The organism is Levilactobacillus lindianensis, from assembly GCF_003946095.1.
GTDB lineage: Bacteria > Bacillota > Bacilli > Lactobacillales > Lactobacillaceae > Levilactobacillus > Levilactobacillus lindianensis.
In genome coordinates, this window is sequence record NZ_RHOD01000013.1 from 1 (window position 1) to 57,671 (window position 57,671).

General features: G+C 49.1%; 48 protein-coding genes and 1 pseudogene (1 of these 49 running past the window's edge). 18 read left to right on the forward strand and 31 right to left on the reverse strand.

All coding sequences use genetic code 11. The features are described from left to right. Positions 1-146 precede the first annotated feature (146 nt). Positions 147-773 carry an LVIS_2131 family protein gene (locus tag EKM70_RS06525; RefSeq protein ID WP_125546325.1) on the reverse strand — a complete coding sequence of 209 codons (627 nt, stop codon included), beginning with the start codon at positions 771-773 and terminating at the stop codon, positions 147-149. Between the two features lie 152 nt (positions 774-925). Here EKM70_RS06525 and EKM70_RS06530 point away from each other — a divergent pair, with 152 nt between their 5' ends. Together EKM70_RS06530 and EKM70_RS06535 are read left to right on the forward strand one after the other, a co-directional pair. After that, positions 926-1,882, forward strand: a complete 957-nt coding sequence (locus EKM70_RS06530; RefSeq protein ID WP_125546327.1) for a linear amide C-N hydrolase — start codon at positions 926-928, stop codon at positions 1,880-1,882. A 160-nt stretch (positions 1,883-2,042) separates the two neighbouring features. After that, positions 2,043-2,516, forward strand: a complete 474-nt coding sequence (locus EKM70_RS06535) for a C40 family peptidase (RefSeq protein WP_125546329.1) — start codon at positions 2,043-2,045, stop codon at positions 2,514-2,516. 213 nt (positions 2,517-2,729) lie between these two features. Here the strand turns inward: EKM70_RS06535 and EKM70_RS06540 are convergent, their stop codons facing one another. Together EKM70_RS06540 and EKM70_RS06545 are read right to left on the reverse strand one after the other, a co-directional pair. Continuing rightward, positions 2,730-3,086, reverse strand: a complete 357-nt coding sequence (locus EKM70_RS06540) for a helix-turn-helix domain-containing protein (protein WP_125546331.1) — start codon at positions 3,084-3,086, stop codon at positions 2,730-2,732. 368 nt (positions 3,087-3,454) lie between these two features. Further along, complete coding sequence (locus tag EKM70_RS06545; RefSeq protein ID WP_125546333.1) at positions 3,455-5,419, reverse strand: S9 family peptidase; 1,965 nt, start codon at positions 5,417-5,419, stop codon at positions 3,455-3,457. 161 nt (positions 5,420-5,580) lie between these two features. Here EKM70_RS06545 and EKM70_RS06550 point away from each other — a divergent pair, with 161 nt between their 5' ends. Together EKM70_RS06550 and EKM70_RS06555 are read left to right on the forward strand one after the other, a co-directional pair. Then, positions 5,581-6,525 carry a ketopantoate reductase family protein gene (locus tag EKM70_RS06550; RefSeq protein WP_125546335.1) on the forward strand — a complete coding sequence of 315 codons (945 nt, stop codon included), beginning with the start codon at positions 5,581-5,583 and terminating at the stop codon, positions 6,523-6,525. Positions 6,526-6,708: 183 nt separating this feature from the next. Further along, on the forward strand, positions 6,709-6,996 hold the full coding sequence (locus tag EKM70_RS06555) for an EAL domain-containing protein (RefSeq protein WP_125546336.1): 288 nt from the start codon (positions 6,709-6,711) through the stop codon (positions 6,994-6,996). Between the two features lie 165 nt (positions 6,997-7,161). On the opposite strand, the gene spx is transcribed toward EKM70_RS06555, so the two are convergent. Further along, a complete protein-coding gene (gene spx / locus EKM70_RS06560) occupies positions 7,162-7,560 on the reverse strand; it encodes a transcriptional regulator Spx (RefSeq protein ID WP_125546338.1) in 399 nt (132 codons plus the stop codon). Positions 7,561-8,086: 526 nt separating this feature from the next. Here spx and EKM70_RS06565 point away from each other — a divergent pair. Both EKM70_RS06565 and EKM70_RS06570 read left to right on the forward strand, forming a co-directional pair. After that, on the forward strand, positions 8,087-10,114 hold the full coding sequence (locus EKM70_RS06565; protein WP_125546340.1) for a Na+/H+ antiporter: 2,028 nt from the start codon (positions 8,087-8,089) through the stop codon (positions 10,112-10,114). 615 nt (positions 10,115-10,729) lie between these two features. After that, on the forward strand, positions 10,730-12,304 hold the full coding sequence (locus EKM70_RS06570; protein ID WP_125546342.1) for a bifunctional metallophosphatase/5'-nucleotidase: 1,575 nt from the start codon (positions 10,730-10,732) through the stop codon (positions 12,302-12,304). Between the two features lie 103 nt (positions 12,305-12,407). On the opposite strand, the gene rny is transcribed toward EKM70_RS06570, so the two are convergent. The 3 genes from rny to EKM70_RS06585 form a co-directional block, all read right to left on the reverse strand. After that, entirely contained in the window at positions 12,408-14,015 is a 1,608-nt protein-coding gene (gene rny / locus EKM70_RS06575; RefSeq protein WP_125546344.1) for a ribonuclease Y, read from the reverse strand. A gap of 100 nt (positions 14,016-14,115) precedes the next feature. Beyond that, a complete protein-coding gene (locus tag EKM70_RS06580) occupies positions 14,116-14,799 on the reverse strand; it encodes a YoaK family protein (RefSeq protein WP_225416394.1) in 684 nt (227 codons plus the stop codon). 20 nt (positions 14,800-14,819) lie between these two features. Further along, a complete protein-coding gene (locus tag EKM70_RS06585) occupies positions 14,820-15,764 on the reverse strand; it encodes an alpha/beta hydrolase (RefSeq protein WP_125546346.1) in 945 nt (314 codons plus the stop codon). A gap of 574 nt (positions 15,765-16,338) precedes the next feature. Here EKM70_RS06585 and EKM70_RS06590 point away from each other — a divergent pair. From EKM70_RS06590 to EKM70_RS06600, 3 genes are all read left to right on the forward strand, one after another. Beyond that, positions 16,339-18,147, forward strand: coding sequence for a M3 family oligoendopeptidase (locus EKM70_RS06590; RefSeq protein ID WP_125546348.1), 1,809 nt, complete (start codon positions 16,339-16,341; stop codon positions 18,145-18,147). Between the two features lie 73 nt (positions 18,148-18,220). Beyond that, positions 18,221-18,643, forward strand: a complete 423-nt coding sequence (locus EKM70_RS06595) for a helix-turn-helix domain-containing protein (RefSeq protein ID WP_057879391.1) — start codon at positions 18,221-18,223, stop codon at positions 18,641-18,643. Positions 18,644-18,758: 115 nt separating this feature from the next. Continuing rightward, positions 18,759-19,610, forward strand: a complete 852-nt coding sequence (locus EKM70_RS06600; protein ID WP_125546350.1) for an SAM-dependent methyltransferase — start codon at positions 18,759-18,761, stop codon at positions 19,608-19,610. A 286-nt stretch (positions 19,611-19,896) separates the two neighbouring features. On the opposite strand, the gene EKM70_RS06605 is transcribed toward EKM70_RS06600, so the two are convergent. The 10 genes from EKM70_RS06605 to EKM70_RS06650 all read right to left on the reverse strand — a co-directional run bounded on the left by EKM70_RS06605 (position 19,897) and on the right by EKM70_RS06650 (position 32,236). Next, the gene (locus EKM70_RS06605) at positions 19,897-20,964 is read right to left on the reverse strand and encodes a YdcF family protein (protein ID WP_125546352.1); all 1,068 of its coding nucleotides are present in this window, start codon (positions 20,962-20,964) and stop codon (positions 19,897-19,899) included. 66 nt (positions 20,965-21,030) lie between these two features. Beyond that, on the reverse strand, positions 21,031-21,636 hold the full coding sequence (locus EKM70_RS06610; RefSeq protein ID WP_125546354.1) for a pentapeptide repeat-containing protein: 606 nt from the start codon (positions 21,634-21,636) through the stop codon (positions 21,031-21,033). Positions 21,637-21,739: 103 nt separating this feature from the next. After that, positions 21,740-23,236 (reverse strand): DUF5776 domain-containing protein, encoded by a 1,497-nt coding sequence (locus EKM70_RS06615; protein WP_125546356.1) that lies wholly within the window; start codon positions 23,234-23,236, stop codon positions 21,740-21,742. A gap of 409 nt (positions 23,237-23,645) precedes the next feature. Beyond that, positions 23,646-25,370: a DUF5776 domain-containing protein gene (locus EKM70_RS06620; RefSeq protein WP_125546358.1), complete on the reverse strand. Its 1,725-nt coding sequence runs from the start codon at positions 25,368-25,370 to the stop codon at positions 23,646-23,648. A gap of 275 nt (positions 25,371-25,645) precedes the next feature. After that, a complete protein-coding gene (locus tag EKM70_RS06625) occupies positions 25,646-27,112 on the reverse strand; it encodes a DUF5776 domain-containing protein (protein WP_125546360.1) in 1,467 nt (488 codons plus the stop codon). A gap of 161 nt (positions 27,113-27,273) precedes the next feature. Further along, entirely contained in the window at positions 27,274-28,743 is a 1,470-nt protein-coding gene (locus tag EKM70_RS06630) for a DUF5776 domain-containing protein (protein WP_125546362.1), read from the reverse strand. 409 nt (positions 28,744-29,152) lie between these two features. Then, complete coding sequence (locus EKM70_RS06635) at positions 29,153-29,635, reverse strand: hypothetical protein (RefSeq protein ID WP_125546364.1); 483 nt, start codon at positions 29,633-29,635, stop codon at positions 29,153-29,155. A gap of 20 nt (positions 29,636-29,655) precedes the next feature. Further along, a complete protein-coding gene (locus EKM70_RS06640) occupies positions 29,656-30,069 on the reverse strand; it encodes a hypothetical protein (RefSeq protein WP_125546366.1) in 414 nt (137 codons plus the stop codon). 131 nt (positions 30,070-30,200) lie between these two features. Beyond that, positions 30,201-31,214 carry a lipoate--protein ligase gene (locus EKM70_RS06645; protein ID WP_125546368.1) on the reverse strand — a complete coding sequence of 338 codons (1,014 nt, stop codon included), beginning with the start codon at positions 31,212-31,214 and terminating at the stop codon, positions 30,201-30,203. Between the two features lie 551 nt (positions 31,215-31,765). Beyond that, positions 31,766-32,236, reverse strand: a complete 471-nt coding sequence (locus EKM70_RS06650) for an Rrf2 family transcriptional regulator (protein WP_125546370.1) — start codon at positions 32,234-32,236, stop codon at positions 31,766-31,768. 409 nt (positions 32,237-32,645) lie between these two features. Between EKM70_RS06650 and EKM70_RS06655 the strand changes: the two genes are divergently transcribed. The 8 genes and pseudogenes from EKM70_RS06655 to EKM70_RS06690 all read left to right on the forward strand — a co-directional run bounded on the left by EKM70_RS06655 (position 32,646) and on the right by EKM70_RS06690 (position 41,556). Next, positions 32,646-33,695: an ABC transporter ATP-binding protein gene (locus tag EKM70_RS06655; protein WP_125546372.1), complete on the forward strand. Its 1,050-nt coding sequence runs from the start codon at positions 32,646-32,648 to the stop codon at positions 33,693-33,695. Continuing rightward, positions 33,692-34,666 (forward strand): annotated as a pseudogene (locus EKM70_RS06660) (ABC transporter ATP-binding protein). Before EKM70_RS06655 ends, EKM70_RS06660 begins: the two are co-directional and overlap by 4 nt. Beyond that, positions 34,666-35,625: an ABC transporter permease gene (locus EKM70_RS06665; protein ID WP_125546374.1), complete on the forward strand. Its 960-nt coding sequence runs from the start codon at positions 34,666-34,668 to the stop codon at positions 35,623-35,625. Before EKM70_RS06660 ends, EKM70_RS06665 begins: the two are co-directional and overlap by 1 nt. 14 nt (positions 35,626-35,639) lie before the next feature. After that, positions 35,640-36,590 carry an ABC transporter permease gene (locus EKM70_RS06670; RefSeq protein WP_125546376.1) on the forward strand — a complete coding sequence of 317 codons (951 nt, stop codon included), beginning with the start codon at positions 35,640-35,642 and terminating at the stop codon, positions 36,588-36,590. A 131-nt stretch (positions 36,591-36,721) separates the two neighbouring features. Then, positions 36,722-38,548, forward strand: a complete 1,827-nt coding sequence (locus EKM70_RS06675; protein ID WP_125546378.1) for an oligopeptide ABC transporter substrate-binding protein — start codon at positions 36,722-36,724, stop codon at positions 38,546-38,548. Positions 38,549-38,931: 383 nt separating this feature from the next. Next, positions 38,932-39,387 carry a universal stress protein gene (locus tag EKM70_RS06680; RefSeq protein WP_057879387.1) on the forward strand — a complete coding sequence of 152 codons (456 nt, stop codon included), beginning with the start codon at positions 38,932-38,934 and terminating at the stop codon, positions 39,385-39,387. A 190-nt stretch (positions 39,388-39,577) separates the two neighbouring features. Continuing rightward, positions 39,578-40,411, forward strand: a complete 834-nt coding sequence (locus EKM70_RS06685; RefSeq protein ID WP_125546380.1) for a hypothetical protein — start codon at positions 39,578-39,580, stop codon at positions 40,409-40,411. A 260-nt stretch (positions 40,412-40,671) separates the two neighbouring features. After that, positions 40,672-41,556 carry an RluA family pseudouridine synthase gene (locus EKM70_RS06690; RefSeq protein ID WP_125546382.1) on the forward strand — a complete coding sequence of 295 codons (885 nt, stop codon included), beginning with the start codon at positions 40,672-40,674 and terminating at the stop codon, positions 41,554-41,556. Positions 41,557-41,951: 395 nt separating this feature from the next. Here the strand turns inward: EKM70_RS06690 and EKM70_RS06695 are convergent, their stop codons facing one another. From EKM70_RS06695 to EKM70_RS06715, 5 genes are all read right to left on the reverse strand, one after another. Continuing rightward, positions 41,952-42,377, reverse strand: a complete 426-nt coding sequence (locus EKM70_RS06695) for a cytidine deaminase family protein (RefSeq protein WP_125546384.1) — start codon at positions 42,375-42,377, stop codon at positions 41,952-41,954. 949 nt (positions 42,378-43,326) lie between these two features. Beyond that, positions 43,327-44,649, reverse strand: coding sequence for a signal transduction protein (locus EKM70_RS06700; RefSeq protein ID WP_125546386.1), 1,323 nt, complete (start codon positions 44,647-44,649; stop codon positions 43,327-43,329). A gap of 4 nt (positions 44,650-44,653) precedes the next feature. Continuing rightward, the gene (locus EKM70_RS06705) at positions 44,654-45,973 is read right to left on the reverse strand and encodes a sensor histidine kinase (protein ID WP_125546388.1); all 1,320 of its coding nucleotides are present in this window, start codon (positions 45,971-45,973) and stop codon (positions 44,654-44,656) included. 12 nt (positions 45,974-45,985) lie between these two features. After that, complete coding sequence (locus tag EKM70_RS06710) at positions 45,986-46,744, reverse strand: response regulator transcription factor (RefSeq protein WP_225416395.1); 759 nt, start codon at positions 46,742-46,744, stop codon at positions 45,986-45,988. A gap of 491 nt (positions 46,745-47,235) precedes the next feature. Continuing rightward, positions 47,236-47,661, reverse strand: a complete 426-nt coding sequence (locus EKM70_RS06715) for a hypothetical protein (RefSeq protein ID WP_125546390.1) — start codon at positions 47,659-47,661, stop codon at positions 47,236-47,238. A gap of 73 nt (positions 47,662-47,734) precedes the next feature. Between EKM70_RS06715 and greA the strand changes: the two genes are divergently transcribed. Beyond that, positions 47,735-48,223 (forward strand): transcription elongation factor GreA, encoded by a 489-nt coding sequence (greA, locus tag EKM70_RS06720; protein WP_125546392.1) that lies wholly within the window; start codon positions 47,735-47,737, stop codon positions 48,221-48,223. 143 nt (positions 48,224-48,366) lie between these two features. Here greA and alsE read toward each other — a convergent pair whose 3' ends face one another. The 9 genes from alsE to tkt form a co-directional block, all read right to left on the reverse strand. Continuing rightward, positions 48,367-49,089, reverse strand: coding sequence for a D-allulose 6-phosphate 3-epimerase (gene alsE / locus EKM70_RS06725; protein WP_125546394.1), 723 nt, complete (start codon positions 49,087-49,089; stop codon positions 48,367-48,369). Beyond that, positions 49,070-50,173 carry a PTS fructose transporter subunit IIC gene (locus tag EKM70_RS06730; protein WP_125546395.1) on the reverse strand — a complete coding sequence of 368 codons (1,104 nt, stop codon included), beginning with the start codon at positions 50,171-50,173 and terminating at the stop codon, positions 49,070-49,072. Before EKM70_RS06730 ends, alsE begins: the two co-directional genes overlap by 20 nt. A gap of 18 nt (positions 50,174-50,191) precedes the next feature. Then, positions 50,192-50,515, reverse strand: a complete 324-nt coding sequence (locus EKM70_RS06735; RefSeq protein WP_125546397.1) for a PTS fructose transporter subunit IIB — start codon at positions 50,513-50,515, stop codon at positions 50,192-50,194. 16 nt (positions 50,516-50,531) lie between these two features. Next, positions 50,532-50,984, reverse strand: coding sequence for a PTS sugar transporter subunit IIA (locus tag EKM70_RS06740; protein WP_125546399.1), 453 nt, complete (start codon positions 50,982-50,984; stop codon positions 50,532-50,534). Between the two features lie 14 nt (positions 50,985-50,998). Beyond that, on the reverse strand, positions 50,999-51,430 hold the full coding sequence (locus tag EKM70_RS06745) for a PTS sugar transporter subunit IIA (protein WP_125546401.1): 432 nt from the start codon (positions 51,428-51,430) through the stop codon (positions 50,999-51,001). After that, a complete protein-coding gene (locus EKM70_RS06750; RefSeq protein WP_125546403.1) occupies positions 51,427-52,923 on the reverse strand; it encodes a BglG family transcription antiterminator in 1,497 nt (498 codons plus the stop codon). Before EKM70_RS06750 ends, EKM70_RS06745 begins: the two co-directional genes overlap by 4 nt. Positions 52,924-53,117: 194 nt before the next feature. After that, positions 53,118-55,175: a BglG family transcription antiterminator gene (locus EKM70_RS06755; protein WP_125546405.1), complete on the reverse strand. Its 2,058-nt coding sequence runs from the start codon at positions 55,173-55,175 to the stop codon at positions 53,118-53,120. A 253-nt stretch (positions 55,176-55,428) separates the two neighbouring features. Next, complete coding sequence (ptsP, locus tag EKM70_RS06760) at positions 55,429-57,153, reverse strand: phosphoenolpyruvate--protein phosphotransferase (RefSeq protein ID WP_125546407.1); 1,725 nt, start codon at positions 57,151-57,153, stop codon at positions 55,429-55,431. A 21-nt stretch (positions 57,154-57,174) separates the two neighbouring features. After that, positions 57,175-57,671: the end of a transketolase gene (tkt, locus tag EKM70_RS06765; RefSeq protein WP_125546409.1), read on the reverse strand. It continues 1,528 nt past the right edge of the window; 497 of the gene's 2,025 nt are visible here — the last part of the coding sequence; the start codon falls outside the window, past its right edge; the stop codon is at positions 57,175-57,177.

Consider the following 57,671-nt stretch of genomic DNA (forward strand, 5'->3'; position numbering starts at 1 on the left):
CCGCGCGTGCGCCCACAGCGTTCCGGTCTCATTTTCACCAGCCCTGCGGCGCTGAGCCCTGCCATTCGACTTTCAATCTACATTAAGTAGCAAAACCAGTAACCCACAAAAAAAGCCGAGACCTAAACCGTCTCGGCTACAACTCACTATTCCTTTAACATAAACGAATGATCCGGAATCCGAATCAACGTGAAGCGATTGGCCAAGCGACCGGCGTGCAAGCCGATCCCGTTGACAAAGGACTTCTTGTAGGTCGTCTCGATGACCCCGACCCAAGCCTTCTGGTGTCGTTGATCATACTTCTTGACCTTTTTCTCATCCCATTGGTAGGCCGAGGCGGGCAAATTAATGGCCTTTTTCCCCGTCGCTACCGTGGCGTCCGTACTGTTGACCTGGTATTTTTCACCCTCGGTCAGATACGTGTACTGCTGGACCGGTTTCTTGCCGTCACTGTTGTGGACCACAACATAATAGGCGGAGCCACTCCCTGTACCCGTAGTGATTACCAGGGGTTCATAGCGCGTCGTTTCGCTAACCCGACTGCCCAGCTGGTTCACATTTTGGAAGAACGTCGTGTAACTCATCCCACCAAAGAACAACAGCCACACCACTAACTCAATGGTTGAAATGGTGAAATTACGCCACGAAAAGCTGTGATGTTCCGTCACGATGAGGTGAATACGGCGAACCCGCATGTCGTGGACCATCCAGACCAACGCGACCAGGACTAGGACCCACAAGGTCATCCCCACTAAGTTCCAAGTTGATTTCATAGTTTCCCAATTCCCTTCCAAAAATAAACCCCTCTATATGGGTATTTCTGTTCTCTATTAGCTTACGAGATTCACGCCGGGAATACAAGCCACAGCGGCGAAAATTAAGTTATACTGAGGGTAGTTCTCATCTTAGAAAAGAGGCGTTCCCCGTGTGTACTAGTTTAACCTATACCACCGCTTCTGCCCATCATTTTTTTGGCCGGACGATGGATTTTCCAACGACTACCCCGTGGCGGCCGGTTTTTCTGCCCAGACAACATCCCTGGCAGCCCGCGGTTGGCCCCTTGCGGACCAGTCAGTACGCTATTCTGGGCGGTGGTCGTCGTGCCAGTGACTGGCACGCCTACCTCCTCGGTGATGGCGTCAACGAAGCCGGCCTGAGCTGTGCCGAACTGTATCTACCCGGTGCCGCCACCTATGCCGACCAGCCGGTTACCGGACAAGTCAATTTAGGACCCCAAGATTTCATTACCTGGGTCTTGGGTGAACATACCACCCTGGCTGACGTCATTGCCGATCTTCCCCGGGTCACACTCCTCAACCGTCGCTGGGGTCAAGCCACGGCCGTCTACCCCTTTCACTGGATCCTAAGTGATCCCACGGGACAAACAATCGTGATCGAACCGACCGGAGGGCCGCTACAAGCTCAGGTCAATCCGGCTGGCATTCTCACCAATACCCCGCTACTCGCCACCCACATTAAAAACCTCAACCGTTATCTAGGGGTATCTGGGGATGTCTTTACCTCGGAAACTATTCAAGCTGCCCAGACTGTCATCGTCTCGGGCCAGAAATTACCAACTAAAACCATTCCCACCGACCGCTTCATTCACATGGCCATTCGCCGTTGGGGAACCCCGATCGCTGAAAATGACGTACTTAGTACCCGTGAAATTTTCCAATGGTTAGCAGAGGTTAGCCTCCCATTTGACCCGAAAAGACAGGGGCAACCCAACCATAATTACACCCATTACCGATCAATTTTCAATTTAGAGGCCAAAATGCTCACTTTTCAATCTCGCCGATCACGGCGTTTGCAACAAATCATTTTGACCCCTGAAATGGCTTCACACCAACACTTTCCCCATGCCTATCCGGTTGATTAATTGGGAATGTTGCAAAGCTTAACATTACCTTTAACGCGATTGATATTCGTTTGAGACATAACTGTAACAACTCCCTGATAGTATTAGTTCTGTTGAATCGAACGGAACAAGTTTTCAAAACTAAAAATACTAATTAAAAAAGAGGAGTTTGTTTACATTTATGAAGAAGACGTTAGCTAAAATCGCATTATCCCTGATCGCCATGGCCGCATTCGTGCTGGCTGGCTTTGCATTAACCCAACCGGTTAATGCATCCGCAAAGACGATTTCCTACAGCAAATTACATAAGGTAGCCAAGAAGCAATTAGGTAAGCCTTACGGTTGGGGCTCAGTTGGTCCTTCCCGCTTTGATTGCTCTGGCTTTACCAAGTACGTTTACAAAAAGGGTGGTAAGAAGTCTATTCCACGGACTGCCCAAGCTCAATACAACCACTACAAGCACGTTAGCTACAAGCACATCAAGAAGGGTGACTTGGTCTTCTTCGGTGGTTCAAAGCATTCCATCTATCACGTCGGCCTTTACGTTGGTGGCGGTAAGATGATTGATTCCCAAAACCGTGGTGTTGTGACTGAAAAGGTTCACGCCCCATGGTGGCACGCCGTTGGTTACGCACGGGTCGCAAACGTTAAGTAAGATCTCGTCTAACCTTCATAAATGAAATGAATTCTAACCCCCGCTGTTACGTCGCAGCGAGGGTTTTTGTTTTGCCTGATAGTAGCTAAAACCTGGCCCAACCCTTCATATCTGCATCCGTCATCCTCAACTCTACAACCACATCAAGCGGTCACCCCATCTTAATCGTGAGGCGACCGCTTTTCAATTCATTCATTTTAATCGAGCTGCTAGTTAATGTTGAAACATTCCAACAACCCAGCTGAGCGCAACCAGTAGGGGAAAAATCAGCCACCAATTCTGCGAAAGAAATTCCCAGCCATTCATCGGTCGTTGTCCCTCTGGCAAAGTTTTCACTGTCTTGTAAGACTGTTCTTTAGTCTCTGCTACTTGGCCCCCGACTAGTTCATTCAGATCCACTTGCAAGAGATTGGCCAGCTTCACAACTGTAGCCAAATCCGGTGATGTTTCACCCTGCTCCCACTTTGAAATCGACTGTCGTGACACGAATAGTTCATGAGCGAGTTGTTCCTGTGACAGATTCTGCCGGCGTCGCAATTTTACCAACTGCTGACGAAACATATTCTCCATGCTCTCATCCCCTTTTGCTTAAAATTATCATACCTGAAACACCGCGGGCTTCCTGCGAACAAAGTCGAACATCACGCTCTTTGCCCGGGCTAGTTGCGCCCGTATCACGGGCAGAACGGGTTGCAGATCCTATGATAACGGCATTTGTCTCAACTATTCTCTTTATCAATCACGGTAAGCAATCAGGCGTTAGTTTCCGTTAACAACGGAACCAACGCCTGATTTTTGATCACTATGCTCATGTTGCCGAAACGTGCGGAAAAGGGCAGTCAACTCCGCTTAACCCCGATAGTCACACAATCCAAAACCAGGATTGTCCGACTATCGACGTTAATGCTCATTGACTAATCGCCCTTTTCCCCACTCTCTTATTTTTGAACTGACGGATGCGCATCGAACCACGCCGTCATATCATCTAACCGTTGCACGCGCAGGCTCGGTAGCCCATCACGTGAGACCCCATGGAAGCTCTGCGGGTAGCGAATCATATCGGCATCGACGCCGTGGCGTTTAACCGCGGTGAAGAATTCCTCAGACTGGCTGATGGGACAACGCATATCCCACTCGCCGTGTAACAAGCGAATCGGGGTCGTGACATTCTGGGCATAAGCCAGTGGCGAACGTTGCCAATATTCACTCACGCCACCCTCATCGAAGAGATCCCCGGCCAATTCATCCGGATTGAAGTAAAACCCAATATCACTGGTTCCAAATAGGCTAATCCAGTTGGTCACAGACCGTTGGGCAACGGCGGCCGCGAAACGTGCCGTATGACCTACAGCCCAGGTGGTCATGAAGCCTCCGTATGATCCGCCAGCGATGTACTGACGATCCGCATCTAACTCTGAGAATTTCGCAAGTGCCACGTCTAACCCACTCATCACATCGCGATAATCGTGTTCCCCATAATGACCGATCACCGCATCCTGGTAGGCTTGACCATAGCTGGTTGAGCCCCGTGGATTGAAGAAGACCACGCCGTACCCGCGACTAGCGTGCACCTGAAATTCATAGAAGAACGTTTCCCCATAGTTGGCATGCGGTCCTCCATGGACGTAGAGCAGGACTGGCGTCTTCTTGGCGGTCGTTTGAGCCGGCAAGTACCACCCTTCCAGATCTTGGCCATCCGTGGCTTCAAACGTAAAGTGTTGGGGGTGAGCGTACTCATGGGTATCTTCATAAGTGGCATTGGGATTCACTAGAATGTGTTCGTTGCCCTCACTCAGCGTATGCCGAACCAGCAGGCTAGGTCGATCCTGAGCAGAAACGGCGAGCACAACGGCATCATCATCGATAACGGCAAAGTCGACAATTTCTCTAGGCTGATCACTCAGCAAGCGGACCTGCCCGCCATCCCCCACGTAAAGTTGGCTACGACCATGAAAGGCGGCGGTGAAGACGAAGCGCTGGCCATCCAGCCACTGGGCCAATTTACCACTCGGATTTTGGGTGAAGTCGGCCGCAAATTCCGGCACCGGATCAGCATCCAACGACGCCGTCTGGTTGACTAACTCGCCGGTCTCACGATTGGCAAGATAAACGTTAGCCACGGTATGTAAGCCATGCGAGCCATCGTTACCCACGATCAGGGCGCGACGACCATCCGCGGAAATTGTCGCATCCGCTACCTGACCCTTAAGACCACTAGTTAAGTCCGTCCATTCACGAGTCGCGGTGTCTAAGCAGTAGGCATGGCGCGTGAAGTCACGGTCATCGTCCGGCTGGACATCTTGAATCACCGTGAGCCAGCGGCCATCCGCACTGGTACTGGTCAGGTCGAAGTCGGTTCCTTGACTCAAGACTTCCCGCAACTGATCCGTCTCTGGTCGATAGCGCCAGACCCGGTAGGTGACTTGGTGTGGCAACCAGCCATGACCATCGGCCTTATTAATCAGGCGAGAAACGTGACGCGTTTGCGGAAAGTCCTCGGCATTTAAGAATTTCGGTTGTTCCGTAGTTTCGGTCGTTTTGAAAAAGATGGTCTGTTGATCGCCACTCGCAAGTACCGTGCTGACGGCCTGTTCCGGCATTAAGACCGTCACCGCCAGTGCTTCGCCACCATTGAGTGACGTGGTAAAAAGCTGCGGCTTGGCCTGCCCAACTTTGGCCGCAAAGTAAAGGTGCTGACCAGCTACAGCCGGTTGGGTATTCTGCTCTCCGACACTTCCCGCGGTCCAGGCTTCACCACCACTCACGCCGCGAACCACTGATCGATAGCCGTTGCTGGCCTGATCGACGCCATTCTCCACGAAGAAGATCCGATCGCCGGCCACGACCGGTTGTGTGATTGATTTTAGGTTAAATAAGTCCTGTGCTTGCACGCTCTGGGTCATCTCACCACTCCTCAATATTCTCATTATTTTCTCATTAATGGTTGCGTTTTATCTTACGCTCCCGGTTCGGCCCCTGTCAAACTCAATTCAAGCCTTCACGTGCGCCCACGGTGGAAAACCGCTACACTGAAAGTAACTAATGTGATAAGGAGTGAGCAAGTATGAAAATTGCAATTGCCGGCGCGGGTGCCATGGGGTGTCGTTTCGGGGTCAAGCTGCAAGCTGCCGGACATCAAGTTACCCTGATCGATAACTGGCAGGATCACGTGACCTCCATTCAGGAACATGGATTGACCGTCACCACTGATGATGGCCAAGACCATGTGACCCAAATGACTGCCAAGCGTCCCGCAGACGTGACGGAACGTTTCGACCTGGTGATCCTCTTCACCAAGGCCATGCAAATGGACCAGATGCTCCAACAACTCAGTGGCATCTTAGACAACCAGCCTATCGTCTTGACCCTGGCCAACGGGATTGGGAACGTCGAGACCATCGAACGCCACGTCCCTAAGGACCGCGTCGTGGCCGGAACCACGGTCTGGTCATCTAGTCTGACGGGTCCCGGTCACATCACGGTTACCGGAACCGGGAGCATCTCGCTACAAGCCATCGTGCCCGAGAAGTTCGACGACCTACCAGCCCTGATCGCAGCCCTGATCGCGGCCCTGAATGCCGCCCACCTCAACGCCAGTCCCGCTGAGAACGTGCTAGCCGCTATTTGGAAGAAGGCGGCGTTAAACAGTGTGCTGAACACCTACTGTACCCTGTTCGACTGCAATATCGGTGGATTCGGGGCATTGCCAAATTGGCGTACCTTGAACGATGCCGTCTTGACGGAATTTGCTGCCGTGGCTAAGGCCGCCCACATTCAATTTGACGCGGCTGCGGACACCGCCCTCATCGCCGCACAATTCGATCCTGATAAAAATGGTGGCCACTACCCCTCCATGCATCAAGATATGGCCAAGAAGCGGCCAACCGAAATCGACTTCCTCAATGGCTACATTGCCCAACTGGGAAAGAAGCTTGGCGTCCCAGCACCAACCAACGCCTTACTGACACAGTTAATTCACAGTCAGGAGTCGCTCCGTGGTATCAAGTAACATTAAAAAGTGAGCACCACGCTCTGTCACATTCATACTATATGTGGCAAAGTCTCACACTTTCGCCCTATATCTAGTTGTAATTTCTGCTAATTCATCGTAACATAGACCTATACTAATTTTTGACCGGGCGTTATAAAGACACACTAACGGGTTCGGCAAACCCTAGGAGGGCTAGAGACGATGGATGTTTTAAGACGATCACAGGCAACGATGTATCCGGGTGGTCTCACCGTGGAAAACTTAGCAGGAAAGCACATTCCGTTCAACTCACGAAAGATTCATCGGTCACTCACTGCACTGACCAACGATCCGACGGTAGTTCACCGCGTCGAAAGTCTCATCGTTGCCCAATTAGCAGGGTTTGACGTGGTTGCAACGGGCACTATTGCGGCAACGGTTGTGGAGACCTTGGAACAACTGGGCTACGACAATATGGCCCAAAATTACCGTCGTCGACAGCACGCTTAGTTAGTCGTGACTGGTAATCATTAGCGGTTATAATCGCTAACCCCAGAATCTAACAGATCAAAAAAAGTCCAGGACATGTCAACGTGTCCTGGACTTTTGGCGTGCGATTATAAATTTTTCAATAAAAAATCGACCAGCACTCCCCCGAGAACTGATCGACTAGGTCTATGAGCTTAATTGTGATTCTAAGTGGTGTAATTCGGCGGTCCGTACCTCACGAGGTAAGAAACGACGAATTTCCTCTTCGTTGTACCCCACTTCAAGTCGTTTATCATCAAAGATGATTGGGCGCTTGATTAAGTCCGGATACTTAACAACTAAGTCAACTAATTGGCTGACCGACAGACTATCCAAATCAATATTCAATTGCTTGAAAATATTTGATCGGGTAGAAATGATATCCTCGCTCCCATTTTCTGTGAGCCGAAGAATCTGTTTAACCTCGATAGCATTCAGTGGCTTAGACTTGATGTTACGTTCCTTGAACGCAATCTCATGTTCCTTAAGCCATGCGCGTGCTTTCCGACTGGATGCGCTACTTGGCGCAATGTACAAATTAATCATATCTCAGCACTTCCTTATCGTTGGATTGAGTAACGATAGAAACACAGACAACTTGGTTCCCCCGAAATGTTTCACTGAACTATCTAGTAGAACCAACTTATATGTTACCACAATTGAATGAATAATCAACCCTTTTTGGAAACTTTCTAAATAACCCTCATCATTTTTTAACGTGTTGGTTAGCCGTCACAACTAAGTCAACGTGCACCGTTTTACTTGTGATAAATCCGATGGAAGCCCCTAAATACGTCCATTGTCCCACCACAAAGTTCTGAAGCTCAACCAATTATCCTTTGTTCTTTTAGGTTCCGTTAAGGTTCATCCCGCCACGCGTGTCTTTTTACATGTAATGTATGGATATTCATTATACATGCAAAAATATCCATTATGTCAATTCTGAATCGCCAGCTTTCACCACCACAACTTTATTAAAATGGTTATTTTGGGCTTTTCAAGCGATCGGCACCCGTTCCCACCGAGAATGGCGTAAAATGGTGGCATCAATTATTTTCGGGAGGAACTCGTTTTGGAAGCCTTTTACTCCGTACTATTACTGATCTTGGCGACGATCGTCGCCAACACCATCTATCCTTACTTTTCTGCTATTCATCAGGCGTTCTACCAGATCTTTGCCGGTGCCTTATTGTCATTAATCCCCATGTTCCATCACTTTGCGTTGGAACCCGAGGCCTTTATGCTCCTGATCATTGGCCCACTGATGTTTTATGATGGGAAGAATGCCAGTGCCAAAGATCTCCGTCGCAACGTCGGCTCAATCGCCTCCATGGCAATCGTCCTCGCCGTTTTGACCGTGGTTGCCATGGGCTATCTCGCCCACAGCATGTTGGCCGGCATTCCCTTAGCCCTAGCCTTTGCACTGGCGGCGATCGTGACCCCTACCGATGCCGTGGCGGTTTCCTCCATTACCACGAATATGGCGGTGCCCGAACGAGTCATGGGCATGTTGGAACGTGAATCTCTATTCAACGATGCTTCTGGTTTGGTCGCCTTCAACCTCGCGTTGACAGCCTTTACTACCGGTCAATTCTCCGTTGGCATGGGCGTTAAACACTTCCTCATTGTCTTCTTTGGGGGCTTACTTATTGGGGTTATTCTGGGCGGCTTAGCCGTTTGGACCCGGGTCCTGCTGGTTCAGAGTGGGATGGATTCTTCCAGCGTCATCGTTCCATACGACCTCATTGTGCCCTTCCTCATCTACCTCGCTGCCGAACACCTCGAACTCTCCGGAATTCTCGCGGTCGTTGCTGCCGGGCTGATGTACAGCTTCTCTTCAAATCAACTACGCCTCTCCAGTACCCAGCTTCAGTTGGTCTCGCGGTCTTCATGGCGCATCGTCACCAGCCTTTTAAATGGGTTCGTGTTCGTTCTCTTAGGCGCGACACTTCCCACAGTCTGGGTAAATATTCAACAGGACCGCACCAAGGACCTGTTGACGTTCTTCATCTTAGCCGTCGTCCTTTACGTCGTCATGACCGCCCTACGTTACCTCTGGATTCGCTTCGACTGGGCCCTCATCCACTCGAAAAATAAAGACCGCCGTTCAAATGCCCTTGTGGGTGCCTTATCCGGGGTTCACGGAACCATCACCTTGGCCATGGCCTTCTCCCTTCCCTTAACGCTCCATGGCGCGGCCTTCCCCTATCGGAACACGATGATCTTCGTGGCCGCCGTCGTGATTATCCTAAGTCTGCTGGTCCCGACCATCATCTTGCCGTTCTTCCTACCAAAGAAAACGGCTACGGTCGATGCCGAGCAACTCGAACAGGAACGTAAGGCCTTGGTGGCCTACGCCAGTGAACGGTTGGCTCAGGAAAATCCGGATACCCCGGCCAGTGCCCAAACGGTAATCCAGGTCTTAAATAGCCAAACGAACAACACGCGGCCAGATAAAAAGGCGACACGGTTACTCCTCAATCGAGCCACACAGATGGAAGTCACGGCGGTCCAAGGGCTTGCCGACGCTGGCACCATCCCGGCTCCCTTTGCCAATCGTTACGTGCGTTTACTCCTGATGAAATCCCAAATGAGTCGTCACAATCCACTCGTCAACACCAGCATCTGGTTCCGCTTCGTGGGACACCGTCTCTGGCATCTCATTACCCACCATGGTGATCGACGTAAACAACGAGAACGACGCCAGGCCGGTCAACGCCATAGCCATCGTGGTCGCGATCGCTCGCGCCCTGGTCACGTCTCCGCAGCCGAACGCGAACGTCGCGAGAGTTTTATGCTAGTTGAAAAGACTATCTACACCCAAGTCATGACGTTCCTGACCGAGATTTCGACTATCGACAACCAAGCCGAAGTGAACGCGGTTCGTTACTACTACAATGCGCGTCACCGGCGCTTTGAATCTACCCAAGCCGCTGACGAACAAAGTGAGCTCTTCATTCAGGCCTTCCAGTACGAGTACACCTACATCCGCCAACGTCGGTCATCCAAAGAAATTCCGACAGCACTGGCAGACGAACTCTACCAACAAGTCTCAACCGATCAGATGCTCTATACCCAAGAAATTGCAGGAGAAGAATAGATTGGCCGCTCAGCGTCACATTTTCTTCACAATTGAATGCTATAGTAGTCGCATAACTTACGAATTAACCAACGAATAAGTTACCAATTTTACTCCTCCAAAAGTAAAAAAACGGGCGGACCGCTACGGCGATACCGACCCACTCCAAACGTAACATGTGTTTTTATTCAGCAGCGATGCGGACAATTACGGTCCGATCGCTGTTTTTTTATGTCGTTTTTCTTAACGACTCCGACCACCAGACGCCACCCTGTGTGGTGACCTCCGGCTGAAGCTAGTAAAAAATAGAAATTCGCATAGAAGTTTCCTGTATGGCCAATAATCGACGTCAATTTGTTCTGCTTAGCCGCCCCACATGACCTGTCTTCTGCGGCACGACCTTGGTATTCCCAGGGGTGACCCCGTCCCACCGGAGGCATCAAAGACTAAGACAACTAAAAATTCCAGCCGATAATAGTCAATCCCCCGCGCTTTTGTTAGAAATTTACTCATAATCTGGACGAATGCGCTCTCATAAATTTACACCGTTAGCAAACTAGCTTATAATTTCTTTAACACGTTATAGATTCGGCGTTGTGCTCAGGGTCTGTTAGACGTAATGGAGGGTGAGAATTCATGAAGCTGACAATTTTATCGACAAGCGATACCCACGGGTATGTCTTTCCGACGAACTATGTAAAGAAGGGCAGTCACCAGGGTTTTGGTCTGGCGCGTGCCGCCACGGTGATCGCCCGTGAGCAAGCGCAGGCGAAGACACTGGGACCGGTCGTAACCGTGGAAAACGGGGACTTTCTCGAGGGATCACCACTGGCGTACTACGTCGCCCGTGTCAAACCCGACCGCGACCCAGCACCTCTGATGGCCATCTATAACCAAATCGACTATGATTGCGGAATTCTCGGCAACCATGAATTTAACTACGGCCAAGAATACCTACAGGCCGCTATTAAAGACGCCAAACGTTCCATCCTTTGCGCCAATATTTTAGATCACAATGGCGAACCCGAATACGGGCAACCCTACCAAATTATCGAAAAGGAAGGCATCAAGATCGGCATCCTGGGGCTCACCACCCAGGCTGTCTACAAGTGGGAAAAAGCCACCAACATCAGTGGCCTGCAATTTGAGTCGGCCTACCTAGCCGCCAAGAAATACGTCCCAATCATCAGAGAACAGGCGGATGTGGTCATTGTGTGCTATCACGGGGGCTTTGAGCGCGATCTGACCACCGGGAAACCTAATGACATTCACGTCGGCGAAAACGAAGCCTACCACATCCTAGAGGCTATTCCAGGCATCGACGCTTTGGTCACGGGTCACCAACACCGGCAGCTTGCCACCGATGTTTTCGATACGCCAATCACACAACCTGGTTTCCGGGGACAGGCCATCGGGAAGATCACGTTGGATCTCGACCGTCAAGCGGATGGCACCGTGACCGTGCTCAGCCATGAGAGTGAACTGGTCCCAACCAAACACGCCCCACTTGACCAGAAGGTATTAGCCGCCGCCAATGGGCTGAACAGTGAGGTCGGCCACTGGCTAGACCAACCACTGGGTCATATCCAAGGCGACATGACTTTTGACGATCCCTTTGCGGCACGGATGCACGAGACCCCCTATATTGAATTTATCCAAAAAGTTCAAATGGCCACGATGGGCGCCGACATCTCTGCAACCGCCCTCTTCAGTGATGAAGCTCGCGGCTTTGAAAACCCCATCACCATGCGAAATATCATGACCAACTACGTCTATCCCAACGGCCTGTCCCTCTTAAAGATCACCGGGGCCGACCTGCGTGGCGCGTTAGAAGTCTCCGCCCGTTATTTTGCGATCGAAGATAACCAGATTGCCGTTAACCCAGCCTTTGTCCACCCCAAGCGTCGTCAGTATAATTACGACATGTACGAGGGTGTAGACTACCAGATCAACGTCGCCAAACCCGAGGGCCAGCGTATCGAAAACTTGACCTATCATGGTAAACCTGTGACGGACGATCAGGAACTCCGGATTGCACTGAACCAATACCGCGCAGTCGGTGGTGGCCACTACGCCATGTACAGTGCGGACAAGATCATTGCGGAGAGTCAAGGTGCGATGAGTGAAATCATTGCTGACTACCTCCAAGAACACCCAACCGTTCCGGCTACGGCCAATAACAATTTTACAGTCGTTAATGAGCCAGAATAAATCGGTTTACGTTTCACCTAAACGGCGCGTCAAGCGCTAGCCTACATAAAAAAGTCCCGCGAATTCCAATAGGAACCCGCGGGACTTTTGTGTTGCCAGCGTTTTAAGCGTTGGCTACCTTTTTCTTTTTCTTGTGTTTTTTCTTTTTCTTTTCGTCACCGACATATTCGACCGCCGTCAGCGTGCGAATCGTCGTCACCTTAATCTTACCAGGATACGTGAGCTTATCTTCGATCTGCTTGGCCACTTCCTGCGTCAGACTAGCCGCAGCTTGATCGTCCAGCTCATGTGGCTTGACCATAATCCGCAATTCCCGACCAGCTTGAATGGCGTAGCTTTCCGAGACACCCTTCTGTTCGTTAGCAATCTGTTCGAGGGCTCGCAACCGGTTGATGTAATCTTCCACCGATTCACTCCGTGCCCCAGGACGTGCCCCGGAAATAGCATCGGCCGCCGCGACTAAGTCAGATAGCGGTGACGTCTTCTCGATGTCGCCATGGTGCGCCGCGATGGCGTTGATCACAATCGGATCTTCGCCATACTTCTGGGCAAATTCCGTTCCGATTTCCACGTGGGTGCCTTCAACTTCATGGTCGATAGCTTTCCCCAAATCATGTAGGAGACCGGCCCGGCGCGCAAGTCGGGTATTGTACCCCAGTCGTGCCGCCATGGCACCAGTTAACTGAGCCACTTCAATCGAGTGCAACAACACGTTTTGACCATAACTAGTCCGGTACTTGAGTCGGCCGATCAGCTTCATCAGGTCGGGATGCATCCAGCCCACATGTAGCAGGCTAACGGTCTGTTCCCCAGTTTCCCAAAGGCTATGGTTGACGTCGCGTTGGGCATTCTCCACCTGAGTCTCAATCTGATTAGCCGAGATGCGACGACTGGCAACCAAGTTGGTCAGTGCCACCCGAGCAATTTCCCGGCGAATCGGATCGTGTGTGCTGATAAACAGCGTGGTGTTGTCATCCGGCACGAAGATTAAATCCGTCCCCGTGAGGGTTTCTAACAACCGAATGTGTTGACCTTCACGGCCGATAATTTTACTGCGAATGTCGCCGTTGGGTACAGTGACGGTATGTTCCATGTGCTCCTTCGGCAAATCCTGAGGACCACTCTCGGTGGCGGACAGGACGACATCCTTGGCCCACTTCTCAGCGTTGGCCACGGCGTTATCGTTGAGTGCCTTGATTTCAATGTCTCGATCCCGCTTCAAATCCAATTCAGTGTGATCTAGGACAGTTTGCTTCGCGACGTCATCGTCCATCCCCGCACGTTGCGCTAAGGTCTGGTTGCGCGTCGTCGTTAGTTCTTCGGCTTGATCGCGAAGTAAATGGATAGCTTGCCGCTGGTCACGGTTGGCCTGGCTCCGTTCATCTAACATCTCTGTCTGATCGTCGAGCCGGACCGTGGCCTGTCCCATTAAACGTTCTCGCTGTTGCCGCCGTTGTTCTCTAACGCGAATATCACTTTGTTGTTCGGTCAATTCGTCCTTGACGGATTGCTGATAGGCGAGTGTGGCTTGCCGACTCTTTTTGGTAAGCTGGTCGACACGCTGCTTCGTCTTCTCGGTCTCCTGAGCAATGATGGTTCTAGCCTGGGCCTGAACCGCCAGTAGTTCTGCGCGATGTTGCCGTCGCCGAACCAGGTAACCGATCACAATCCCAATCAACAACAGACCGATAGTCAGTCCTGTTATTAACAATATAATGTGCTCCTTAATTTTCAGTCCCGGGTATCCCGGGGGGATTGTCACTTTTCCCGTTAATTATACGCTATTTATGCCCACAACCCAACTGTTCAAGTTAAGGGTTTTCCATGGCTACCGGTAAAAATAACCAACCGAGCAGAATTAATTTGAAGCCACTCGCCACCCACAAGACCTCTAACCCGGCCAGATCGGCTAACCGAACCCCGATTGCACACCCTAGCAGAAAGGTTACCAGGACTAAACCAACACGCACCACCCGTTTTCTCGCCTGACGATCACGGTTGATGACGGCTCGATAAAAACTCGTGGCAAAGGCCTTGGTGTTGCCCGTCATGATGCCATTATTAATGGCGATGCCCCCGACCTGGCGAAAGATTGTGAGTTCGTACCCAGCTACTGTCCCGAGGAAAAAGATGAGCCAACTATCCGGCAATGTCGTCTGCAGACTAGCGAGTAGCGCGTAGGCCAACACGTCAATCAGTAGAAGCCAACGCATCTGACGCCGCGGATTGCGGGCACTGACGCGCTCACTCAGGCCCTGAGCGATGAAGCACCCCAGAAAGTAACCGACCCAAACAAACCCATTGGTCCAGGCGGCCTGCCAACCGTGTTCCATGAGTTTGATGACTCCCACAATCAGGTTTCCAGTCTGCGCACTTACGAAGACCTCACCATGCTTCAGGAAGGTATCGGCATCGATAACGCCCATCACCAGGGTGGCGCCCAGTGTCAGAATCGTATCGGTAACCGGTCTAAATTGTCGTGTGACATCATCCAAAATCAGTAGACTCCTCTAACTTACTTCATGTATTTGGCTAAGAAAGCCGTAACCGTCTTCTCGTAGAGTTCCGGATTATGGGATAGCGCCGCCGCGTGTTTGGCGCCCTTGACCACCAGGAGCTCCTTAGGCCCAGCGTCCGCTCGATAGACCTGATAAACCATCCGCGTCGGCACGAAGGTATCCGCTCCACCGTGAATAAACAACATCGGTTTGTGGTTCTTCTTGACCGCAGCCAACGCATTGGCATCCTTAAAATGGAACCCGGCCTTGGCCTTCGCCACGGCACTGGTCAATGGGACTAACGGCCAGTAGGGCAAGTTGTACATCTGCTTGGCCTGATAACTAATCTCGGACTGCGCATCCGTATAGCCACAGTCCTCAATGTAGGCCTTGAGCTGTGTCGGTGTCTTCAGTCCACTGGTCATCATGGTCGTGGCACCTCCCATGGAGACCCCAAACAACACAATTTGTGACTGGGGTCCCTGCTTGGCAATAACCTGCTTGACCCATTTTAAGTAGTCGCGACTCTCGTAATAACCATAGCTAATGACTTTCCCCTGGCTCTCACCCTGGCCCCTCGTGTCGGGAATCAAGGTGTTGTACCCGAGCTGATGGAAGAGCGCCACATAGCCTCCCATGGCTTCCTTATTCGATCCAAAACCATGAACCAACACGACGGTTTTCTTAGTCGCCTTGGCCGCGGGAATGTAGTCGGCGACCTGTTTCAAATGAGTGCCCGCCGCATTCTCCGTCCACCGTTCTTTCTTGACGTCGCGATACCACTTCTTCTGAGCATACAGGCGATCCGACTTGCGTAGTGGTTTCTCGGTACCCACAAAGCTTTTCTTGCCGCTCGCTACCGTCATGTTATAGAAATACAGACTGGCCCCTAGTAGTCCCCCGGCTACCAGCACCACAATCACACCGAGACTAATCAGTCCCCACTTTTTTCGCTTACTCATTTTCGTTTCCTCCCAATATCTCATTTCTCTTCTTCAGTAAGTATACGAAGTTCTTTTGATCAGCGCAATTGTTATGATGTTTGCTATAATAAGCACAACTTACGTGTGTGATCTTATCCATACCACCTGCGGCAACCAGACGCCACCCCATGAGGCAGACCTGAAGCCTGAGAAACGGTCTTCAGGACAACCTTGAACCTCGAAAACCATGAGTTTCAAAGTTGGCCGTGCTCTAAGCCGAGAAAAAACCTCGGCTAAGACCACCGACACGGGGTTCTGTCTAGTTACCTCCGGCTAAAACCAGTCACTACATTACCTGAAGCAGCCTAATCATGCGACTAATTGTAGTAGCGTTGCCGGAGGTGGAATGGAGTCACACCCTGTGTCGATGGTGTTAGGTCGGCGAACTTGCCGGCCTTACAGCATGGGACGTTTCTAAGACCCACGCCCCTTGTGGGGCTTAGAGACGAGTCCGAAGACCGCCCTTTGGCTTCGGGCGGTCCCCATAGGGTGTGACTCCGTGCCATCGTAGGCTAAAAAGTCACACAAACAAATCATTTAGGAGGACTTGCCGATGAAGTATTCGATGAATTGGGATCTGGATTCTCTGTTTCCCGGCGGAATTAATTCTGCCCAGCTGGCAACAAAATTAACGCAGATTAAGGCCGCCATTGCGACTCTAGGTGACCTGTTGGACCGGTGGGACGCGGCAAGCGATGCCCCCGACTACCAGCAATTTACCAAGCTGATCACCCATCTTCAGAAGATTGAAGCTGGCATCGGTCAGGCCGGGATCTTCATGACAGCCATTGGTTCCGCCGACGTCAACAACCCCGAAGTGGCGCCCATGGTAGCCAAACTCGACGGCCTCGAAAACGAGGTTGAAAACGTCAGTGGCAAACTGAAGAAGGTTCTGGTTCAAGTACCCGATGACCATTTCGATGCGATCTTAGCGGTTCCCGAACTGAAACCATTGGCCTTTAACCTAAAGGAAATGCGCGATGCCGGTAAGGAACTTCTGGACGACAAGACCGAAGCCCTGATCAGTCGCCTGAATCTCGACGGCCGCTCTGCCTGGAGTGCCCATTACGACTCCTTGGTGGCAACGGTTAACGTGCCTTTCCACGACGCCGATGGCAACCCCGTCACGCTGTCCGCCGGGCAAGCTGACAACAACCTTCTCGGGAACGCCGATCCACAGTACCGAGCCGATCTCCTACCAGCCTGGGAAAAAGCCTGGACGGATAAGGAACAGCTCTTTGCCGACACGCTGAATCACCTAGCCGGTTTCCGTTTGACGGAATACGCCGCCCACGGCACCACGGACTTCTTGAAGGAGCCACTCAAGGATAACCGGCTGAGTGCCGAGACGCTGAATACCATCTGGCAGGTCGTCGATGACAACAAGCAATTCCTGCTCGACTACCTCGACAGAAAGGCCGCCCTGTTAGGTAAAAAACACGCCGGGTGGCAGGACGTTGAGGCCCCGCTGAACTTACCGGGTGCCCAACTTCACCACTTCACCTATGACGAGGCCGCGGCCTTCATTATCAAACACTACGGCGAATTCTCACCTAAGATGGCGGCCTTAGCGCAACACGCCTTCGAACACAACTGGATCGAGGCGGAAGACCGCGCGGGTAAGGCCCCTGGTGGTTGGATGGAAAGTGCCCCCGAAACCAACGAGTCTCGAATCTTCATGACCTTCACCGGGTCGCCCAATGACGTCTCCACGCTGGCTCATGAACTCGGTCACGCCTTTCACTCGAGTGTCATGAACGACCTACCCTACTTCCGGCAAGGTTACGCCATGAACGTGGCGGAAACAGCCTCTACTTTTGGTGAACTGATCGTGGCCGATGCCAACGTCAAGGCTGCGACTACTGATGCAGAAAAGATCTCTTTAATCAATGCGAAAATGGATAACCCTTTGGCCATGTTTTTAAATATTCGGGCCCGGTTCCTCTTTGAATCTCGTTTCTATCAATTGCGGCAACAGAAGTTGGTCACACCAGCCGAATTAAACGAACTGATGTTAAATGCCCAGAAGGAAGCCTTCGGTCACGACCTGTCGACCTACTCGCCACACCTCTGGGCTAGCAAGCTACATTTCTACATCGCTGATCCTTCCTTCTACAACTTCCCGTATGTCTTCGGCTACCTTTTCAGCCTGGGAATCTACGCCAAGGCCCAACAAGAAGGCAACTTTGAAGACCAATACATCGCACTATTGCGGGATACGGCTAACATGTCGACCGAAGAGTTAGCCCAAAAACACCTGGGAGTCGACCTGACCAAGCCTGATTTCTGGCTGGCTGGTGTCCAACTCATCAAGCGTGACGTCGCAGAATTTATGCGGCTAACCGATTCACTGGTGAAATAGTCAAGTTTAGGTTAAAAGTAACGCTAAGTGGTATAATGGTCGTATAGACTAATGGAAGAAACGGGTGACTAACATGTTTTCTGAACGACTTCGGGCCTTACGACGCGGCCAACACATTACTTTGGAACAATTGGCCACAGCCCTGAACGAACAACAGTCCGTGGAAACGGACGATCATTCAAACACTGCGTCACAAATTGGTAACTGGGAACGCGGGATTCGTACCCCGTCCTACGTAGAGGTCCGCAAGCTCGCGGAATACTTCGATGTCACCATGGATTACCTGACGGGTAAAGCGGAACGAGACGAATACGACCTCGGTCGACTCTTCCTTTCCGGAAAGCAACTGAGCTTCAACCGGGAATTATTGAGCGGTCGTGACCGTTATGAAATCTATCAACTTATCGATGGCTACCTGCACGGTAAGGAAAACCGCTTCACCGCACCGGAAACCAACCAACAAGAAGAGTTGGATCTTCATCTCGACGACCACTAACCATTTAAGAACCGGCCGATCAGCCGCTGAGGCTAATCGATCGGTTCTTTTGTTTTGACATTGGTTCAAATTTTGTCAAAGTATTTCATGACTTATTTCAGAAAGGACCTTTCAAGTGAACCCGAAAAAACTACAAAAACTAAAAAAGAAGATTCGGCATCAACCCTTGAGCCAGCGTAAGACGGCCTACATTGACCGAATGACGGACTATTATCATCAGTTTGGGGATTACCCAGCCGTGAAGATTCTGATCAGTAATATTCTCCTGGCCGACCGGATGTTGGCCGCCGGTGATCTCCCGCAACAGTTGCCGCTACTCCAACTTCCCGATAATATTCAGGACCAGATTTATCGCAAGCTAGCCGAGCAATACCCGACCAACGATGCTCAGGGCGATCGCCTTTGGAACAGCCTGACCGACGCTCTACCGGACTTGGACCATGACCTACGCTCCTTTAGAGACTACCTCGAGAATCACTACGGCATGTGGGCTTACACATCCGCTCCGTTCGTGAGTGACCTGGCGAAATTTGTCGGCGACCGTGCGGTACTAGAAGTCATGGCGGGTAACGGCTACATTTCTAAAGGGTTGCGAGCCGCACACAAGACGGTATACGCCACCGACAATCAGGCTTGGACCAAGGAAAATGAAACCGGTCGGCATCCCCTGACGCCAATCGAACCGCTCTCCGCTCTGGACGCCTGGAACACCTACCACGACCAGGTAGGCGTTGTCGTGATGTCCTGGTCTCCCGATGGTTTACCATTGGACTGGGAGCTCCTACAAGCGATCCGTCAATCTGATACGGACGTGGACTTCGTCGTCTTGGGTGAGCCCCACGGTGCCACTGGATCCAATGAGTTCTGGGATCACGCTGAGCTCTTAGAGAATAAGGATACGCGTGACTTGAACCGTCACTACACGCCGATCGACCTGATCAAAGATCACGTTTACCTGGTCAAATAATTGGATTAATTTCTCAGTGGGCTAGTAAATATTACAAATCAACAAACTACCTGCAAACTATTTATCCTGGATACCGAATTTGCTATCATACTAGGTAGCAACCTATTCAGGGGGAATCCAATCATGATGGCACTGGGGAATATCTTGTTTTATGGCGTGGGGACCTTGTTAGTTGTGGCAGTCGGCTATGCCGCTTTTGCCAGCTACCAGACCCATCGTAACGATGATTAACTCACTTGGAATTTGAAAAGCAGCTGACCTTTTTCTGGTCAGCTGCTTTTTTCATCTACTGATATTCGGCCCAGGTAAGCGCTAGGGTCAGGAGAAGCATTAGGCCAATAGCCACCGTGTGCCAACGCTTATTACCCACGAAAATGGCAATATATTCTCGCAGGATGGCATTGGGTAAGAAAAACTTGGCAGTATGTGCCCCAATCCCGTTGGCCTTGAGCCCAGCCTTCTTAGCAATCATCCCTGCCCTGAAGGTGTGATACCCATTGGTCACGAAGGTCACCCGAGGATTCGTGGGTCCCTGTTGATCAATAATGGCTTTAGAAAATACCATATTTTCATAAGTTGTCTTTGACCGGTCTTCCGCGATGGTGTGGTCGGCTGGTAAGCCGCGTCGCAGCGCATATTGCCGCATGGCAACACCCTCGGACACGGTCTCGTCGCCGCCTTGACCACCAGAGAAGATAATCATGGGTGCCCGGCCGGTCTTGGCCAGTTGCTTCTGGTAAAAGGCGATCGCCCGGTCAATCCGTTGACCCAACAGGGGCGAAACCTCATCCCCATTTAGCAGACCCGCTCCCAGAACAATCAGGTAATCCTGCTTGTAGCGCGGGTGATTGAACTGGTAGATGAACAACATCGTTAGGTAGTTGTAAAACCAGAACAGGACGTAGAAGATCACCATCGATGGAAACAAGTTGATCGCCGTCGCCACGGGTACTGGTAGATAAAGCGACGTCAGCCGAACCACGAAGGGTGCCAAGAGAATCGCAATTCCTAGAAAGAGCGTCAACATGTTGGCAATCGTATGACTCTCTCTCTTCCAGACGATCCACGCATTCCACAACAACAAGAAGGCCTGAAGGGCAAATACGACCCCGATTAACATCAGGAGTAAGACAAACAAGACGATACTGATGACGATTAGCCACTTATTATTGGTTCCAAGAATTGAGATGGCTAGCATGGTTAAAAACGAATAAAAAAATAGCGAAAACCAGATGCCGTTACCCAAACGACGTTTCTCAATGCCGTAACTAACCCCAAATATCAGGCCAAATCCCAGGGGGATCAGCCATCCCAGGTAAACGACGGCAGGAATAGCGAACATTTCATTTTGCATGACACGAGACTCCTCCGCAATAATTTCAAGACTCACTCTAGAATAGCATAGTGAGCCGTGATCGCTCTACTCCGCGACCTCAATCCCTAACAGACCAATCAGTTGGGCCGCCTGAAATTGATTAATCTTTAACCCCTTTGCCAGGTCAGCGTTGAGACTAACGCCGGCAAAGTCGGCAGCGTGCCAGTCAAAACCAGCCAACCGGGTTTCAATAAAACTGGCTCCGGTTAGGCGAGAACCGGCGAAGTCCACACCTTTTTTACTCCGAACGGCCTGAAAAGCACTCTCTAATAGATCACAATCCAAGAAGCTCATCTGATTCAGCTGGGCCTCGCTAAAGTTGGCGTAGGCCAGCTTCGACGCTTGAATGCTGGATCGCTGCCAAAAGCTCCCCGTCAACTCCGCCCCCGATAGCTGAAGATTGCGTAAATCGCAGTCATACCAACGGGTCTCGCGCCACGAGGTGTTGACTAATTGGCTGTGCCGCCAAGTCACCCGAACGAGCTCACCTTCGTCAAAGTTAGTCTGTTGAAACGTGCAGTGATCCAGCTCCACGTCCATCAGGCGGATGGCCGCATTGGCTGGCGTGAAGGTACAGTTCTGATAGGTATGTTCCATTTCGATATCATCAAACGCCAGGGTTTGATCGGCAATGACGGGATAATTTGACATAAATTTTTCGACTCCTTTTCCTCTTAGTTTACCCGTTTTACGGCGGTAAAGCGATTACACAAAACGGGTTTCTCATGGAATTGAGAAGCCCGTCGCTTGATGCTTATTTGACAATTTTAACTAACTTAGGATTACCGGTAATGTAACCACCGGCCACCTTATACCGCTTGGTGCCATGAACCGTCTTGTTCCAGCCATGAGAGTAATCCCAGCCAGTGACCTTGAAGACGTGGCCCTTCTTGTAGTGTTGAAGACGTTCATTCAAGTTGACATCACTGTAACGGTTTCGTCCGTCTCGTCCTTGAACTTTGATGACCGTTCGTGGCTTGTTGGGCGTCACGTAACACTTACTGCCCGTGATGTAGGTACCGTCTGGTAACTCATACCGGGTCACGTTACCAACTTTTACCAACTTGGTTACAGGGACTGCGCTGCCTTGCTTCAAACGACTAATCTGGTCGTTGAAGGTTGTCGTGGCGTGGGTCTTGACTCCCTTGGGATTCGTGACATACATAGTCTGGGTCGTCATCTTTTGCCAGTATAACTTAGCTACATAGGCTGACTTCGCCGTGATGTAGGTACCGTCGCTCAGTTTGTACCGAGGATTACCTGCCCTCGAAGTTGCCGTCCCGACAACTTTGAAGACTGGTGCGTAGATTCGTGGCTTCTTGACATACTTTTGGATTCGCTCGCTCTTCTTGAAGTCCACGTTCTTGTAGCGATAGAACTTCTGTTTACCGTAGACCTTGAAAGACGAGTTTCTTACGCTATCACCAGTCTCTGAACTTGAAGAAATACTTGGATTCTTCTGATAGAACACTTTCAAGTCCTTTTCAGTTCCGTCCAATGTAACAGAATTGATGTTTGCTGTGTAGCCTTCAATCTTAGGAAAGACATGGTCGTCTGTGATAACCTCACCTGCAAATCCTGTAAGGTCACGATCTTTAGGCAGTATAGTCTGTCCATCCGAACTAGCATAGGTAACATGGACCAAAGAAGAATCGTTATGGACAAATAAATTAGTATCAGCAGTTGAATCCGCCGCCTGCCCAATGGGGTAGGAGTAATCAATGCCTGCTTCTGTATCATTGGTAATTGCAGGTTGCTGCAAAAACTTTTGCCATCCATCTACACTAAATGTGTATCCCGCCAGTTCTTTCTTATAATTTTCCAGCCCATTGGCGAAACTTTCCTTAAATTCAGGCGTTAGTTCCCGGTCGGGAAACATAATTTTCCCAACCATCGGCACAGTTTCATCTAACGTCCAAAACCCATTTGAAAAATAAGAAAGGACCTGTATGCTGTCCTTCGCTTTCTCCATACTAGCTAGACCCTCATGACTATTGACATAGAGGTCCTTAAATGTCGGGTCATCAGAGAAAATTTCACTGGGAATTCCTGATAAGTTAGTCAACGTGATAGCATCCATACTATCCCCGTTATTGATGGCCTCACCTGGCACAACATAAATAATAGAAGCTGTTTTGCTTTCTTCTGCCTCATCAGCTGATGCTGACTTAAAGTTGTGATAACTTATCCCCAGCCCTAATCCCGCAATCACCATAACTGCACCTAATAAAACCTTTTTCCATAACCGCACGTTTTCCACCCCTTCACAAATAATAAATAATCCTCATAACTTCTGATTTATCACGATGGTTTCAGTGTTTAAAAATTCACAAGCATTTAGTCTCAGTATACACTACTGCCACTAACTTTCCCGCTCGTAGGCGTCCAAATGGCTAAATAAAAATCGCCAGTTAACGGCGATTTCTACCTCTAATTTGTTTTATAGTCTTAACTAATTTAGAATTCCAAATAATGTACCCACCGGCTACCTTATAGCGCTTGGTGCCATAAACTGCGGTATTCCAGCCGTGGGAGTAATCCCAGCCGGTAACTTTGAACACGTGGCCCTTCTTGCAATGTTTGCAATCTTAGCCTCTTTACAAAAATAAATAAGGCGACCACTGGCCGCCCTATTTATTCAAATTCACTGTCAGGTTTCCTTACTTCACAATCCGAACCAAGTTACGACTTGCCGTAATGTAGCCACCGGCAACCTTGTAACGTTTCTTACCCGTAATGTTATCAAACTTTTCGTGAGAGTGATCCCAACCCTTGACGTTAATCTTCTGGCCTTTCTTGTAAACCTTCACAGCCTTGGTCAAATTAACATCCTTGTACAATTTGATTTTAGTCTTCGTTTGAACTTGCTTAGCGTTCGTCGGCTTGTTTGCCGAAACTCGCGACTTGTTTCCCGTCACGTAAGTGCCATCAGCCAACTCGTAACGCGTCATGTGGTCCTTACGCACGATCCGCTTCACGTTAACGGCCGTACCCTGCTTGAGGTGTTTAACCTTATTCTTTGCATTCATCGCAGTAGACTTGTAGACATTCGACCCATTGGCATGCGTAACGTACAACTTCTTGTTATCGCCTTGCCAGTAGAGGTTCGCAACATATTCATTTTTCGCTGAAATGTAAGTGCCATCAGCTAATTTATACCGCGGGTTCCCAGCCTTAGAAGTAGCTTTGGCAACGACCGTGAAGACAGGGGCGTGGGCCCGAACCTTCTTAGCGTACCCCTTAACTCGTTCATTCTTCTTGTAGTCAACGTTCTTGTAGCTGTAGAACTTCTGTTTACTGTAGACGTTGAATGGCGTCACAGCAGTTTCGTTTCCGTTGTTGTTATCCCCATTCCCGTTGTTATTGTTGTCACCGCCGCCACCGCCAGTCTTATCGGCGACATAATACACGGTTTCTTGAACATCGTTTTCTCCAAAATTGTAGTCTTTAAAATTCAGTTCAACTGACGGTCGATCTGCTGTGAATCCAGCGATGACAGGTGACTCAACAGATTCCTTCTGAGCACCATAACTTTCAACCGTCTTTTCTGGCGCTGCAACTTGATCCCCATCCGCAAAGAGATACTGAATCTTTGCGAACTTAGCTAGATGGTAATTAACAACCGCGGGCTGACTTGCTAATGTCTCGTCATCAAACTTTACAGTCTTTTTATCCGGCGTATGCTTAATGGAATCGCCAACTCTTCGGACAATAGCTGGATGCGTCATGTCAATTGACTCACCCTTTAAGCCATGGATGGCTTCCTTTTCCGTACGAAAAGTTCCCTCCACAGCACCGTCAACGCCTATGCTATTTAGCTCCAAACCTAATCCCGGTTCACTATTCTTAAACATGATGTTTAGACGGCCATCCTCTTTCAAAGGAACATCCAATTGTTTCTCTAGATATTCTGCGGGTAATGAATATCTTTGAGGAACTGTCTCCTTATAGGCAAATTTTTCTGTGCCACTACCCCAATTTTTATACAGGGAAAATGCTTTCTCACTTGTTAGTGTTCCATACTTCTCCTCTAACCAGTTAAAAAATCTTATCTCCATCCAAAGACCGATAGGAGTCCCGTAGAAAGGGTCATTGTTTACTGTCGCAAAATAATTTAATACTGCTCGATAATCAATATCTTTATTGTCTGCGAGTTCAGTTAAAACCTCACCGTAAGTCTTAGCTGAAGTTCCCTCATCGTACTTCACCTCAAGTGTGTTTTGCCCTTCATCCAGAAGCAGTGTCTTCGCCTTCTCATCCACCGGGTTTAAGGTAAAACTTGCTGCTTCCGCCAATATGTCTCGGCTAGAATCACCCATCACGTTACCTGCCATCCCGACACCCATTGCAATTGCCAGCACTGCTAATCCTTTTCTTAACTTCATATTCTCATCTCCTTTTGATTGATATTATTTATTAGATTTTATGTATTGTAACTATAGCATATTATTCATGACCATTGATGCCACACATTGGATAATGTGGATAGACAATCAACAGCATTTACTTATATATGCTGTTGTGTTTAATGGAGATACTAATTTACTATTTCAATTAATTGCTTCGATTTTTTTGACGCTTTAGCTAAACTCGCTAATCTAAGGCACTTCATCACAAGTGAAAAAGAGATCTGGGACTAATACTCCCAGATCTCTAGTCTTTACTTCATAATTTGAATAAGTTTCGTATTTGCCGTGATGTAACCCCCAGCCACCTTGTACCGCTTATGACTAATCATCCCCGTAATCCCACCAAAGGAATAGTCCCAGCCTTTAACAGTAACCGTTTGGCCCTTGGCGATCCGCTTGATTCGCCGTTGTAAGTTCACATCCCGATACAAGTTGATATTGGCTTTAGTTTTGACCTTAGCAACTATTTTAGGCTTAGTTGGTGAAACCAGTTGCTTATTCCCGGTGATATAAGTTCCATCCGCCAGCTGGTAGCGTGTCAAATAACCTTTTTTAATCATCTTCACCACCTGGACCGACGTTCCTTGCTTCAGATGACGAACTTTGTCTTTAAGTGGTAGTCCCTGATACAAGTTCGTTCCTCTTGGGGACGTCACATAGAGCTGCTGCTGATCACCCTGCCAATACAAATTGTCTACATATGCCTTCTTGGCGGTAATATAGCTACCGTCACGTAACTTATAGCGCGGGTTACCATGACGCGATTCGGCTCGATCAACCACATCAAATACCGGTGCATAGGTCCGCGGCTTCTTCAGATAATGGTGGATCCGCTCGCTCTTTTTGAAATTAACACTTTTATAGGTGTAAAAATTCTGTCTGCCATAAACCTTCAGTAACGTCGGCACTTTCACCTCTGGCTGAACCACTGGATTCTTGGTATAGGTGATGGTTACTGGTTCGACTTGGGTTTCGCCCGTTTGAGTTTCATCTACTTGGACCTTGTCCATTTGGCTCTCAGCCGTTTGGTCCTGAATAAATTCAACTTTATCGGTATTTGCCGTGTAACCCGCAATCTGTGGAATTAGAAAATGGTTCGTATCCGTATAGACTTCTCCCGGATAACCGGTGATTACCCGCGGATTCTGATAATCAGAGAACGCCTTTTCCGGAACCGCGCTGCCGTCTGCCATCTTATAAGTCAGGCTTAACGTCACCGTCGCTGGAATGTAGGGGAGCTTCTCATGCGGAATCTCGCAATACAGTGTGCCACTAATTTTAGGTTTCTCTATTGCAAGTTCATTAAACTTCTCAGCACTAAAAGCCTGACCAACTGTCCGTTCTGAGAACATGGATAAATCCGTATCTTCTGGAACTCCCAGGTATCGATTAGCTTGCACTGGTGTCCAAACATTGTTCGTCACAAAACTCATGGTCTGCCAGAGTCTGTCAAGACGCATGCCCCCATCCGCATATTTGTCAAAAAGGTTCCCAAAAGTGGTTTCATCAGTTAGGTCATACCCATCCTGCAAAGATTGATTCAAAAGTTTGCCTTCATATGGACCATAACCATCGTAAGAGAATCCCAACACGTGGGTGGATTCCAGGTCTGTCGCCGTCACCTCACTCGCAGACACCCGGGTGTCTCCACCAGCCATTCCCGTCAGTCCGAGCACCAGCGCCAAACCAACTATGATTATTGTTCGTAGTCTTTTCATCTTAAGCCCCTCCAAACCCGCAGCATTTGTGATATCTTGTTAAACTCAGTATATGTGAAAGCGTTTACAAACTCAACTAAATCCGAGCAGCCTGTCTTAAATTACGTTAATTTTCCCATGCAAAAAGGCATCCAAGCGTTTTAATCTTGGATGCCAAAGATTTATTTCATAACTTTAATAAGGGCTTTACTGGCGGTGATGTAGCCCCCGGCCACCTTATAACGCTTACGACTGGTCATTCCCGTAATCCCACCAAAGGCATAATCCCAGCCTTTAACGGCCACGGTCTGGCCCTTGGCGATTCGCTTGATTCGCCGTTGTAAATTTACATCACGGTACAAGTTGATATTGGCTTTAGCTTTGACCTTAGCAACTGCCTCAGGCTTAGTTGGCGAAACCAACTGCTTATTTCCGGTAATATAAGTCCCATCGGCCAGCTGGTAGCGCGTCAGATGACCCTTTCTCACCATTTGCACTACCTGGACTGAACGACCCTGCTTCAAGTGCCGAACCTTATTCGTTAACGGCAGCCCCTGGTATAAATTCGTTCCCCTAGGACTCGTGACATAGAGTGTTGTTTGTTCGCCTTGCCAGTAGAGCTTATTCACAAAAGCCGCCTTAGCCGTGATATAACTCCCATCCCTCAGCAAATAACGGGGATTTCCAGCCTTAGAGGTTGCTGTCCCTACAACATCAAAGACTGGGGCATACGTCCGCGGTTTCTTAACATAGTGGTGCAGGCGTTCAGCCTTCTTGAAATTGACATGTTGGTAACGATAGAAGCCACGCTTGCCGTAGACCTTAAAAAGCGTCTTGACCGGCTTCAGTTCACTCGGCGTCGCTACCGAATTCTTAGTATAAGTAATCGTCACTGGCTTTGCTTTCGTCGCGTCCGTTCCCTTCTGGGTAAAGGTTACGGTATTCACATTCGCCGTGTAACCTGAGATTTGAGGGATCAGATAGTGTGGTGTATCTTGATAGACCTCCCCCTCAAAGCCTTTAATCGTCTTCGTTGCTGTGGTTTTTGTATCACTTGTGGGATTGTCGCTAATATCTGTAACCGAAGCTGGTAAATTTGAGCCGTTCGCCATCTGATAAGTCAATTGCAGGGCCATATTTGGTTCCCTCATCGGAAGGTTATAGTCTATTTTAATAGCCGTTGCGTTGGCATCATAAGTTGGTGTCTCTTTCATATCCCGATCAAACTGTGTCACATTTAACACTTGATTATCCACAAGCATATTTGAAACATCTGCATCAGTTATTGCCGGAGACGTGTCGTTCATAAATGGTTTCAACATTTGAACGCCTTGTACAGGTTCCCAAATATGGGTCGGCACATAATTGGCTACTTTAAAATTTTCCTGTAACATTCCCGCTTTACCGAACCCACTTACAACGACCGCCTGGTCAAAAAGTTCGCCGTAGGTTAGTGGCAGATCAAGCTTCGAAAACGGTATAACAAATTCGAAATTACTTTTGTCTGCCCAGCAATTGAAAGAAACCACGGCATCATCTGCGGCCTTGGCAGTAGTTACTGCCCCCATTGACCCTGGACCCGTCACGACTAGCCCTATGACAAGTCCAACAATAACTTCTAAAATACCGCTTACCCATTGCTGCTTTTTCATAGTCTCTATCTCCCTTAGTTGTCCGCCTAAAGCTTATCTATCTCACTAAATGACTAGATCCTAATTTTATACGGGAAACGATATACACTCGACTTAATTATAGAAGCAAACGCTTACATTATCAATTTGTCTGTAAATTAACCTTCAAAATCTAGACAAAATAAAAAGCGCTCAACCGGTCAAAAGATCAATTGAACGCTTTTCCCACAGCATTCGTCGAAACGAATGGATTTATCTCGGAATCCACATTCCCTCAAAATCAGACACGTCACAATACGGTGACATATGTGCCCTGCTGACAAATTCACCTAGCCGCTTGCGCGGACGCCCCTTGCAAGCAAGGAACGCGTGATTTCTCGACTCATCGCATACAGAGAATCATAGCACAGACTCCCCGTCGCTTCAAGCCTTATTTTTTCTTGACGTCAGTTTCCTCACGGTTGGCTTCAGCCGTTTGGAGCTTTTCAATCTGCAACTTCAGCCAGTCATGGAGACTCTGGTCGGCCGTTTCCGCCTGATCGACGTAAGTATCGGCCGGAGCCAAGGCATCGATCCGCAAGCCCGAGACATTGATGTCGGGCGTCTCAATTACGGCATAGACGTTCAATGGGTCCTCAACGTCGGTCGTCATAATCTTCCCGATTGTCTTGGTGTCTTGCAGTGGCAGGTTAATCACACTGAGCTCTAAGCGCACTGAGATGTCCGTACCGGTCACCGTCAGGGTTGCCTGGGCAAGTGTGTCCGCCTGAATCTTTTCCCGCATGAAGGCTGCTAGAGGCGCCATCACGCCGTCTGGGTCGGCGAAGAATTTCGCCTGGGTCGTCTTCTGTTCCAAATGTTCCAAGTTATCGGCTTCAACAGCCGCCATAAAATCATCTACGTTGCGTTTCATTTTAGCTTAACACCTCGTTATTATTTCTGGAACCGTCGCCGGTCTTCTCGTTCCCGCTCAGCCTTCCGTAATCGTAAGGCCAACACCAACCAATAGGCATTGGCTGCGATAACGGCTAGGCTTGCCAGGGCCATACCCAACCGAACCATAATGTCCGCGTGCCCGTACCACATGGTCAGGATCACCCCGACTGGCGCCAGCGTATAGAGCGCCATGATCAGCCCCATCAGGTAGAAAGAAAGCCGCCAGTTCAATGCCGCCATCACAATCGGAATCGCGTAAAACAGCAGCGCTAGCAGTGATGTATGCCAGAATTCCGTCATCGAATTTTCCTGGCCACTGCCCGTAACAAAGGACCGGGTCATTAAAAAGTTAATTACCCAGAACCCAAAGAGAGAAATGATGTCCCAAGCAATTACGTTACGATCTTTCATTTTAGAATTAAACTCCTCAATATAGTTAAGAATAAGAAAAAGGCGCCACCAAACCGACGACGCCTTCAGTCAATTTATTCTATTCTAACGTATTCGCCAGATAAAATCAGCAGATCTCCCAAATCAGATGGTTAATCGACTAATAAGTCAATGACGTCAGCGGTATCGATCCCGTTGAAGTATTGCTGGGTATCGACGCTATTCAAGACGGCCGCGACATCCTTGCGGTCATATCGAACACCGGCCAACTTATCCGCCAGTTCGGTGGCGTCACCAGGGCCAAAGAAGTCCCCAAAGAACGTGATCTTTTCAATCTTGCTAGCCGTGATCATCAACCGGGCATCGATCGTTCCGGCCGTGAAGTGTTGCCGTTTCTTGACCGTGAACTCCGGTGAATTCCCGTAAACCCAATCCCAGTTAGCGTAATAATCATTAAAGATCTTGTCGATAGCGGCCTGTTCACTATCCGCAATCTGAACCTCCTTATCCGCAATCTTAGCGAGGTCGTCGACGTGGAAGAGTTCCTTTAACAGCGTATCTCTGAATTCAGGCACGGTCAGGTCCTGGTATTGGGACGCTAAGAACGGCTTCAGATTCGTCACCCGTGAGCGAACAGACTTGATCCCCTTGGACTTCATCTTGTCGGCAGGCACGTTTAAGGCGTGCGCGATCACATCTTGGTCGACGTCAAGCATCAGGGTCCCGTGGGAGAAGGTCTTCCCACTGTGCGAGTACATCGCATTGCCGGAGAACTTCTTGCCGTCGACTAGAATATCGTTTCGGCCAGAAACTTCTGCGGTCGTAGCCCCCATGGCGTGAAGAGCATCGACAATCGGTTGAACGAAGGACTTAAAGTCCCCAAATTCTTCACTGTCGCTGTCAACCACGAAGCTGAAACACAGGTTACCCAGGTCTTGGTACACGGCCCCACCCCCGGATAACCGGCGAGTGACGGTAATGCCTTGTTCCTCAACGTACTTCTGGTTAATTTCTTCCAGCGTATTTTGGTTCCGGCCGACGATGATGCAAGGGCCTTCGTAATAAAATAGGACCAATGGTTCATCGAATTTTTTGTTATTCATTAAGTATTGTTCCGTTGCCAGGTTCCGGCGAATATCGTGAGACTTCATGGCATACCAGTACATAGACCTAAGACCCCTTTCAAATTACACAGCCACCGGGTGAGGCCCGGCTACGCTAAATGATAGCACGCTCTGAAAACGATTACAATTTACACGTATTCTATGGAAGAATTTTGCTATAAATGGGTTGATATTGGGGTGGAAAAACATCTCGGAACGTGGTGTGAGGGAACGCCGACACGCAACCTTATTGGAGCTTGGTGTGGTTTGTTGGGAGCGGACCTCTCGCTTTGTGGTTGCGGACTTCTGGTTTGGCGGTTTTGTTTTTTTGGTTTAGACGGTCGAAACGTGCGATCAAAGGCAGCCGACTCCGCTTAACCCCGATAAGCTGGTAATCCAAAACCAGGATTATCAGCTTATCGACGTTAATGCTCATCGGCTAACCGCCTTTGATCGCACTCTTTTATAAAAAAAACGCCAGACCGAAGTCTGACGTCAGCCGCGTCAGGGTTCACCCCTGGCGTTGAAAGTATGGCCATTAATGGTGGCCGTAGTCACCATCCCTTTTATCCCTTCATTATAATCGCTTTATCGAAATAATTATAGCAGAATGCCTAGTCCTTCTGCTTATTCACCAACCGCCGGAAGTAACCGTGGCCGTGGAGGTCTTCCTTCAGATCCGTCATCGTAAATTGATGATAGAACTTCCGGTAGTCCTCATCAGCGAGGGTAAACAGGTCTGTCAACGTTTGCGAGATGTTGGCCGAGATATCCGTATCATCGGTCGTCTGAGTCCCCTTGGAATCCCCAGTAATGAATCGGGCGTAACTGATAGTCGGGGGAATCGTCAGGTCGTAGAGTTCCCCAACGTTAATCTCATCAAGATTGCGCAGGAGTTGGTACCCGCCGTTTTTCCCGACGGAACCTTCGATGTACCCCTGCTTATGGAGTACGGAGAGAATGTTGCGGATCATCACCGCATTCAATTGAAGTGACGTTGCCAGTTCGCGGCTTGCAATCTTCCGGGGCCGATTCTCATCCAGATAGAGCAAGCTATGGACTGCAACGGAAAAGTCTAATCTCATCGTCTAGCCATCGCTTTCAAAAAGTCTGTATTCGCATGTAACCAATACAGATATCATACCACAAAACCGCGGCAGGGCGATGAGAAAGCGGCGACCCCCTGAGAACTTTCTCATAGAGAATATACATGCATATTATTCTAACAAATTGTATAGATTGAGTCCCTAAATAGGTAGTTAGACAAGCAAATTGTCCAACTACCACCTTTTAGGTTAAATTTTTTATCATTTTAACTATTGTCTGCGAAACTTGATACATCAGAGTTTATGAGCTTTTTATGAAGAAATCATGATTAAAATTAAAAAATAAGGGTTGTAAATGAGAATTTGATTAATTATAATCAGAACCAATTATTGTTCGATAGCCGATTGAATACGCAGGAACGTTTATTCATCGGGCTCAATCTACATAATGAGAGGTAGATTAGAACATTGGGGAGGGATTTCCGTGAAAACCGCATCAAACTTTCTAGATATTAAAGACGTCAGCACGGCTTTCAAGATTAACGGACACTACTACGACGCCATCTCCCACATTAACCTCCAAGTCCAACACGACGAAATTCTCGCCATCGTTGGTGAATCAGGGTGTGGTAAGAGTACTTTAGCCACAACGATTATGGGCCTTCATGATCCAGCCGAAACCAAAATTTCTGGTTCCGTCGACTTCGAAGGAACCGACCTACTTGGCTTAGACGAAGATGGTTATAACCAATTCAGAGGTGCCAAGATTGGCATGATCTTCCAAGATCCCCTGTCAGCCTTGAATCCCCTCAAACGTATTGAGGACCAAATTAGTGAGGTCATGGATTACCATACTTCCCTATCTAAGACGGCCAAGCATGACCGCGTGATTGAACTGCTCAACCAAGTTGGGATCGTCAACCCCGAACGAACGGCGCACCAGTATCCCCACGAATTATCAGGAGGGATGCGGCAACGGGTCATCATTGCCATCGCCATTGCCTGCAAACCAGACTTAATCATTGCCGACGAACCAACGACGGCGTTGGACGTGACGATTCAAGCACAAATCTTGGATGTTCTCAGAGACATTCAACGTGAGAACCACGCCGGTATCATCCTCATCACGCATGACTTGGGGGTTGTGGCCGAAACAGCCGACCGAGTTGCCGTTATGTACGCCGGCCAGATCGTGGAACAAGGAACCGCGGAACAAATCTTCAATTCACCGGAACACCCTTACACCCGTTCCCTCTTACGGTCGATGCCGCAACGAGACAACGAAAACGATGACCTCTACGTCATTCAGGGTAACGTGCCTTCCTTACAGAAGATGCCTAGCAAGGGTGACCGGTTCGCCCCACGGATCCCTTGGGTACCAGCCAGTGCCCACGAAGAACACCCGACAATGCACGAAGTTGCGCCGGGCCACGAAGTCCGTTGTACCTGCTACAAGGACTTCACATTTCCAGATGAGAAGGGGAGCGTGACGGAATGAGCCTAATCGAAATCAAAGATCTCAAAGTTCACTATCCCATCCGCACCGGATTTTGGAACCGCATCACCGATTCCGTTCGGGCCGTCGATGGGATCACCTTCAACATTGAAGCCGGTGAAACCTACGGCTTAGTTGGCGAATCTGGTTCCGGCAAGTCCACGACTGGCAAATCAGTTGTCGGTCTCGAAAAGGTCACCAGCGGGTCTATCCTTTACAAGGGACAGGACATCACCAAGGCTGATAACCGCCGCAAGTTGGACTACAACCGCGACGTTCAAATGATTTTCCAAGACTCCCTATCGAGTCTGAACCCCCGGAAGCGGATCGAAGACATCATCGCCGAACCCCTCCGGAACTTCGAACATCTCAGCAAGGATGACGAGAAGTTGCGGGTCTTACAACTCCTCGACATCGTCGGACTGGATGCGGATGCCTTATACAAGTACCCTCACCAATTCTCCGGTGGTCAACGACAACGGATTGGGGTTGCCCGTGCGGTGGCTACCAACCCGAAGCTCATCATCGCTGACGAACCCGTCTCCGCTTTGGACCTCTCCGTTCAAGCTCAAGTTTTGAACTTTATGAAGAAGATTCAACGGGAATTCGGTATTTCTTACCTGTTTATCTCCCATGACTTAGGGGTTGTGCGGCACATGTGTAACAACATTGCCATCATGAACCGGGGCCGATTGGTTGAGATTGGAACCCGTGACGATATCTACAATCACCCGTTACATATCTACACGAAGCGGCTTCTGGCAGCGATTCCCGAAACCAACGTCAACCAACGTGAAGCTCACCGAGCCTCCCGCCTGGCCGTTGAAAAGGTCTACCAGGAACAACAAAGCAAGTAATATGACGATGACGGTGAGGCCTACCCACTGGTTCAGATTTCTAAGACCCACGCGGTAGCCTTACCACAAGCTCTGGCTCAGCAACTTGCCACCCAGGAAGGAGAGGTGCAGGCCTAATGTGGAAAACGATTCTCCGGCGTTTCTTAATTATGATTCCTGAAGTCATCATTCTCAGTCTGTTGGTCTTCCTCCTGGCTAAGGCGATGCCCGGTGACCCATTTACCGGTTCGATTAACCCGAAGGCTGACCCCCAGCAAATCAAGCATTTAATGCGGATGAATGGCTTGTACGACCCTTGGTACCAACAGTATTGGAACTGGGTGGTGCACTTGTTCCATGGGAACTTAGGGAACAGCTACCAGTACCAAGAACCCGTTACTCGGTTGATTGAAGGCCGGGCCGGGAATACCCTCTGGTTAGCCCTGTTCACCATGATTCTGACCTACGTCTTTGCCCTCCCAATGGGGGTCTTCGCGGGCCGTCACGAAGGTAAGTTACCCGATACCATTATCCGGGTCTACACCTACGTAACCTACTGTATTCCGTTCTTCGTTATCCTGGTTATCGGGATTTGGATCTTCGGTTACGTTTTAGGGTGGTTCCCAACGACCGGGTCAATATCTTCGGACGCTTCCGGCTGGCTACATACCGTCGGGTCGCGTTTCTACCATATCTTGTTACCTGGTCTCCTCGGGGCGCTGTTCGGTACCGTCAACATTGTTCAGTACCTGCGTTCCGAAGTTATCGACGCCAAACATTCAGACTACGTCAGAACGGCGCGGTCCAAAGGGGTGCCGAACCGCGACATTTACTTACACCATATCTTCAGAAACTCACTCTTACCAATTGCCGCCTTTGCCGGCTACTCCATCACCGGGCTGTTGAACGGGTCAATCTTTACTGAAACGGTCTTCTCTTACCCCGGGATGGGCTTGCTGTTCGTGAACTCGATCAGCTACCGGGACTACACGGTTATCACCGCTCTAGTCCTCATTTATGGGATTTTAAACTTACTGGGTACCCTGCTCTCCGATATCATCTTGAGCATCGTCGACCCACGAATTCGGATTGAATAAGGAGGCTAAACAGAATGGCAGAAAACTTCGAACAACACTCAGATATTTCCGCAGCTGATTTGGCCCGCCTATCACAGGAGGCTCAGGCGGAAGCCACGCCATCGACGGCCAAAATCATCTGGAGTGAATTTAAGGCGGATCGTCCCGCCATGGCTGCCCTCTTCATCATCGTTGGCTTTATTGTCTTCGTGATGGTGGGTGCGCTATTTATCGACACTCCCAAGATGATGGAAACCAACATCATGGCGTACTTCAACCAGCCGTTCACCCCTGAATTCTGGCTCGGTGCCGACTCCGGTGGTCGTTCCGTGGCTAAGCAGCTGATTGTCGGATCTCGTAACTCCATTGGGATTGCAATTGGCCTGACCATCATCTCTTCCACCTTCGGGATCTGCTGGGGACTCATCTCCGGTTACTTCAACGGTTACATCGACTGGGGAATGCAACGGGTCTATGACTTCATGATGATGTTACCAATGACCATGATGATTATCGTCCTGGTTACCATCATCCCCCATTACAACTCTGTGACCTTAACGTTCATCTTCTCCATCTTCTATTGGGAAGGAACGTCACGGCTGATTCGGTCCAGAACCTTGGCCGAATCAGAGAAGGATTACGTGGCCGCTTCCCGAACTTCCGGGACCAGTCACTGGAAGATTATCTTCAGAGAGATCATGCCTAACATTTCTTCTCTGATCATCGTCGACTGTACCCTGTCCTTCGCCGAAAATATCGGGGTTGAAACCGGGCTGTCTTACCTGGGCTTCGGGCTACCAAGCCAGACGCCTTCACTCGGGACCATGATTTCTAACGCCAATGACCCCAACAACATCACACAATACTGGTGGACTTGGTTGCCAGCCGCACTGGAAATCATCATTCTTTGTTTAGCGATTAGTTATGTCGGCCAAGTTCTGCGGCGCGCTGCGGATGCTTCGCAACGCCAAGGTGCTGCCGACTAATCACCCAATTTCATTTGAGGAGATGGTGCCACCCTTCATCTGCGTCAGTCGTAACATTGGTTCCACAACCGATCCTGAGGAGAATCGGTTGGCTTATAACTTGAGGATTTTATACAAGGGGGAAACATAGTATGGATAAGAAAAAGCTCGCATTGTCTGCCGTGGCTGTTCTTGCAACACTCAGCCTTGCAGCATGTTCCAGCAAAAGTTCATCCAGTTCCAACTCCGGGACTAGTGGCGCTTCCGTAAAAATGTCCGCTTCATATAAGAACACGAAAGCCACTGATAAGTCCGCGACGAAGAACAGTACATTAAAGCTCGCAGAACCTAACGATTCGCCATTCCAAGGGATTTCTGACCCCGTCTTATCGACTAACGCCGAAGACGCCGATGTCTTCTCACCAGGTGGAGATACTCCCGGTAACATCAACGGGTTATTCCGGACCGACGCCAACTTCAAGATTGTTGATGGTGGGTTAGCTAACCAGAAGATTGACCGGAAAGCTAAGACGGTTACGATCACCTTACGCAAGAACGCTAAGTGGTCTAACGGTGACAAGGTTACCGCCAAGGATATCGAATATCCATACGAAGTTATTGCCAACAAGAACACCACTTCACAACAATACTCCGCTGACTACAACGCCATCAAAGGGATGGCCGAGTACCACACTGGTAGCGCTAAGACCATCTCTGGGATCACCTTCCCTGACGGCCAAACTGGTCGGACGGCTGTAATCCACTTATCGAAGGTTACGCCAGCCATGAAGTATTCTGGTAACTCCTTCATCTGGCAATCTGTAGAACCTTACAACTACATCAAGAACGTGCCAATCGCCAAATTAGCTTCATCCAAGCAAGTTCGTAAAGACCCACTCTTCACTGGTCCTTACAAGTTGGATAAAGTTGTTGAAGGTGAATCCACGACTTGGTCACCTAACAAGTACTACTACGGCAAGGCACCACAAATCAAGCACATCAGCATCAACGTGGTTTCTTCCAACAACATTGACAAAGCTATCCAGTCCAACAAGTACGACTTCACTGTTCCTAACAGTGTCATGCGTGGGACTGACTACAAGCAGATCAAGAACGCCAAGAACTACAAGATGGTTGGTCAAGCTGCCCTCTCCTACGGTTACTTTGGGTTCAACGTTGGTCACTACGACACTAAGACGCAAAAGAACGTGATGGATAAGAACAGCAAGATGAGCAACAAGAGCTTACGTCAAGCCATGATGTACGCCTTGAACCTCGATGCCGTTAACAAGAAGTTCGGTAATGGGATCACTTGGCGTGGGAACACATTGATTCCACCAATCTTCAAGAAGTACTGGGACTCTTCAGCCAAAGGTTACCCTCTGAACATCAAGAAGGCTAACCAATTACTGGATAAGGCCGGTTACAAGAAGCGTAACGGTAGCAAGTGGCGTTCCGATCCTAAGGGCAAGCCATTAACCATTAACTTTGGGACGATGACTGGGACTTCAGCCCAAGCCGCTGAATACCAAGACTACCTGCAACAATGGCGTAAGGTTGGTTTGAACGCTAAGTTGGCAACTGGTAAGACGATGGAAATGAACAGCTTCTACTCCACCATCCAAAAGCCAAAGCAAAACACGGTCGACATTTACGCCGCCGCATGGAGCTTGTCATCTGAACCAACGCCTACGCAAATCTACGGTGAAGACGCAACCTACAACATGGGTCACTTCGTCACTAAGAAGAACACGCAACTTATGAGTGACATGAACAACGAGAAGGCTTGGAACGATACTTACCGGACCAAGATCTTCAAGCAATGGCAGAACTACATGAACGAACAAGCCGCCGTTGTACCTGATAACTTCAGTTACAACTGGTCACCTGTCAACAAGCGGGTTAAGGGCTTTGACATGGGTGCTGCTAACCAGAACTTCTGGACGAACTTATCCTTGACCTCATCAAGCCTTAAGTAAATCTAGTGTTTCGGTTCATGAATCCTGATGATTACCGTCGAATCCCGAGAGATTCGGCGGTTTTTGTTTTGTCTGAGATTCATGGAAAGCCCCCCACTTGTTTTCTGGGTAAACCCTCATTTTTTCTTCAGGGTCCCCCAAGTCACGCAACCGTTCCCAAGCCACTCACATCAGTCACCCAAGCCTTGGTTAAAATGAAATGAGCCCAAGGGGACCTTCCGCAACTTTTGTTATAAATTTTTCAACCTAGAGGTACCCCCTAGTTCCCGCGTTTTCAGCCCTTTTCATACGGGTTTCTAAGAATTAATTACTTACACTCTGCGAAATTAATGATATAGTATAGGTAAAGTTTTAACATGACTCGTGAAGGGGTGGCATTCCATATGTTACAACAATACAAGAACATTCTGGTTCCCGTTGACGGCTCCAAAGCAACCCAACCAGTCTTAGAAAAGGCAATTGAAGTCGCTAAGCGCAACCAAACCCATCTTGATATCTTAAATGTCCTTGAAGTTAACCAATTCAGCGACACTTATGGTGGTGCTGTGAGTGGTGACGTCATTTACAAGCTTTCTGAGGACGTTCAGGAACGGCTTGATAGCTTGAAACAACAAGCCATCAACGCCGGTGTGACTGACGTCAGTATCCACGTTCGTTTCGGTAACCCTAAGCCGGTTATCGCCCGAGAATTCCCAGCGGACCACGGTTCCGAATTGATTGTCATTGGGTCAACTGGATTGACCGCCGTTGAACGTTTAATGGTTGGTTCCGTAACCAACTACGTTAGCCGTTCTGCCATCTGCGACGTCTTAATCGTTAAGCCAACTAAACTCAAATAAACAACTGGTCCCTCACCCTTGTGGTGGGGGATTTTTTTGTGACCAGCTAACTTGAATACCCCCTGAACATTCCCAGTGAATAGGGCTATAATAGGTCCCTGTAGAACACTATCTACGGCCTGAATTGGAGCGGGCCCGTTTCATTATTTTTAGGGAAAGTCATCTCTCGTGATGACAGGAGGAGTTAATCATGAACAACTTACTTAAGGGGTCTCTGGCCCTGACTATCGGTCTGATCGGCCTAACTGGCGGTCTGACGACAGCCCATGCGGCTACCAAGTCCCCATATTTAGATATAAACCACTCATTTATCCGTTACGTCCAGCTCAAAAAGAACCTCTACATAGGCGCGCAGAAGAAGTCGGGGAAGACCTTCAAACGCGTTCAGAGTAAGAAGGGCACCATCGTGGGAATCCTTGGTATGGGCTATAACAAAAAGGATAAAAACGGTAATTGGATTGTCAATGCTGGCTTTACCAACGTTTCCAATCACTATGGTCGCATCAAGAATCTGACCTATAAACGTAACGTTTCCATTCCCCTCAAGAAGGCGAACTTTAAGATCGTCAAACTAGGAGCTGAGCCCACGCTGTATCAGGCCGGTAAGGGATTCAAAGGCATCCTAAATAGCACGACATTTACGTCACAAGCTGCCTTTTATTTGACGATGGACCACTACGTTCAATACTATAATGCTTCAGCAATGAAGCAATTTGCCCCCGATGGCGCCGTAGCTACTGTCTCCGGTCTCGATGTTTGGAAGCCAACCCACTCGGCTAAGGCTTATAAGGTGACAACCACGGGCAGAACGACGAAAATCTACACTCATCGGGCCATCAAGGGCTTACCCAACAAGCGCCTTGCTAAGGGTAAATACCGCTTGACTATCAAGGATTTGAATCGTCAAACAGATCAGGACTTCTTCCCATTTGAAGATGCGTACTACGCCTATGCCACTTGGTCTAGCTACCAGGTCAACGGCAAGCCTTACTTCTCCGGCACCGCTGACGAAGACTATGACTAAGTTCTAGAACAAATTGGCCGCCTGCGGCTAGATTGGTTCTTCAATGCCACCAAGAGTCTCAGCCTCGTATTTCTATGGTATTCAATTAACTTTTAAACTTAACCGACCAGTCCCACTACCGCATTACTCGGAGTGGGACTGGCCGGTTTTTCTCTGCCTAACATCTAAGACTAAAATGGTATGATGGTTAGTAATTAGATAGACAAAATCGCCTATCGCCAACGTTTAAACTACTCAACTCAAGAAAGAGGTAACCTCCTTTGCATTGGACCTATACGCGCACCCTGCCCTCAACTCAAATAGCCCGTTCCCTGCGAGACCAGCTGATCGCCTGGCTACTCCCAAGCCACCTGGTTCATGATTTGCGGATTAGTCAGCGCGTACTCGTCAATGGCAGTTACCGGTCAATGAACCAGCTTGTCGGACCCGGTGACATCGTTCAAATGACCTTTGTCCCCGAAGACTTCAAGGAACCTTTTCCCGAGGTTGATCCCGACAGTGCGGCTACGGTGGCCGTCATTTACGAAACGGCGGACCTCCTTATCGTCAATAAAACGCGGGGGAGTAAGACCCATCCCAACCAACCAGGTGAGCGCGGAACGACCTTAAACCACGTTGCAGCCTACCTAGGAGACGAGCAGCCCGGCCCTTATATTCTAAGCCGGCTGGACCAGGAAACCACGGGTGCCTTGATGATGACCAAGACCCCCGCCGTGGTGCCCATCATGGTCCGCAACATTGCTGAAAAACGGGTTCAACGCACCTATTTGGCCTGGGTCACGGGCCACCTGGCCGGTGAAGGGACATTTGACGACCCCATCGGCAGAGACCCCCAGGACCGCCGTAAGCGTCAAGTTAATGGCATCCATCCACAGAGAGCCATCACCCATTACGCGGCCTTAGACGAGCAGTCAGGAGCCACTCTGGTCAAATTGTGGCTAGAGACCGGCCGGACCCACCAACTTCGCGTGCACCTGGCCGCCAGTGGTCATCCACTGATTGGTGATCCCCTTTACGGAGCCCCTTCTAAAACCCGTCTACGGCTTCACTGCTGGCAATTGCGTTTCCCCCAACCCTTCGCTACCGATGACCAGTTAACAACTGTGACGGCCCCCGTACCAGCCGATTTCGACGTCCTCAACTAAGTCTTCCTGAAGTCAGCATAATCGTCAGTATTCTCACGATAGAGACGATTGTCACCGTTAACCATTAAAACCAGTTATACTTTAGTCAATTGGATTCACTAGGGGGGATTGGATGCGCTGGCAGCAAAAAGGAGCCCTGATTATTCTTGCAGGCTTGTTAGCCATCTTATTAATCTGGGGACTCTTCAATCTTCGTCGATGAGCATCATTAAATAGCACCAGCTAGCATGACCATTTTGTGGTTTATCTAGCTGGTGCTTCCTATTCATGACTAGTGTTATTGGCCACCTGCGGCTACCAGGGATTACACCGGCTGTACCTAGACTAGCCCCACAATCACCAACAACTAAAAACGGGAAGTTTGCCTATTTAGCAAGCTGCCCGCTTATTGTGGTCTAATCTGAGCCTGGTTTGACCGAGGTCCCCCACCAGTGAGGCATAAGTTCACCCAGAGTTAGAGTCTCTCGTTTTGCATAATCCACCATAATTTGCATATTCTTATTGGCCTGATTATACTGCATGAATGCCTCACGACAAGCACCGCAAGGCATACCGCCATTGCCTTCAGGTGGCGTATCCCGAAAGGCAATTAACCGCTGAACCTCAGTTTCACCACTATCCATATACATTTGAAGTAAGGCAACCCGTTCTGCACAGAGGTTCAGGACCCCAGATAGCGCTTCGACACAGTATCCGGTATAGATTTTCCCGGATTTACTTTGGAGGGCACAGACCACATTATGTGTATAGATAAAATTATTCACCGCCGTGGGATGATAGTACGGCTTGGCTGCTTGATAGAGTTCTTCCCAAATGTCCATATTCACTCGCCGTTCCTTCTTCAGTCATCACTAACAATCTAAGTGACAAGCTAGTCCCCCGCTAATGCCAGCGAACTATAATTAGTGTTCATTTTGGCCCTTCAAAAACCATAATGCAACTGCTAAAAACACAGCGATTTCGCCGGTTAAGACCCCGTTCTAATTATCTTGGTGATCATGCCATCTGAATCTGAGTCTTAGAGTTTCCACCCAAATTAAAAGTAGTACCAACGAATTTTTTCGTCGACACTACTTTTCAATTTATCCATTAACAACCAGTTAGTCTGAATGCCACGATACCGTGGCAACCCCCGGTTAGTTTTGACTTTCTCATCCACTCTAGCCGGAGGAGGCCAGGGATGGAGCCGGCCGTGGTGGTACTGTTAGACCGAGTGTTTTTCTCGGCCTTACAGTACCGGGCGACTTTGAAGACTCGCGTCTCTGGCGGGGCTTCAAATCGAGCGAGAAGCCCAGAGGGCTGAAGCGTCCCCACAGCAGGCGTAATCCCTGGCAGCCGCAGGCGGCCAATCTCACGCTAACATTCGATTTCAAAGAGATCAAAAAAACCGGAGTAACCACGCTCCGGCTCCCAGTTAGCAGCTTTGAGTCGCAACGTTTTCACCGTTTGTAGTCAGGAAATCGCTGTTCTCTCAGGCTTGCTAGACCTCAATATGTAATCTTTATTGAGCAACTCTACCCGATCAGGTTGGGAACCCGGTCGAGCCATTAAAGTAACTCTCATCATGACGGTAAGGGTCACTTCACAAAGTTGAGACTCCGCAGAACTTCCACATTCTACGACTTCTCTGAAGGATTGATTGGTATTACATTCATTAGTATAGCAGACGCCTCTAGAATTGCAAGCGTTTTCAGGAATGAAACGATAACTGTTTTTCTGTGAAACCAGTTGACCAGTCTATCTGACTTTGTGAATCATTCAAGCCTTGGGTTATCCCTTCGGTAAGGCTACCGTTAATTGGCCCCAGTGTCGCTTTAATTTCAGTGTGCTCGTGGCACTCGTCGGGAGCACATGCTGCAAACGAGATAAGTCTAACTCGGCCTGATTACTCTTGACGTGACTCTGTCCGTCCACTTGCGCATCATCTGGTACTGGAAAGATAATTTGAAAGCGAACCAGCTGCGGCGATTCTTCCAGATCCAGCGTGACCACGGTTGGCGATAGATGTTTCACCCCTTGAATCAGTGGCGGGAGCGTCCGACTTAGCAGCGTCCCCATCAATTTGAGCGTCGTGATCGTCGCGGTCAAGGGTTCCGGAACCTTGATAAACAGCTGAACCCCGGCCTCCTGCGCCAATAAGTAGTTGTGATAGACATCGAAACGCAGGCTGGCACTGGGAATATTGGAGAGATCGTCAATCGTCAGTTCCGCCGCGTTACTGGTCTCCCAACCCGAACGAATATCGATATACAGCTGGCGAAAACCGTCATAATCCCGATCTTCAAGGTAGCCTCCTAGTCCCAACAACATATTTTGATAGTCATGGCTAAACTTACGAATCGCGCCCATTTGACGGTTCAGTTCACTGGTATACTGCTCCCGAAATTCCTGCTGTTGGCGTTGAAGTTGCGTGTGCTCTTCTTGCAAATGGGTCAACATCAACATATAGGTACTTAGTGAGAGCCCAATCAACAGGGTTCCCGCCACTCCCGTTAAGAAAATCAAATAGTGGTCAGAATCGGCCAACTCCTGTAGGGAGTATTCGAAAAGAATGTAGACTAACGCAATCCCCGTCATAAAGATCAAGAAGAGGTATTCCATGGAACGTCCCACCATAGCCTGGATAAGATTTTCCATCGGCGCTCGCGTCAGCCACAGTCCCATTCCAATCAAGGTAAAGAGCACCGCATCGATCGTCATTCCCGTCAGCGTCCCCCACCAACTCGTCGCAAAGTTCAGACTGGTGAGCCAAATAGTCCCGTTAAGCACGACCATATCCACGAATTCCGTCAAGAGATACGCCATAATCGTCACGTCAATAAAGGCCGGCAAGTATTGCCACTGATGGTCCTTGGCGAGGAGTGCGACTTCGATGACTAACATGACCACGACCGCCAGCGCACCTAGCAAAGAACTCCGTGCGGTGAAGGGGTTGAAGATATCTAAGAGGGTAAACCCAATCGCCATCCCCGCGCAGTACGTGAGAAAGTGTTTCTGCCGCAATTCTGGAAACCAGTAATACTGGAAGTAAACAAACCAAAAAATCAGTGTGAAGTCAGCCACCGCAAAGCTCCAGATACTCACTGTAATCATGTGCTCACCTCCCCGGCTTGGTCAAAATCACGGTAAAGTACAGCATGCCGCGTTTTATCGCCACCTGTAGCGCCGCGTTCTTGGTCCGGTCAATCAATTCTTTCACAGTACTCAGACCTTGACCGTGACCATTTCCCTTGGTGGTATAGCCCGCCCCCATGAAGCGGTTAATCTTAGGCGGCGTCAGCGTTGAGACCGGGTTGGCCACGGCGATCTCGTAGGCGTCTGGATAGGCTAAGATCGCGCAGTAGATCTCCGATCGATCGCCAACGGCTGGTGCCTCAATGGCATTGTCCAATAGAATGCCCACAATTCGTAACAGATCCATGCTGGCCATCGGCAAACTGACAATCGCTTCAGGAATCTCCAGGTGTAAATTACGACCCCGATTCTGGGCGGCTAAGATCTTCTGAAACAACAGACTCTTCAGCGCCGGATCACCCAATCTCTGGAGACCATCTGCCTCGAGGCCCGCCAAGTGACTCGTGGCCTGCCAGCGCTGGTTTAAGGTCTCGTAATAGGTGGCCAACCCTTCGTAGTCGTTTGCATCCAAATAATCCCCCAGTTGTAGCATCTGCTTCTGATACGTTTGTTTAAACTGACGAATAGCCTGTACCTGATCAGAAATCCGGCGATCATAGCGCGTTCGTAACAGCGTTTCTTGATACTTCGCCCGCATGCGCTGGCGAGAAAAGAAACTCTGGAGAAAACCAAAGAGACTCGCCGAGATCAGTAGAACCATGACCAGTTCAATACTCAGAGAAAAGGTCAGCATGGCGTGCGAGATCTGTAGGTGGTGAATGATCAGCGACGACATTTCCGCTAACACCGTCAGGCTAGCCAACATCGCCATCACCGTCCACTGCTCCTTACGACTCAATGCCAACTTGGTTAGATTCCCCGGTTGAATGTGCATCCCAGATACCGCTAAGGAGATCAGACTATAGATAAAGATTTGAAAGAATAGCCGCGCCGTGATGGCCGAAACGCTGTCGGCAATCCGCCGACCCCAGAGTTCAATGGCCACCTGCCGCGTCACATCGTTGATCAGGACGACCACTAGAAAGATCACAATCGTGGCGTTGACAAAAATCAACGCCAAATGCCGGATCAAATAGACCAAGGCACTGATTGGCGGAATGAGGAGACTCCACGGCTCACCAATAAAGGCTGGGATTAACGCCCAACCGACCCACTTCAAGGGTAATTTCCAATTTTGGGGCCGAATGAGCCCAATCCAAATCGTGAGGAACCACTGCATGGTCATGGCCAGCACGAAGTTCGTCCAAAACTGACGTCCGAATAGCTGTAACACGGCGTCCATCACTGCACCCTCTTAGGATTTTAAATGCTTTTGTACTAACGTTTTAACCTCATGGAAGCGCCGAGTAGCCACGTCTGTCTCGTCCCCATTAGGAAAAACCAAGCGGCGCGTTTCCGAGTCAATGCCACTAACATTGTCAAGATTAACTAGAAAACTCTTATCGGTTCGATAGAGTTCCGGATACTGATCGGCGATATCTTTCAAAAAACCAGGAAATTCCACCAATTGATTGACCGCGTGCACCATGACCTTATGGGGCGTCTCCGCGGTAGCGACGAAGTATACGTCGCCCATCGGCAGGCTGAAAGTCCGGCCGCCAATGTTATAACTAAAGAGGTTCTCGGTATTGCCGAGGTAATTGGTATAGCGTTGATACCCATAGTCGACGTTTTCACGCAACTTTTGGTCAATCTGAGTGCGCCCCAGGTCCTTGACCACGAAATCCATGGGCTCCACCTTTCGCTCGAAGGTCAGCAAAGCCATTTCAGAATGCGTGGTGACGAAGACAATCTCCGCAAAACCCAGCAGCTTTCTGATGGCAATGGCTGTCTCTAGTCCACTCATCTTCTCTGCCGGAAATTCGATATCGAGGAAGAACAGGGCATACTCTGGCGGATTTGCCTGGAGATTTTCCAGAAGTTCTTTAGGGCTGGGCGTGGCCAGATTAACCACCATATCATAGTCATTAATCATGATGTAGCGCTTAATCACGTCCTTATAGTGCTGTAACTGTTCCAGATTATCTTCACAGAGGTATACGGCTAACATCATCTCACACCCTTTCAACTAAATCGGTACTATATCTATCACCCACTAATATATATTGAATCGTGACGACTTGCAATCGTTTTACTCACACAAAAAAGGAACTATCCCCTCAGATAGCTCCCAATCCGCATGGATTATTTAATTTGGTGCTGGCTAAATTAGCACTCCCCCAAGTTCTAATTAAGTCGTCAGATACTGCTATACACTTACTCTTCAGTCACTGCTGAAAGTCTTGCTACTAGCCATCCTAAGCATCTGACGATGATTGCGTTCTACCAAGCCGCCATGTGATTAGATAATCTCAGGTACGATCCAATCAATATCCCCTAATGTCGTGTTAATCACGCATACTTTAATTGATTGATTCGCAAAATCAGTTTCCGTAAAACTGACCCCTTCCAACTGTTATCACTTTACCATGTTCTTAGCTTATCAGTCGTTAAATGGCAAAAACGTCAATATTTGCACGTTAATGCCCCAAAAATCAGCACAATTTAATTGTGTCGTAACGAATACGTGACGTAGCCACCTAAGATTAAGGGGCCCACAAAGGCGACCACAACATCGATCAAACCGCGCCAGTACCACTTCAACGCGGTCTTGGGAGCTGCGGCCAGCCGGGGTTCGCGTTGCGGCTGCCCCATCTTCTCGTAGACCGAGGCCGTCTGATCCGCTGCACGACGTCGGCGTTTACGCTTGCGACGAATGGTTGGCGCCTTAACGTCGCGGTTATCTTCCAGAATTACCCACTTGGCAAATGGAAAACATAACCAACTGATTAAAAAGTACCAGTCGGCCCCGGTGATACCAGGCATCAGCCGCCACTGCGCGTAGTTCAGGTGCCCCAGAAGGGCAATAATGAGGACGATGACTAGACCCACTCCGGCCTGCCGTAGCCAGTACGATCCGTTAATTTTCATAGCTGTCCACCTTTCCCTTTCCGGTAAAACTGTTATAGACTAGGTTTAAATGTAAGTAATGAGGTGTTCTATTATGGCAAATTCACGAGATTTCAATCCCATCACCGCGGCGGGCTACCGCCGCATCGAAGACGAGATTGCCGCACTCCAAGCGGATCGACCCACTAAAATTGCCGCTCTAGCGGAGGCTCGAGCTCACGGCGACCTCTCAGAAAACGCGGACTACTCCGCCGCTAAGCGCGATCTGCGGCATTTGGAGAGTCGCTTACGTTTTCTAAATAAGCAGCTCCAATATGCCCGTGTGGTCACGCCGAGCACCAACCCCGTCGTGGAACTCGGTAAATGGGTCACCCTGCGTTTCGCAGACGATGAGGCATTGGAAACCTACCAACTGGTTGGTACCGCCGAAGCGGACCTTGATGCCGGTAAAATTACTCGAATCTCCCCCCTAGGTAAGGCCCTCATGGGACACCGGGCCAACGATACCGTCACGGTCCAGTCTCCCAATGGGTCCTACCAGGTCACCCTCTTGACGGTCGGCTTGAATCCACCAGAACAATAAAACCAGTATACCATGAAAAACCGACCGGTCGTGGGCGGTTTTTTACTAGCGTATAGAACCACAAAGAGAGCCGCCAGCTGGGCTAATGCCCATTCTGACCGCTCTCTTTATGATCTCAATTCTCTCTCAATTCATATCCATTTCTATTCAGTAACGGGAATCCCCGTGGCGTCGTAGAAGTTCTTGGTCATTTCATTCCAGGAATCTTCGATATTGTCTTCCAAACCGAAGAGTCCGCTCCGACCGATGATGTAAATATCAGGATCGGCATCGTGAATCCGCTTGAAGGACTTCCGGTTGGAAGAACCATCCATTTCGATTTCGTAGCCATAGCCGTTTTCGTCACGCAATTGACGAAGCTGCTTGATCTTTTCCAAGGCAGAAGCCACAAACTTTTGTCCGGCAAAGCCAGGGTCAACCGTCATGATAGTCACCTTGTCAACATCAGCAATGTAAGGCAGAATTTCAGAAATTTGCGTTTCAGGATTCAAGACCACACCGGCCTTCAAACCAGCCCGGTGAATCTTATCAATCATCCGAAAGGCAATTCCGTTGGCTCGTTCGGCTGGGAAGCAGATTACTTCACAGTTAACCTTGATTAGTTCATCAACCCAGAATGCTGGATCTTCAACCATTAAGTGCGCGGAAATTGGGGTGTCAGAAACGGTCTTAACTTGTTCGATAAACCATGGCGATAACGTCAGGTTCGGGACGAACTTACCGTCCATAATATCCACGTGGAAGGAATCAACCTTGTCACTCAAAAAGCTAATCTCTTTATTGAAATTCTTTAAATTCATCGTCATCAATGATGGTGCAAACTTTACGTTCAATTCAATTAACCTCCTATGAAATCTGAATGTCATCCATGTTCAATTCAGCTTCGTTACTGGTATCTTCTTCCTCTTCTTTTTCATCAACGGGAACCGGCTTCTTCAAAAGAGCCAATGCAGTCCCAGTGACTAAGATGTTCGCAACTAATCCGATAATGAAGCCCATTGGCTTGGTCATCGTTGGAATGGCTAACAAGCCACCGAATGGCACCTTACTGTTGGCACTGAAGTACATGGAGATGGCCCCACCAACGGCACCACCGATACCAGTGGCAACCACACAACGAACAATATCGTTCAAGACAATTGGAAGCACCCCTTCAACAATTTCGAAGATACCCATTGGGAACGCCGTCTTGATGGTTTCAACTTCAACCTTGTTGTAAATATTCTTACGGAACAGCTTACCAATGAAGTATGCGGCCGTGAAGCCTAAAGGTGTTGCCATGTTAACTAGGATTAACGCCGTGATAGGTTCATTAACCCCGGAAGCTTGCATGGTCAGAACAAAGGCAAAGACCGTCTTGTTAATCGGGCCACCATAATCAACACTGGCTAAGACCCCAATCATTAAGCCGTAGAAGACTTTGGATGAGTTGTTCAACGTCCCTAAGTAGTGGGTCAACCACGTTGTCAGCCAACCAATAGGTCCCCCGATAATGTAAATCATAATCAGGCATCCAATGAACGAGGCCAGGAATGGCACAATCAGCATGGGCATTAACCCATTAGCCCAGGTCGGTAACTTAACATACTTTAAAATGGCTAAAACTAACCAACCGGCCATGAACCCACCGATTAACCCACCAATAAAACCGGCACCAATCTGTTGTGCGGCTAAACCAATTACTAAACCTGGGGCAATCCCTGGTTTGTCAGCGATAGAGAATGCAATCCCGGTGGAGATGATCATTGGTAAGACACCTAATCCGGCACCACCCATGGTTGATAAAGCATCCCAGAATGAGAAGGACTTCGTCAAATCAGCAGATGAGCTTCCACCAAATGCCATCCCAATAGCAATCATGAACCCAGCCCCACAGACAACTGGGATTAAGTACGAAATCGCTGTCAATAAATGATTCTTCAACCGTAAATTTTTAAATGCGCTTTTCATCATCTATACCTTCTTTTTTTAAGCGTTTTGACGTTGCTTAATAACCTGGGCAGCCTTTTCCATCAATTTATTTGGTGATTTGATGGCGATATCAGTTGGCACCGTCATCTTGGTAATCTTGTCGAACCGGTCCATCCCCTTGATCTTGACGTCGATAGCCAAGATAGCAATGTCAGCATCGGCAATGTCTTCTGGGGTTAATTCATTCTGCGTTCCGATAGTGCCTTGCGTTTCCAAGTGAATGTCATAACCTGCCTTTTCAGCGGCCTTTTCTAGTTTTTCTTGGGCGATATAAGTGTGGGCAATTCCAACGGTACAAGCACAAACACCAACAATTTTCATGATTAAGTCCTCCTATTTATTCAAACGCAGCAATGACTTCATTAACACTTTGTGCAGTCTTCAAGCTATCGAGAACGTCGTCGTCCCCGAGCTTCTTGGCAAATTCAGATAACATCTTGAGGTGGTCTTGCGCCCCTTCCGTTGAATCGGTAACCGCGAATAAGATGACGATGGAAATCTTCTCATCATCTAGACTTTCCCATTCGACGGGAGTCGTCAGCGTGGCAATGGCGACGGCGGGTTCAGCAACACTCACGCTGCGACCATGGGGAATCGAGACGCCATTCCCAATGCCGGTCACACCTTCGGATTCGCGAACGTACACGTCCTTCAAGAAACCTGCCTCGTCGCTCACCTTGCCAGCTAAGGCCAACTGATGAATCAATTCCTTTAAAACTTCATCTTTACTACTTGCCGAACTATTGACGACAATTGCTTTAGGGTCTAACGCTTCCTCTACTACAGTCATGTCTTCTCTCCCTCTCAAATCTCTATGCTGTCTGCCGCCGTCGGTTCCGTTTCAAACAGGGAATCTGCGACGTCGTTGTCCGCCAACTGGCGAACAAAATCAGTGATTCTAAGTAATTGATCCTGCGGTGCATCCTTTGCCAACAGTAAGATTACAAGTCCTTCAACTTGATGGCCCGCGGCATCCCAGGTGATCGGGTAGCGCTTACAATTAACCAACAAAATTTTAGATTGCTTGACAACATCACTTTGACAATGTGGCATCGCCACGCTCTCAGTAATTAACGTTTCCGCTAATCGTTCTCTCTCTTCTAATGCCGCAGCGGCAACTTCGGGTTCCGTAATCAAGGCTCGGTCCCCCAGTGCCTGACAAACGCGGTTGAATAGCTGTTGTTTGGTTAAGTGCCGCTTAACCAAAACGGCTTGTGTTTCTTGGCCATCTTTCATTTGGTCGCCCCAGAAAGTTTCGTGACAACTTTTCTAATGGCGGTCTGGTCGCGAGTACTAAATAACGCACTCACTACGATGACCGGAATCACCTGTTCGTCTCGAATGGGGACGGTTGAGATGATGAAGTCAACGCCCGAATACTGTTCGCGATTGACTTGGTATTGCCGCATCGACACCACATCATCAATCACGAGTTCCGGTAAGTTCTTGCTAACCTTGACCCGCAGCAACTCGGCAGTTCCCACCCCGGTCGTACAAGCAATCAAGATGTGCAACGGCCGCGCGGACTGTTCCACGGCTCGGGCAAAGTAGATACTAATAAAGGCACTCTCATCAACGGGAATCTTCGGTAATTCATAATCCTGCTCAATCTTCAGAGACGCGGTACAAACCGCATTGAAGATACTCGGGTACTCTTGCTTAATCTGTTCGAGCAACTCATTCGTGGCATGAATGCCATTCTCGAGGCGATTTAACATCGGCCGAACGTGATTAATCAAGTCGGGTAAAATTGCTTTTCCGTCAATCTCAATTTGCAGTAGCCGACTCACCTGCCGGACGTAATCATCGGCAATGAGGATGGCCCGCTGGGGAACAACCTCTGTGCGATCACTAAGGTTCGTGATCCGTGATGATTCTAGATACTCGTAGATAAACGAGATTTCCGCTTGGGGTAAGTTAACGTGAGCATATTGTTCAATTCTATGGCTCAACACCTCCGCACAGTGTAATAATTCTTTGTTCTGAGTAATGGTACCGGGAACTTGGTTAGCGGGCAGGGACCCTTTCTGACCAACGTTACGGTACCGGTTGATTAGAATGTAAATATGTGAGAAGAGGTTCACGTCATATGGATAAGGAATCTCGATTTCCAAGTCCTTCTCGGCATCGCGAATCAAGTCAATTACGAAGTTGACGTCGACTTGATTCAAAGCGACCTCCGAACGGCTAAAGATATTATCGAAGTCGATGATGCCAGTCAGGTCGGTCAGCACAGAAATAGCTTGCCGAACTGCTAACTCATCGCCTTGAATCGAAGCTTTCCGATTGGTCCGTTGTAGCCGAAGCCCGTAGCGGTCAAGCCACTGATTAATAATTTTTTCGTCGTTACTAATCACTGAATCGCTTACATAAAAGTGTTCGTATAAGTACTGAACATCGATAGCTCGTGGTGACACATAGAGTAAGCGAATCATGACTTGCTTCCGCCGCTTGCTGGGTGACAACGTATCCTCAGAGAGCTTGGCGAGATCATGTTGAACGAACTGGCCACTTTCATTCAGCGAACGTGACCGGTTAATTTCAACGCCCTTCCCCTTGGCTGTGGTAATCAGCTGGGGAGCACCGACTTTCTCGTTAATATGGGTGATGGCACGGTAGACCGTCTTGGGAGAAACTTCTAACTCTTCAGATAGTTTCTTTGCCGTAACATAGGAATCTTGCTGGTAGAGCAGATTCATTAACTCACGATTAATGTCGGTTTTAACCATTTGACATGCTCCTTTCTACATAAATAATCATATCATCCATTCTGGTAAGCGCTTTCTCAACTATTGTCCAGAGCACTGGACATTGGCCAAAAGCGTTTTGACCATTGACTATTCGCGTCATAAAAAAAGGGAACAGTCGTTAATGACTGTTTCCCCTAGGTGGACATCACTTGTCCGAATTTGACGGCCGTCCGCTAAGCCTGCTGCCTAGTGGACTCCCCAATAACCGTTTTTATTTTTGAGTACTCATTTGCTGTTAACAGCTGCTGGTAAAGTCCCTCGTCTTGGAGTAACGCTAACAATTGGCTCAAGGCGTGGACGTGGGCATCCCGATCCACCGAAGCTAGACCAAAGATAACCTGAAGTCGCTTAGATTGGCCATTGACTTGCAGGATTGTCGGTTCCTTTAGGATGAGTAGCGACATGCCCAACCGATTAACGCCATCCTCGGGCTTCGCGTGGGCCAACATGACACCTTCTTTAATCATCATATACGGCCCATTCTCTAAGGTAATCTTGATAATCTGATCCGCATACTTGGTCTGAACTGACCCATCACGTTCCAATGGTGCCATCGCGGTGTGCACCGCGGCCTGCCAGTCCATTGCCCCGTCGACAAGCTGAATGTGTGGTTCGGTTAGCAGATCGGCCAGAGATGGCCGATCGTTAGGCGTGACCGCGGTCTCCGGCTGGACTTGTTGGAAGTAGTCACGCAGACTCGCCGTGAGGCCCTCGAAGTCATCGACACGCGCGTAATCCGTGATGATATCCAAGATTGCATGGACCAACTTGGTCTCCCGCGAGTTATCCAACAACCCCAATTGACGAAATTCCTGGCTCAGCCGTTGGAAGTCATTAGAAGTCGGAATCGCCTGGACCCACAAAACCGGTACGTCTGTCGTTGCCGTCATCTTAGCCGTCGTCAGAACGAGCTTGGGCCCACCATGCGTCAAATCCATCTTCTGAAATTCTTCCAGACTAAATGGTTGTGAGAAGCTGATCCCGGGATAACGATCCGAGAGCTGTTGATACAGGATCAGACTCGTCCCGATACCACTGGTACAGACGAGGATCACGTCAGGCTGCTTCTCTGAATCGAGCCAATCCGGTGAAATGCGTTTCACTTCACCACCGAAGTACACCGCAATCAAGGCCAACTCATCACTGGAAACCGGAGACTGTAGAAAGTCTTCAAAGGGTTTCAGGGCGTACTTAGTCAGACTCATCAGGTAACTATATTCCAACTTCACATCCGTCAGATTGGCATTGTGGTATTGAACGTTATATTTAATTCGAAAATAAGTAGAGTACAGGTGAGTGGCTAACGCCCCGAGAAAGGCCTCCGTAACGAGATCAATTCCAGAAACGGAACTGAAGCGCTGGGCCACTTTTTTCGTGGTGGTCAGGAGTTGTTTACTGAATTGACCGTCCTCATTGACCTGTTGTAACTGACCGGCCAGCAGGAGTTTTCTGAGATTGCCAACCTCGGCTGAGGTAACCCGACCATATTGGGCTAAGAGGGCTTCACACCACTGACTGTACCGATCCAGCGGATAATTGCTGGCACCGGTTAGCTCGCGATCACGGTCCCGCAATCGGGCCAACAACCAGGTGAGATACCAGATTAGGAGCTGTGCGGCATCGCCACTGTATGAATTGCCAGTTTCCACTTGTAACTGGGCCAATTGTTCCGTGACCGTTTGGAGATGCGGTAACTGGCGGATCTGCTGAATAATCAACGGGTTCTGCTGAGCCAGCTGTTGGTAGACCCATTGCCGCTGGGCGCCTTCGCTTCCCACCAAGGCCTTTCCGTGACTCGTATTGATAACCTCTGTATCCGCGGGAAGATTAGGCGTGAGCTCACGAAAATCCTTAATGACGGTATTCTTGGAGACCGCTAAGTGCTCTGAGAGGTTCACCAGTGAAAGATGCGGGTTGTGCTGGATGAGAGCCCAGATAATCATTTGACGCCGCTCATCGGCATTTAAGACGGGTCGTGTGTCGGCCTGGTTGTGTTCTTGAAGATCATCCAGCGTTGATTGCGTCAGGAAGTACCCCCCCTGAGCCAGTCGCTGAATATCATCCAACCCCAGGGCCTTTAGCGCCTCGTTGGTCTGCTTCAACCAGTAGAATACACTGCGCCGGGAGAGGCTCATCTTATCCTCGAGATCAGCCACCGTTTTATATTTTTTACCCTCGGCCAAAATGGAAACCAAGAGGTTGATTTGACCTTTTTCACTAATGCTTAGCATCGTCTGCCCCCCTCAATTCTCGTGGCGGGTTCGCCCAACTTCGAAACCCCAATCGGATTTAAGTCCATTTCCAAGGCGTTGGCCCCCGCAACTGATCGACCTGTTAAAGACTCAATTGTTATTGATTGTACCACGCCTAATCACGTTCCGCCGCGATCAAAGGTTCAAAAATAACTAAGAAACACAAAACGTATGACGCCAAAGACACTTGGCAACCATACGCTTTATGAAAATTATTCTTTTTCACTCGTGATTAAGCCTGAAGGTGCTTTTCCACGAGAGCCTTGACCTCTTCATTGGTCTGGCAGGTTGTGACGGCTTCGTCAACAACCTTAGCCCAATCAGTGGTGTCAATATTCTTCATTTCACTCCGAACCCGTAGGACAGAGGTAGCACTCATCGAGTATTCGTCGAGACCCATCCCCATCAACAGCGGTACGGCAATCTTGTCACCGGCCATTTCACCACACATCGCCGCAATCTTACCTTCCTTGTGAGCAGCCTCAATTACGTTCTTAATCAGCCGCAGTAAGGCAGGATTGTAAGGCTGGTAGAGGTAGGAAACGTGTTCGTTCCCCCGGTCAGCAGCAAAGGTGTATTGGATCAGGTCATTGGTCCCAATACTAAAGAAGTCAACTTCCTTGGCAAATTGGTCCGCAAAGACTGCAGAGGCTGGAATTTCAACCATCATCCCCAGCTTGATCTTATCCGCCACGGGAACCCCAGCGGCAACCAACTTGGCCTTTTCTTCTGAAAAGACCTTCTTGGCTGCGCGGAATTCATCCAGCGTTGCAATCATTGGGAACATAATCCGAATCTCACCGTAGTGGGAAGCCCGGATTAATGCCCGTAACTGCGTTCTGAAGATTTCTTGCCGGTCCAACGAAATTCGAATCGCCCGGTAACCCAAGAATGGGTTCATTTCTTCAGGAAGTGGTAAGTATGGGAGGTGCTTATCCCCACCAATATCCATCGTCCGAATGACCACTGGTTTACCCTTCATGGCCTCAGCCACGGACTTGTAAGCCTCGAACTGGTCATCTTCGGATGGTAACTTATCACTGTTCATGTAAAGAAATTCCGTCCGGAACAGTCCAACTGCTTCGGCCCCGGCATCAACCACAGCGCTGATGTCGTCTGGAGTTCCGATGTTAGCGGCAACTTCGAAATGCTTGCCATCTTTAGAAACAGACGCCGCATCCTTCAATTTCCGCCATTCGGCACGCTCCTGAGCGTAGTGCTTAGCCTGTTCCTGATACTGCTGAACTTCAGCCTTATCGGGAGCGACCAGAGCAAATCCATCCAACCCATTCAACACGAGGAGATCCCCGTCCTGAACCTCTTGGGTGGCCTTTTCAGTCCCAACCACCGCTGGGACTTCCAAGGTCCGTGACATGATAGCTGAGTGACTCGTCCGACCACCGAGATCCGTCAGGAAACCTTTAACGAACTGGGTATCCATCTGGGCGGTATCGGAAGGTGTCAAATCGTGAGCGATCACGATGACGGGTTCGTTAATCAATGCTGGGTTAGGCAGTGCCTTCCCAAGCAAATGACTCAAGACACGCTTCGTGACATCCTTAACATCGGCTGCCCGTTCTTGCATGTACTTGTTATCCGTCATGCCTTCGAAGATGGTAATGAATTGGTCCGTGACCTCTTTCAAAGCCTCTTCAGCGTTGATCTTTTGATCCTTAATGAGCTGTTCAATTTGACCAGTCATTTCAGGATCGGCCAGAATCGTCATGTGGGCATCGAAAACTTCGGCTTCACTCTCGCCGAGGTTCTGCGCTGCCTTGTCGCGAATAACCTTCAAGTCATCCGTCGAGTCACTCATGGCTTGAGTCAGACGCTTGATTTCGGCGTCCACATCCGTCACTGACTTTTTCTCAAAGCTCAGGTCTGGGTCAACCAGGCGATAAGCCTTGGCGATCCCAATCCCATCACTTGCTGCAATACCTGTAATTCTCTTTGACATGTCTGCCTTCACCTCAAATGCTTATTCCGACTTCTTCCACAATTCTTCGTACTTCTTAACAATAGTTTCCGCATTAAAGCCGAAGTGTTCAATGATGTCTGGACCCTTACCACTCAATCCGAAGGTATCGATCCCAATGTTGGCACCCTTTAAGCCGGTGTACTTACCCCAGCCAAAGGTACTGTCCATTTCAATCGAGATCCGCTTGTCAACCTTTGGTGGCAAGACAGAGTTCTTGTAGTCTTCACTCTGTTGGTCGAAGAGTTCGACACTTGGAATGGAAACCACGGAAACATCGTATTGCTTTTCCCGTAAGGCGGTTTGGGCCTTCAATGCTAATTGAACTTCGGAACCAGTGGCCATCAAAATACCATCTGAGTCTTCGTTCTTAGCTGGCGAAACCACGTAGCCCCCACGAGCAACGTCTTCTGGACGTGTTTGTTCCAGCAGAGGTAACCCTTGACGAGAAAGAACCAGAACCGTTGGCTTGTCGGTAGTGTTGGCAATCGTTTGCCATG

Coding starts and splice junctions, on each gene's coding strand:
- EKM70_RS06525 (WP_125546325.1), bottom strand. CDS start 773: ATGAAATCAACTTGGAACTTAGTGGGGATGACCTTGTGGGTCCTAGTC.
- EKM70_RS06535 (WP_125546329.1), top strand. CDS start 2,043: ATGAAGAAGACGTTAGCTAAAATCGCATTATCCCTGATCGCCATGGCC.
- EKM70_RS06540 (WP_125546331.1), bottom strand. CDS start 3,086: ATGGAGAATATGTTTCGTCAGCAGTTGGTAAAATTGCGACGCCGGCAG.
- EKM70_RS06545 (WP_125546333.1), bottom strand. CDS start 5,419: ATGACCCAGAGCGTGCAAGCACAGGACTTATTTAACCTAAAATCAATC.
- EKM70_RS06550 (WP_125546335.1), top strand. CDS start 5,581: ATGAAAATTGCAATTGCCGGCGCGGGTGCCATGGGGTGTCGTTTCGGG.
- EKM70_RS06555 (WP_125546336.1), top strand. CDS start 6,709: ATGGATGTTTTAAGACGATCACAGGCAACGATGTATCCGGGTGGTCTC.
- spx (WP_125546338.1), bottom strand. CDS start 7,560: ATGATTAATTTGTACATTGCGCCAAGTAGCGCATCCAGTCGGAAAGCA.
- EKM70_RS06570 (WP_125546342.1), top strand. CDS start 10,730: ATGAAGCTGACAATTTTATCGACAAGCGATACCCACGGGTATGTCTTT.
- EKM70_RS06585 (WP_125546346.1), bottom strand. CDS start 15,764: ATGAGTAAGCGAAAAAAGTGGGGACTGATTAGTCTCGGTGTGATTGTG.
- EKM70_RS06590 (WP_125546348.1), top strand. CDS start 16,339: ATGAAGTATTCGATGAATTGGGATCTGGATTCTCTGTTTCCCGGCGGA.
- EKM70_RS06595 (WP_057879391.1), top strand. CDS start 18,221: ATGTTTTCTGAACGACTTCGGGCCTTACGACGCGGCCAACACATTACT.
- EKM70_RS06605 (WP_125546352.1), bottom strand. CDS start 20,964: ATGCAAAATGAAATGTTCGCTATTCCTGCCGTCGTTTACCTGGGATGG.
- EKM70_RS06610 (WP_125546354.1), bottom strand. CDS start 21,636: ATGTCAAATTATCCCGTCATTGCCGATCAAACCCTGGCGTTTGATGAT.
- EKM70_RS06620 (WP_125546358.1), bottom strand. CDS start 25,370: ATGAAGTTAAGAAAAGGATTAGCAGTGCTGGCAATTGCAATGGGTGTC.
- EKM70_RS06625 (WP_125546360.1), bottom strand. CDS start 27,112: ATGAAAAGACTACGAACAATAATCATAGTTGGTTTGGCGCTGGTGCTC.
- EKM70_RS06630 (WP_125546362.1), bottom strand. CDS start 28,743: ATGAAAAAGCAGCAATGGGTAAGCGGTATTTTAGAAGTTATTGTTGGA.
- EKM70_RS06635 (WP_125546364.1), bottom strand. CDS start 29,635: ATGAAACGCAACGTAGATGATTTTATGGCGGCTGTTGAAGCCGATAAC.
- EKM70_RS06640 (WP_125546366.1), bottom strand. CDS start 30,069: ATGAAAGATCGTAACGTAATTGCTTGGGACATCATTTCTCTCTTTGGG.
- EKM70_RS06645 (WP_125546368.1), bottom strand. CDS start 31,214: ATGTACTGGTATGCCATGAAGTCTCACGATATTCGCCGGAACCTGGCA.
- EKM70_RS06650 (WP_125546370.1), bottom strand. CDS start 32,236: ATGAGATTAGACTTTTCCGTTGCAGTCCATAGCTTGCTCTATCTGGAT.
- EKM70_RS06655 (WP_125546372.1), top strand. CDS start 32,646: ATGAGAGGTAGATTAGAACATTGGGGAGGGATTTCCGTGAAAACCGCA.
- EKM70_RS06665 (WP_125546374.1), top strand. CDS start 34,666: ATGTGGAAAACGATTCTCCGGCGTTTCTTAATTATGATTCCTGAAGTC.
- EKM70_RS06670 (WP_125546376.1), top strand. CDS start 35,640: ATGGCAGAAAACTTCGAACAACACTCAGATATTTCCGCAGCTGATTTG.
- EKM70_RS06675 (WP_125546378.1), top strand. CDS start 36,722: ATGGATAAGAAAAAGCTCGCATTGTCTGCCGTGGCTGTTCTTGCAACA.
- EKM70_RS06680 (WP_057879387.1), top strand. CDS start 38,932: ATGTTACAACAATACAAGAACATTCTGGTTCCCGTTGACGGCTCCAAA.
- EKM70_RS06685 (WP_125546380.1), top strand. CDS start 39,578: ATGAACAACTTACTTAAGGGGTCTCTGGCCCTGACTATCGGTCTGATC.
- EKM70_RS06695 (WP_125546384.1), bottom strand. CDS start 42,377: ATGGACATTTGGGAAGAACTCTATCAAGCAGCCAAGCCGTACTATCAT.
- EKM70_RS06700 (WP_125546386.1), bottom strand. CDS start 44,649: ATGATTACAGTGAGTATCTGGAGCTTTGCGGTGGCTGACTTCACACTG.
- EKM70_RS06705 (WP_125546388.1), bottom strand. CDS start 45,973: ATGGACGCCGTGTTACAGCTATTCGGACGTCAGTTTTGGACGAACTTC.
- EKM70_RS06710 (WP_225416395.1), bottom strand. CDS start 46,744: ATGATGTTAGCCGTATACCTCTGTGAAGATAATCTGGAACAGTTACAG.
- EKM70_RS06715 (WP_125546390.1), bottom strand. CDS start 47,661: ATGAAAATTAACGGATCGTACTGGCTACGGCAGGCCGGAGTGGGTCTA.
- greA (WP_125546392.1), top strand. CDS start 47,735: ATGGCAAATTCACGAGATTTCAATCCCATCACCGCGGCGGGCTACCGC.
- alsE (WP_125546394.1), bottom strand. CDS start 49,089: ATGACATTCAGATTTCATAGGAGGTTAATTGAATTGAACGTAAAGTTT.
- EKM70_RS06730 (WP_125546395.1), bottom strand. CDS start 50,173: ATGAAAAGCGCATTTAAAAATTTACGGTTGAAGAATCATTTATTGACA.
- EKM70_RS06735 (WP_125546397.1), bottom strand. CDS start 50,515: ATGAAAATTGTTGGTGTTTGTGCTTGTACCGTTGGAATTGCCCACACT.
- EKM70_RS06740 (WP_125546399.1), bottom strand. CDS start 50,984: ATGACTGTAGTAGAGGAAGCGTTAGACCCTAAAGCAATTGTCGTCAAT.
- EKM70_RS06745 (WP_125546401.1), bottom strand. CDS start 51,430: ATGAAAGATGGCCAAGAAACACAAGCCGTTTTGGTTAAGCGGCACTTA.
- EKM70_RS06750 (WP_125546403.1), bottom strand. CDS start 52,923: ATGGTTAAAACCGACATTAATCGTGAGTTAATGAATCTGCTCTACCAG.
- EKM70_RS06755 (WP_125546405.1), bottom strand. CDS start 55,175: ATGCTAAGCATTAGTGAAAAAGGTCAAATCAACCTCTTGGTTTCCATT.
- ptsP (WP_125546407.1), bottom strand. CDS start 57,153: ATGTCAAAGAGAATTACAGGTATTGCAGCAAGTGATGGGATTGGGATC.